The sequence below is a fragment of the Streptomyces sp. NBC_00440 genome, assembly GCF_036014215.1.
In the GTDB taxonomy this organism is placed as follows: domain Bacteria; phylum Actinomycetota; class Actinomycetes; order Streptomycetales; family Streptomycetaceae; genus Streptomyces.
The window spans coordinates 1,149,950-1,206,330 of sequence record NZ_CP107921.1 but is presented as its reverse complement, the minus strand read 5'-3'; the positions used below and the strand labels follow the sequence as shown (position 1 = coordinate 1,206,330).

The 56,381-nt window shown below is 71.1% G+C and carries 51 protein-coding genes, 7 tRNA genes and 1 pseudogene (1 of these 59 cut by a window edge); 34 read left to right on the top strand and 25 right to left on the bottom strand.

What is annotated here, in order from left to right; translation table 11 throughout:
- On the bottom strand, positions 1-575 hold the 5' portion of the coding sequence (locus tag OHB13_RS05405) for a lysophospholipid acyltransferase family protein (protein WP_266858835.1). The gene continues 97 nt to the left of window position 1, outside the view; the window shows 575 of its 672 coding nt (coding positions 1-575); its start codon is at positions 573-575; the stop codon falls past the left edge of the window.
- A gap of 225 nt (positions 576-800) precedes the next feature.
- On the opposite strand from OHB13_RS05405, the gene OHB13_RS05400 reads away from it, so the two are divergent.
- From OHB13_RS05400 to OHB13_RS05390, 3 genes are all read left to right on the top strand, one after another.
- Positions 801-1,970: a glycerophosphodiester phosphodiesterase gene (locus tag OHB13_RS05400; protein WP_328375965.1), complete on the top strand. Its 1,170-nt coding sequence runs from the start codon at positions 801-803 to the stop codon at positions 1,968-1,970.
- 104 nt (positions 1,971-2,074) lie between these two features.
- Positions 2,075-2,569 (top strand): sigma-70 family RNA polymerase sigma factor, encoded by a 495-nt coding sequence (locus OHB13_RS05395; RefSeq protein ID WP_266858839.1) that lies wholly within the window; start codon positions 2,075-2,077, stop codon positions 2,567-2,569.
- A 36-nt stretch (positions 2,570-2,605) separates the two neighbouring features.
- Positions 2,606-3,109, top strand: coding sequence for a GNAT family N-acetyltransferase (locus tag OHB13_RS05390; protein WP_266861215.1), 504 nt, complete (start codon positions 2,606-2,608; stop codon positions 3,107-3,109).
- Positions 3,110-3,153: 44 nt separating this feature from the next.
- Here the strand turns inward: OHB13_RS05390 and OHB13_RS05385 are convergent, their stop codons facing one another.
- The gene (locus OHB13_RS05385; protein WP_266858841.1) at positions 3,154-3,567 is read right to left on the bottom strand and encodes a hypothetical protein; all 414 of its coding nucleotides are present in this window, start codon (positions 3,565-3,567) and stop codon (positions 3,154-3,156) included.
- A 2-nt stretch (positions 3,568-3,569) separates the two neighbouring features.
- Complete coding sequence (locus OHB13_RS05380; RefSeq protein ID WP_266858843.1) at positions 3,570-3,929, bottom strand: hypothetical protein; 360 nt, start codon at positions 3,927-3,929, stop codon at positions 3,570-3,572.
- Positions 3,930-4,526: 597 nt separating this feature from the next.
- Between OHB13_RS05380 and OHB13_RS05375 the strand changes: the two genes are divergently transcribed.
- The 8 genes from OHB13_RS05375 (at position 4,527) to OHB13_RS05340 (ending at position 15,592) form a co-directional block, all read left to right on the top strand.
- A complete protein-coding gene (locus OHB13_RS05375; RefSeq protein ID WP_266858845.1) occupies positions 4,527-5,564 on the top strand; it encodes a methionine ABC transporter ATP-binding protein in 1,038 nt (345 codons plus the stop codon).
- Positions 5,561-6,232 carry a methionine ABC transporter permease gene (locus tag OHB13_RS05370; RefSeq protein WP_266858847.1) on the top strand — a complete coding sequence of 224 codons (672 nt, stop codon included), beginning with the start codon at positions 5,561-5,563 and terminating at the stop codon, positions 6,230-6,232. The genes OHB13_RS05375 and OHB13_RS05370 overlap by 4 nt, the downstream gene beginning before the upstream one ends.
- An 85-nt stretch (positions 6,233-6,317) precedes the next feature.
- Complete coding sequence (locus tag OHB13_RS05365; RefSeq protein WP_266861217.1) at positions 6,318-7,178, top strand: MetQ/NlpA family ABC transporter substrate-binding protein; 861 nt, start codon at positions 6,318-6,320, stop codon at positions 7,176-7,178.
- A 142-nt stretch (positions 7,179-7,320) separates the two neighbouring features.
- Entirely contained in the window at positions 7,321-7,968 is a 648-nt protein-coding gene (locus OHB13_RS05360) for a GNAT family N-acetyltransferase (RefSeq protein ID WP_266858849.1), read from the top strand.
- Positions 7,969-8,140: 172 nt separating this feature from the next.
- On the top strand, positions 8,141-9,319 hold the full coding sequence (cbiE, locus tag OHB13_RS05355; RefSeq protein WP_266858851.1) for a precorrin-6y C5,15-methyltransferase (decarboxylating) subunit CbiE: 1,179 nt from the start codon (positions 8,141-8,143) through the stop codon (positions 9,317-9,319).
- A gap of 309 nt (positions 9,320-9,628) precedes the next feature.
- Complete coding sequence (gene cobT / locus OHB13_RS05350; RefSeq protein WP_328375961.1) at positions 9,629-13,264, top strand: nicotinate-nucleotide--dimethylbenzimidazole phosphoribosyltransferase; 3,636 nt, start codon at positions 9,629-9,631, stop codon at positions 13,262-13,264.
- A gap of 169 nt (positions 13,265-13,433) precedes the next feature.
- Positions 13,434-14,672 carry a uroporphyrinogen-III C-methyltransferase gene (gene cobA, locus OHB13_RS05345; RefSeq protein ID WP_266858855.1) on the top strand — a complete coding sequence of 413 codons (1,239 nt, stop codon included), beginning with the start codon at positions 13,434-13,436 and terminating at the stop codon, positions 14,670-14,672.
- A gap of 77 nt (positions 14,673-14,749) precedes the next feature.
- Positions 14,750-15,592, top strand: coding sequence for a TrmH family RNA methyltransferase (locus OHB13_RS05340; protein WP_266858857.1), 843 nt, complete (start codon positions 14,750-14,752; stop codon positions 15,590-15,592).
- A gap of 43 nt (positions 15,593-15,635) precedes the next feature.
- Here OHB13_RS05340 and OHB13_RS05335 read toward each other — a convergent pair whose 3' ends face one another.
- The 7 genes from OHB13_RS05335 to OHB13_RS05305 form a co-directional block, all read right to left on the bottom strand.
- Positions 15,636-16,937, bottom strand: coding sequence for an MFS transporter (locus OHB13_RS05335; RefSeq protein ID WP_328375958.1), 1,302 nt, complete (start codon positions 16,935-16,937; stop codon positions 15,636-15,638).
- A gap of 169 nt (positions 16,938-17,106) precedes the next feature.
- Positions 17,107-17,493: a carboxymuconolactone decarboxylase family protein gene (locus OHB13_RS05330; RefSeq protein ID WP_266858861.1), complete on the bottom strand. Its 387-nt coding sequence runs from the start codon at positions 17,491-17,493 to the stop codon at positions 17,107-17,109.
- Positions 17,494-17,803: 310 nt separating this feature from the next.
- Entirely contained in the window at positions 17,804-18,808 is a 1,005-nt protein-coding gene (locus OHB13_RS05325; protein WP_328375956.1) for a LysR family transcriptional regulator, read from the bottom strand.
- A 49-nt stretch (positions 18,809-18,857) separates the two neighbouring features.
- Positions 18,858-20,006 (bottom strand): acyl-CoA dehydrogenase family protein, encoded by a 1,149-nt coding sequence (locus OHB13_RS05320; protein ID WP_328375954.1) that lies wholly within the window; start codon positions 20,004-20,006, stop codon positions 18,858-18,860.
- 50 nt (positions 20,007-20,056) lie between these two features.
- Positions 20,057-21,280 (bottom strand): CaiB/BaiF CoA transferase family protein, encoded by a 1,224-nt coding sequence (locus OHB13_RS05315; protein WP_328375952.1) that lies wholly within the window; start codon positions 21,278-21,280, stop codon positions 20,057-20,059.
- Positions 21,281-21,649: 369 nt separating this feature from the next.
- Positions 21,650-22,420: a GntR family transcriptional regulator gene (locus tag OHB13_RS05310; RefSeq protein ID WP_328375951.1), complete on the bottom strand. Its 771-nt coding sequence runs from the start codon at positions 22,418-22,420 to the stop codon at positions 21,650-21,652.
- Positions 22,421-22,524: 104 nt separating this feature from the next.
- A complete protein-coding gene (locus OHB13_RS05305; RefSeq protein WP_266861221.1) occupies positions 22,525-23,733 on the bottom strand; it encodes a serine/threonine-protein kinase in 1,209 nt (402 codons plus the stop codon).
- 659 nt (positions 23,734-24,392) lie between these two features.
- Here OHB13_RS05305 and OHB13_RS05300 point away from each other — a divergent pair.
- From OHB13_RS05300 to OHB13_RS05290, 3 genes are all read left to right on the top strand, one after another.
- Positions 24,393-24,599: a hypothetical protein gene (locus OHB13_RS05300; RefSeq protein ID WP_266858869.1), complete on the top strand. Its 207-nt coding sequence runs from the start codon at positions 24,393-24,395 to the stop codon at positions 24,597-24,599.
- A gap of 241 nt (positions 24,600-24,840) precedes the next feature.
- Positions 24,841-25,821, top strand: a complete 981-nt coding sequence (locus OHB13_RS05295; protein WP_328375948.1) for a phosphotransferase family protein — start codon at positions 24,841-24,843, stop codon at positions 25,819-25,821.
- 38 nt (positions 25,822-25,859) lie between these two features.
- Entirely contained in the window at positions 25,860-26,150 is a 291-nt protein-coding gene (locus OHB13_RS05290; RefSeq protein WP_328375946.1) for a TFIIB-type zinc ribbon-containing protein, read from the top strand.
- A gap of 70 nt (positions 26,151-26,220) precedes the next feature.
- On the opposite strand, the gene OHB13_RS05285 is transcribed toward OHB13_RS05290, so the two are convergent.
- The 5 genes from OHB13_RS05285 to OHB13_RS05265 all read right to left on the bottom strand — a co-directional run bounded on the left by OHB13_RS05285 (position 26,221) and on the right by OHB13_RS05265 (position 26,714).
- A tRNA-Val gene (locus OHB13_RS05285) sits at positions 26,221-26,292 on the bottom strand.
- Positions 26,293-26,351: 59 nt separating this feature from the next.
- Positions 26,352-26,423 (bottom strand) — tRNA-Val (locus tag OHB13_RS05280).
- A gap of 32 nt (positions 26,424-26,455) precedes the next feature.
- Positions 26,456-26,527, bottom strand: a tRNA-Val gene (locus tag OHB13_RS05275).
- Between the two features lies 1 nt (position 26,528).
- Positions 26,529-26,602, bottom strand: a tRNA-Cys gene (locus OHB13_RS05270).
- Between the two features lie 39 nt (positions 26,603-26,641).
- Positions 26,642-26,714, bottom strand: a tRNA-Gly gene (locus tag OHB13_RS05265).
- Between the two features lie 146 nt (positions 26,715-26,860).
- On the opposite strand from OHB13_RS05265, the gene OHB13_RS05260 reads away from it, so the two are divergent.
- The 3 genes from OHB13_RS05260 (at position 26,861) to OHB13_RS05250 (ending at position 29,665) form a co-directional block, all read left to right on the top strand.
- Positions 26,861-27,919: a chorismate-binding protein gene (locus tag OHB13_RS05260; protein WP_328375944.1), complete on the top strand. Its 1,059-nt coding sequence runs from the start codon at positions 26,861-26,863 to the stop codon at positions 27,917-27,919.
- Positions 27,916-28,737 (top strand): aminotransferase class IV, encoded by an 822-nt coding sequence (locus tag OHB13_RS05255; protein ID WP_328375943.1) that lies wholly within the window; start codon positions 27,916-27,918, stop codon positions 28,735-28,737. Before OHB13_RS05260 ends, OHB13_RS05255 begins: the two co-directional genes overlap by 4 nt.
- An 88-nt stretch (positions 28,738-28,825) precedes the next feature.
- Positions 28,826-29,665 (top strand): GNAT family N-acetyltransferase, encoded by an 840-nt coding sequence (locus tag OHB13_RS05250; protein WP_328375942.1) that lies wholly within the window; start codon positions 28,826-28,828, stop codon positions 29,663-29,665.
- A 122-nt stretch (positions 29,666-29,787) separates the two neighbouring features.
- Here the strand turns inward: OHB13_RS05250 and OHB13_RS05245 are convergent, their stop codons facing one another.
- The gene (locus OHB13_RS05245) at positions 29,788-30,306 is read right to left on the bottom strand and encodes a DsbA family protein (protein WP_266858881.1); all 519 of its coding nucleotides are present in this window, start codon (positions 30,304-30,306) and stop codon (positions 29,788-29,790) included.
- Between the two features lie 154 nt (positions 30,307-30,460).
- On the opposite strand from OHB13_RS05245, the gene OHB13_RS05240 reads away from it, so the two are divergent.
- Positions 30,461-30,934: a hypothetical protein gene (locus OHB13_RS05240; protein WP_328375941.1), complete on the top strand. Its 474-nt coding sequence runs from the start codon at positions 30,461-30,463 to the stop codon at positions 30,932-30,934.
- 119 nt (positions 30,935-31,053) lie between these two features.
- Here OHB13_RS05240 and OHB13_RS05235 read toward each other — a convergent pair whose 3' ends face one another.
- From OHB13_RS05235 to rhaI, 3 genes are read right to left on the bottom strand one after another with little or no spacing between them, the layout of a single operon-like run.
- Positions 31,054-32,490 carry a rhamnulokinase gene (locus tag OHB13_RS05235; protein WP_328380218.1) on the bottom strand — a complete coding sequence of 479 codons (1,437 nt, stop codon included), beginning with the start codon at positions 32,488-32,490 and terminating at the stop codon, positions 31,054-31,056.
- A gap of 44 nt (positions 32,491-32,534) precedes the next feature.
- On the bottom strand, positions 32,535-34,667 hold the full coding sequence (locus tag OHB13_RS05230; protein ID WP_328375940.1) for a bifunctional aldolase/short-chain dehydrogenase: 2,133 nt from the start codon (positions 34,665-34,667) through the stop codon (positions 32,535-32,537).
- Position 34,668: 1 nt separating this feature from the next.
- Complete coding sequence (gene rhaI / locus OHB13_RS05225) at positions 34,669-35,835, bottom strand: L-rhamnose isomerase (RefSeq protein ID WP_266858886.1); 1,167 nt, start codon at positions 35,833-35,835, stop codon at positions 34,669-34,671.
- 293 nt (positions 35,836-36,128) lie between these two features.
- On the opposite strand from rhaI, the gene OHB13_RS05220 reads away from it, so the two are divergent.
- Positions 36,129-37,142: a LacI family DNA-binding transcriptional regulator gene (locus OHB13_RS05220; RefSeq protein WP_328375939.1), complete on the top strand. Its 1,014-nt coding sequence runs from the start codon at positions 36,129-36,131 to the stop codon at positions 37,140-37,142.
- A gap of 115 nt (positions 37,143-37,257) precedes the next feature.
- Positions 37,258-37,416, top strand: coding sequence for a hypothetical protein (locus OHB13_RS05215; RefSeq protein ID WP_266858889.1), 159 nt, complete (start codon positions 37,258-37,260; stop codon positions 37,414-37,416).
- 9 nt (positions 37,417-37,425) lie between these two features.
- Here OHB13_RS05215 and OHB13_RS05210 read toward each other — a convergent pair whose 3' ends face one another.
- Both OHB13_RS05210 and OHB13_RS05205 read right to left on the bottom strand, forming a co-directional pair.
- On the bottom strand, positions 37,426-37,983 hold the full coding sequence (locus OHB13_RS05210; RefSeq protein WP_266858891.1) for a CGNR zinc finger domain-containing protein: 558 nt from the start codon (positions 37,981-37,983) through the stop codon (positions 37,426-37,428).
- Positions 37,984-38,184: 201 nt separating this feature from the next.
- On the bottom strand, positions 38,185-38,598 hold the full coding sequence (locus OHB13_RS05205; protein WP_003959770.1) for an SsgA family sporulation/cell division regulator: 414 nt from the start codon (positions 38,596-38,598) through the stop codon (positions 38,185-38,187).
- A 211-nt stretch (positions 38,599-38,809) separates the two neighbouring features.
- Between OHB13_RS05205 and OHB13_RS05200 the strand changes: the two are divergent.
- From OHB13_RS05200 to OHB13_RS05190, 3 genes and pseudogenes are all read left to right on the top strand, one after another.
- A pseudogene (locus OHB13_RS05200) lies at positions 38,810-39,275 on the top strand (TIGR02611 family protein).
- Between the two features lie 72 nt (positions 39,276-39,347).
- A tRNA-Val gene (locus OHB13_RS05195) sits at positions 39,348-39,419 on the top strand.
- Positions 39,420-39,690: 271 nt separating this feature from the next.
- A tRNA-Val gene (locus tag OHB13_RS05190) sits at positions 39,691-39,762 on the top strand.
- Positions 39,763-39,858: 96 nt separating this feature from the next.
- Here the strand turns inward: OHB13_RS05190 and OHB13_RS05185 are convergent.
- Entirely contained in the window at positions 39,859-40,584 is a 726-nt protein-coding gene (locus OHB13_RS05185; RefSeq protein WP_266858895.1) for a 3'-5' exonuclease, read from the bottom strand.
- A 182-nt stretch (positions 40,585-40,766) separates the two neighbouring features.
- On the opposite strand from OHB13_RS05185, the gene OHB13_RS05180 reads away from it, so the two are divergent.
- From OHB13_RS05180 to thrS, 3 genes are all read left to right on the top strand, one after another.
- Positions 40,767-41,333 carry a DUF4365 domain-containing protein gene (locus OHB13_RS05180; protein ID WP_266858897.1) on the top strand — a complete coding sequence of 189 codons (567 nt, stop codon included), beginning with the start codon at positions 40,767-40,769 and terminating at the stop codon, positions 41,331-41,333.
- The gene (locus OHB13_RS05175) at positions 41,333-42,604 is read left to right on the top strand and encodes a hypothetical protein (protein ID WP_328375937.1); all 1,272 of its coding nucleotides are present in this window, start codon (positions 41,333-41,335) and stop codon (positions 42,602-42,604) included. The genes OHB13_RS05180 and OHB13_RS05175 overlap by 1 nt, the downstream gene beginning before the upstream one ends.
- An 84-nt stretch (positions 42,605-42,688) precedes the next feature.
- Entirely contained in the window at positions 42,689-44,665 is a 1,977-nt protein-coding gene (gene thrS, locus OHB13_RS05170; RefSeq protein ID WP_266858900.1) for a threonine--tRNA ligase, read from the top strand.
- A 29-nt stretch (positions 44,666-44,694) separates the two neighbouring features.
- Here thrS and OHB13_RS05165 read toward each other — a convergent pair whose 3' ends face one another.
- On the bottom strand, positions 44,695-45,360 hold the full coding sequence (locus OHB13_RS05165) for a potassium channel family protein (RefSeq protein WP_266858902.1): 666 nt from the start codon (positions 45,358-45,360) through the stop codon (positions 44,695-44,697).
- Between the two features lie 67 nt (positions 45,361-45,427).
- Between OHB13_RS05165 and OHB13_RS05160 the strand changes: the two genes are divergently transcribed.
- On the top strand, positions 45,428-45,985 hold the full coding sequence (locus OHB13_RS05160; RefSeq protein ID WP_266858903.1) for an HIT family protein: 558 nt from the start codon (positions 45,428-45,430) through the stop codon (positions 45,983-45,985).
- A 96-nt stretch (positions 45,986-46,081) separates the two neighbouring features.
- Here the strand turns inward: OHB13_RS05160 and OHB13_RS05155 are convergent, their stop codons facing one another.
- Positions 46,082-47,737 (bottom strand): hypothetical protein, encoded by a 1,656-nt coding sequence (locus tag OHB13_RS05155; protein WP_266858904.1) that lies wholly within the window; start codon positions 47,735-47,737, stop codon positions 46,082-46,084.
- A 225-nt stretch (positions 47,738-47,962) separates the two neighbouring features.
- Positions 47,963-50,188, bottom strand: a complete 2,226-nt coding sequence (locus tag OHB13_RS05150) for an elongation factor G-like protein EF-G2 (protein WP_266858906.1) — start codon at positions 50,186-50,188, stop codon at positions 47,963-47,965.
- A 272-nt stretch (positions 50,189-50,460) separates the two neighbouring features.
- Between OHB13_RS05150 and pgsA the strand changes: the two genes are divergently transcribed.
- The 7 genes from pgsA to OHB13_RS05115 all read left to right on the top strand — a co-directional run bounded on the left by pgsA (position 50,461) and on the right by OHB13_RS05115 (position 56,346).
- Positions 50,461-51,135: a phosphatidylinositol phosphate synthase gene (pgsA, locus tag OHB13_RS05145; protein WP_328375934.1), complete on the top strand. Its 675-nt coding sequence runs from the start codon at positions 50,461-50,463 to the stop codon at positions 51,133-51,135.
- A complete protein-coding gene (locus OHB13_RS05140; protein ID WP_328375932.1) occupies positions 51,132-52,034 on the top strand; it encodes a phosphatidylinositol mannoside acyltransferase in 903 nt (300 codons plus the stop codon). Before pgsA ends, OHB13_RS05140 begins: the two co-directional genes overlap by 4 nt.
- Positions 52,031-53,191 carry a glycosyltransferase family 4 protein gene (locus OHB13_RS05135; protein ID WP_266858912.1) on the top strand — a complete coding sequence of 387 codons (1,161 nt, stop codon included), beginning with the start codon at positions 52,031-52,033 and terminating at the stop codon, positions 53,189-53,191. The genes OHB13_RS05140 and OHB13_RS05135 overlap by 4 nt, the downstream gene beginning before the upstream one ends.
- Positions 53,192-53,321: 130 nt before the next feature.
- Entirely contained in the window at positions 53,322-53,870 is a 549-nt protein-coding gene (locus tag OHB13_RS05130; RefSeq protein ID WP_266858914.1) for a hypothetical protein, read from the top strand.
- Between the two features lie 222 nt (positions 53,871-54,092).
- Positions 54,093-54,941, top strand: a complete 849-nt coding sequence (gene pdxS, locus OHB13_RS05125; protein WP_405755776.1) for a pyridoxal 5'-phosphate synthase lyase subunit PdxS — start codon at positions 54,093-54,095, stop codon at positions 54,939-54,941.
- Positions 54,941-55,531 carry a pyridoxal 5'-phosphate synthase glutaminase subunit PdxT gene (gene pdxT / locus OHB13_RS05120; RefSeq protein ID WP_328375930.1) on the top strand — a complete coding sequence of 197 codons (591 nt, stop codon included), beginning with the start codon at positions 54,941-54,943 and terminating at the stop codon, positions 55,529-55,531. Before pdxS ends, pdxT begins: the two co-directional genes overlap by 1 nt.
- Before the next feature lie 62 nt (positions 55,532-55,593).
- Positions 55,594-56,346 (top strand): YebC/PmpR family DNA-binding transcriptional regulator, encoded by a 753-nt coding sequence (locus OHB13_RS05115; protein WP_266858920.1) that lies wholly within the window; start codon positions 55,594-55,596, stop codon positions 56,344-56,346.
- Positions 56,347-56,381: the final 35 nt, after the last annotated feature.

The window sequence follows — 56,381 nt, the reverse complement described above, 5'->3', positions numbered from 1 at the left end:
ACATAGCGGTCGCGGTCCATGCCGTCGTAGCGCGAGAACTCCATCGGCTCACCGAAGCGGACCGTGACCTTGCCGGGCCGCGGCAGACCCGAGCCGTTCGGCTGGAGCTTGTCCGTACCGATCATCGCGAACGGCACCACGGGCGCGCCCGTCATCAGCGTGAGACGCGCGATGCCCGTACGGCCGCGGTACAGCCGTCCGTCGGGGGAGCGGGTGCCCTCCGGGTAGATCGAGAACGCCTTGCCGTCCTCCAGCACCTGGCGGCCGGTCATCAGGGCGGCGACGCCGCCGCGTCCACCGTCGCGGTCCACCGGGATCATCCCGACACCGGTGAAGAACCAGGCCATCAGACGGCCCTTCAGCCCCTTGCCCGTCACGTACTCGTCCTTGCCGATGAAAAAGACCTGCCGCTGGAGGCAGATCGGCATGATCATCGAGTCGATGAACGTGAGGTGGTTACCGGCGAGGATGACCGGTCCCGTCCCCGGGATGTTCGAGGCGCCCTCCACCCGCGGGCGGAACATCAGACGCATGATCGGTCCGAGCACTGCCTTGATGAGTGCGAGTCGGGACAACGGTTCCTCCGGAGTCGGGGCCGGGCGGCCACGGTGAAGTATGTGCAGGTCGGTACGGTACTCGCGCGCTGTGGAGTGGCGCACATCGGGTTCACCCCATTGATGCGCGGTATTGACGCGAGTTCGAGCCGTGTTCTGCGCTGTGCCACCCCACGTTAGGCGCAACTCCCTACCATCGGGCCCTTCAGCGTTGCCAGGTGCGGGACATCACAGCGAGGAGTGCCCATGTCGCAAGGCGGACAGACAGGACCCGGACGGCGCACACTGCTCGGCGCGGCGGTGCTCGGCACGGCCGCGCTGGGGCTCTCCGGTACGGCGAACGCGGCAGCGCCCGGCACCGGCCACGGCGCGCCGGACGGCGGTCGCGGCACCACGTACAAGGACCTGCCCGTGCCCACGGTCATCGGTCACCGCGGAACGGCCGGCTACCGGCCCGAGCACACACTCGGTTCGTACCAGCACGCTCTCGACCTCGGCGCCGACATCATCGAGCAGGACGTGGTCCCCACCGGGGACGGGCACCTCGTCTGCCGTCATGAGAACGACATCTCCGCGACCACGGACGTCTCGGCGCACCCGCGGTTCGCGGACCGCAGGACCACGAAGTCGGTCGACGGGACGGCCGTCACCGGATGGTTCACCGAGGACTTCACCCTCGCCGAACTCCGGACCCTCCGGGCCAAGGAGCGTATTCCGGCCAACCGCCAGCACAACACGCTCTACGACGGCCGCTGGCCGGTCCCCACCTTCGAAGAGGTGCTGCGCTGGGCGGAACAGAGAGGCCGTGAGCGCGGCAGGCCGGTCTGGCTCTACACCGAGACCAAGCACCCCACCTACTTCCGCGGGCTCGGCCTCGGCCTTGAGGAGCGTCTGGTCGCGCTGTTGCGCAAGTACGGCCGGGACCGGCGCAGTTCCCCGCAGTTCGTCCAGTCCTTCGAACCCAGCTCCATCCAGCGCCTCGCCCGGCTCGCCGGCACCCCGGGCATCGTGCTGCTCTCCGGTCCGGCCGGCCGGCCCTGGGACTTCGTGCAGTCGGGGGACCCGCGCACGGTCGCCGACCTCCAGACCCCGGCAGGGCTGAAGTGGATCGCCTCCTACGCCCAGGGCATCGGCCCCACACTCGACTCGGTCATCCCGAAGGACGGGGACGGCCGGCTCACCGAGCCCACCACCCTGGTGCGGGACGCCCATGCGCAGGGCCTGCTCCTCCACCCGTACACGATGCGCAACGAGAACACCTTCCTGCCCGCGGACTTCCGGCGCGGTACGGACCCGAACGCCTACGGCGACGCCTTCGGCGCGTTCCGGGTGTACTTCGCGACGGGCATCGACGGGGTCTTCTCGGACAACGCGGACACGGCGCTGCTCGCGGCCGCCGACCACCGCGCCCGCTGACACGGCGGCCTCTTCCGGCCTGCCCGCCCTGCCCGCTCTTCCCGTACGGGTGAGATACCGCCGCCGGGGCAACCGCGCCCGGCGGCGGCCGCGTCCCGCCCGGCATGGATCTCGTCACCGAACTGAGCCCGCTGCTCGCTGCCGAGGCGGCCGCCGAAGCCGCCGCGTCCGGAGTGGACCCCGCCGATCTCGAACAGGCCGTCTGGGTACGGCTGCTGGAGCAGACCCCCGCCGAACCCCGGCGCTGGGTCCGCTCCGCCGTACGGGCCGAGGCGGACCGGGCGCGGCAGCAGGCCGGGCGGGAACTGCCGTACGCCGTCGAGCCGTACGCGGACCCCGAGGCACGGCCCGAGCGTGCCGTGCTCGCAGCCGAGCGGCGCCGCGCGGTGCGGGCCGCCGTGAGCCGGACGCCCGGGCGCTGCCCCCGGCTGCTCACCGCGATGCTCTCGCCCGCCGACCCCACCTACCGGGAGATCGCCGGGGAGTTGGGTATGTCACAGGGGAGTCTGGGGCCGGTTCGTTCCCGATGTCTGGGATGTCTGCGGAGAATGCTGACGGCGGAGGTTGCGGCCGGGGGCCGGTGGGGAAAGGAGCGTTAGACATCCGGTGAACAGGTGAGCGGGAGGCATGCGCACATGGGCATGAGCGTGACCATCTCAGCGGCGACTGCGCAGGACGCCGAGCAGATTCTGAAACTCCAGTACCTGTGTTACCAGAGCGAGGCCGAGCTCTACGGCGACTACTCCATCGAGCCGCTCACCCAGACACTCGACGCGCTGCGGGCCGAACTCGCCGAAGGCCACGGGCTGGTGGCGCGCCTGGGCAGCGAGGTGGTGGCCTCGGTGCGCGGCGGGGTGGACGCATCGGGCACGGCCCGGATAGCCAAGCTGATCGTGCATCCGAGGATGCAGCGGCACGGCATCGGTGGCCGGCTGCTCACCGCCATCGAGGGCAAGTTCGCGGCGGACCCGGCCGCCCGCCGCTTCCAGCTGTTCACCGGCCACCGGAGCGAGGGCAATCTGCGGCTGTACCGCAGCCACGGATATGTACCGGTCTCGACCGAGAGCACCGGCGGCGCGGTCACCGTGGTGACGCTGGAGAAGGAGGCCGGGGCGCGCGCATATGTGAAGAGCGCCTGAGGAGCTGTTGCTCAACGGCCGCCGGGCCGCCCTGCGCCGGGACGTCAGTGCCTGGCGGCCCTGCGCAGCCACAGCATCCCCAGCACCGGAAGGATCACCGGGATGAAGAGGTAACCCATCCCGTAGTCCGACCAGACCGTGGCGTCCGGGAACGATCCGGGGGAGGCCAGCGTCCAGCTGCCGACGACCAGGACGAAGACCAGCTCGGCGGCGCAGCACACCAGCGCCGCCCGGCGGGCCTTCTCGCCGCCGCGCACCAGCGAGTAGGTGATGAAGCCGTACACCAGGGCAGCCAGCGCCGAGAGCGAGTAGGCCAGCGGCGCCTTCCCGAAGTCCATGATCATCTGGACGATCGAGCGGGATGCCGCCGCGACCGTGAACACCCCGTAGAACCAGACGAGTACCCGGCCGGGGCCGGTGCCCAGCTCGTACCGGGGCTTCTCCTCAGCGGTGGTCATCGTCAGTTTCCCCAGATGTCGTAGAGCCGGACTTCCAGCACGGCCAGGACCACCGCGCCCGCGACGACCGTCACCGAACCCCAGCGGGTCCGCTCGGTCAGCGACAGGAACCCGGCGGCGGGCACAGCGGCGAAGGCGCCGATCAGATAGGCGATGAAGATCGTCTTGCCCTGCTCGGGCCGCTCGCCGCGGGCCAGCTGCACGATGCCGATCACCAGCTGCGCCAGGGCCAGGACCGAGACGACGGCCATACCGATGAAGTGCCAGTCCTTCGTGGGCTGGTCCCGGTAGGCGGCGAAACCGCACCAGGCTGCGAGGGCGAGCGCGGCCACGGTGACCGCGACCGTCAGGGCGAAAAGCATGGAGCTGAGGGTATTACGGCGCGGAGCGCCCCCCGCGCGCGGCCCCGGCCCGGTGTCCGGCCGCTTGCCTTCCCGGTGACCGCGGGAGTCCCTCGGCGGGGCCCCGGCACCGGGCCGCGATCAAGCCCGTGGCCTTGGCCACAGCGCAGGCACCCACCGGCTGCACACCCGAACCGCCCGCGCTGGGCTCCGTACGGTGCCGCCGCAGGTCGGAGCCGTTTCGCGGGCGCCGGGCGACTGTCCCGGAGCGCGTCCAGGGCCGTCCGTTATACGGACAAGCGTGCTCGGGCCGTCCTCACGTCTGCTTTACTTGCCGCATGACCACGACGAGCAGCCGCACCCTTGCGACCGAGGCGATCAGCACGCCCGGTGCTCGTTGTATGTGTCGAATGCGCGCCTTCTGAGGGTCCCTGCCCGCGCCCCGAAGCGGGACCGAGAGCCGGGCCGCCCGCCTCCGCGCCTCTGCGGACACGGCAGCCGCCCGGCCACGCGCACGAAAGCCTTCCGGTCACCACCGTTACGGCCGTGCCGCGCTTCCAGACGAATGCCCCGTGCCGGCGGACACCGCGCCGCGCACTCGACAGTGACGGAAACTCTGTGATCACCACCACCGGCCTGACGAAGGTCTATGCCTCGCGCGGCCGTGAGGTCACCGCCCTGGACGGCGTCGACCTGCACGTCCGCGAGGGTGAGGTGTTCGGCGTCATCGGCCAGAGCGGCGCCGGGAAGTCCTCGCTCATCCGCTGCGTCAACCTCCTCGAACGCCCCACATCCGGCACCGTGACCGTCGACGGCACCGACCTCACCGCGCTCGCCGGCCGCGGCAGCCGCGCCGGCCGGGAGCTGCGCGCGGCCCGCAGCCGGATCGGCATGGTCTTCCAGCACTTCAACCTGCTGTCCTCGCGCACCGTGCAGGACAACGTCGAACTGCCGCTGGAGATCCTCGGCGTCGCCCGCAGGGACCGCGCCCGCAAGGCGCTCGAACTGCTCGACCTGGTCGGCCTCGCCGACCGCGCGAAGTCCTACCCGGCGCAGCTCTCCGGCGGTCAGAAACAACGCGTCGGCATCGCCCGCGCACTGGCGGGCGACCCGAAGGTGCTGCTCTCCGACGAGGCGACCTCCGCACTCGACCCCGAGACCACCCGGTCGATCCTCCAGCTGCTGCGCGACCTCAACCAGCAGCTCGGTCTCACCGTGCTGCTCATCACGCACGAGATGGACGTCGTCAAGACCGTCTGCGACTCGGCCGCACTGATGAAGAGCGGCCGGATCGTCGAGTCGGGGACCGTCGCCGAACTCCTGGCGACGCCCGGCTCCGAACTCGCCCGCGAGCTGTTCCCGGTGGGCGGCCCGCTGCCGGGTACCGACCGTACGGTCATCGACGTCACCTTCCACGGAGAGAGCGCGGGCCGCCCCGTGATCTCCCAGCTCTCCCGTACCTACAACATCGACATATCGATCCTGGGCGCCGCGATGGACACCGTCGGCGGCAACCAGATCGGCCGGATGCGGATCGAACTGCCCGGCCCCTTCGAGGAGAACGTCGTGCCGATCGGATTCCTCCGCGAACAGGGCCTCCAGATCGAAGTGGCAGGCGCCGAGCACCCCGCACTGGTCAAGGAGGACGCCAAGTGAACTGGTCCGAGATGCAGCCGCTGCTCTCCCAGGGCACCACCGACACCCTCTACATGGTCCTGTGGGCCACCCTCGTGACGGTCCTCGTCGGACTGCCGCTCGGTGTGCTCCTCGTCCTCACCGACAAGGGCGGGCTGCTCCAGAACCGCCCGGTGAACAAGGTCGTCGGCGTGATCGTGAACATCGGGCGCTCGCTGCCCTTCATCATCCTGCTGATCGCGCTGATCCCCTTCACCACCTTCGTCGTCGGCACGTTCATCGGCCCGACCGCGATGATCGTCCCGCTGGCGATCGGCGCCATCCCGTTCTTCGCCCGGCTCGTCGAAACAGCCGTACGCGAGGTCGACCACGGTCTGGTCGAGGCGGTCCAGTCGATGGGCGGCAGTGTCCCGACCATCGTCCGGAAGGTGCTGCTGCCGCAGGCGCTGCCGTCCCTGATCTCCGCGGTCACCACCACCGTCATCGTGCTCATCGGGTACTCGGCGATGGCCGGCGCGGTCGGCGGCGAGGGGCTCGGCTCCAAGGCGATCACCTACGGATACCAGCGCTTCGAGAACAGCTTCATGATCGCGACCGTGATCGTGCTGGTCGTGATCGTCACCGTGATCCAGCTGATCGGCGACGGAGCCGTACGCCTGCTGGCCCGCCGGGGGCGCACCACCTCGTAGGACATTCCCTCCGCTCGCAGTCCGCAGTAGAGCCCGCACTCCTTGTCCGGGCGACATCCCGCACCACATGAAAGAGGCACTTTTCGTGCGTAACTCCCGCAAGATATCCGCGTCCGCAGCCGCCGTCGCCGCTCTGGCCATCGGTCTCACCGCCTGCGGCACCTCGTCCGACCCGTCGAGCAAGCCCGAGGGCGCCAAGGCCGACACGAGCAAGCCGCTCGTCGTCGCCGCCTCGCCCGTCCCGCACGCCGACATCCTCAACTTCGTGAAGACCCACCTGGCGGCCAAGGCCGGGCTCAAGCTCCAGGTCAAGGAGTTCACGGACTACGTCCTGCCGAACACGGCCACCCAGACCGGCCAGGTCGACGCCAACTTCTTCCAGCACAAGCCGTATCTCGACGACTTCAACAAGAAGAACCACACCGACCTGGTCCCCGTCGTCAGCGTGCACCTGGAGCCGCTGGGCCTGTACTCCAAGAAGGACAAGTCCCTCAAGGACGTCAAGTCCGGGCAGACCGTGGCCGTCCCCAACGACACCACCAACGAGGGCCGCGCGCTCAAGCTGCTCGCGGACAACGGGCTGATCACCCTCAAGAGCGGTGTGGGCAGCGAGGCCACGCTCGGCGACATCAAGGACAGCAAGGGCCTGAAGTTCAAGGAGCTGGAGGCCGCCACGCTGCCCCGCGCCCTGAACAGCGTCGACGCCGCCGTCATCAACGGCAACTACGCGATCGACGCGAAGCTCAAGCCCGCCAAGGACGCGCTCGTCCTGGAGAAGGCGGCCGGCAACCCCTACGCCAACATCCTCGTCGTCAAGAAGGGCAGCGAGAAGGACCCGCGCGTCGAGAAGCTGGCGAAGCTCCTCAACTCCCCGCAGGTGAAGAAGTTCATCGACGACAAGTACCAGGGCGCGGTCATCCCGGCGTTCGGGACCGTCAAGCCCTGACACCCGTACGGTTACTGCCCGCGCGGGCCCCGCGTACCCTCACGTGGTATGCGGGGCCTCCCGCCGCCACCCGGCCATGCGGCGCCCGGTCCCCATGCTGCATGCTGTGGCTTTACTTCGGTCCCTGGCCATGGAGCAGCGCATGACGACCACCTTCCCGGACATCTCCATCAGCACGGACCGGCTGGTGCTGCGCCCCTTCGAGGAGGCGGACATTCCGCCGCTGGCCGACATGATGAACGACGAGGCGGTCACGGCCTGGACCACGGCGCCCCACCCCTACCAGCACATCGACGGTGAGCGCTGGGTGCGCAGGATCGCCCCCGCGGAGCGCACCGCCGGGCGCGGGATCGTCCTCGCCGTCACGGAGTTCCTGACCCACCGGCTGGTCGGCACCATCCATCTGCGCGCCACCAACTGGCGCACGATGGCCACCGAGGTCCGCTACATCACCGCCCCCTGGGCGCGCGGCGAGGGATACGCCACCGAGTCGGTGCTCGCCGTCGCGCAGTGGCTCTTCCGCGACCTGCGGTTCGAGCGCATCGAGCTGCGTACCCCGGCGGACAACACCGCGGCGCAGCAGGTCGCGCAGAAGATCGGCTGCATCAGCGAGGGCGTGCTGCGCAACGCCTGGATAGCGCGCACCCGCACCGAGAACGGCACGGACGGCGGCTGGACCGACATCCGCACCGACCTCATCGTGTGGAGCCTGCTCCCCGAGGACCTGGAAGGGATCGCCGACCAGCTGGCCGACGCCAACGGGTACGGCACCTTCAACGACTGGAACTGACCCCCTCGTCGGTCACCGGCCGCAGCGGGTAACCTCGCGGGTGCTCGCTGTTCCGCTCCGCAGCCCCGGTTCGTCCCTGCCCCGCCGGCACATGTTCCGGGCGGAACTGCTGCCCGGACACCGGCAGAACGTTTGCACCCCGCCGCGCGACAACACCAGGAGACTGACGACGATGGCCGACCGGATCACGGTGATCGGCTGGGACGGCTCGCCCCTGACCGCGGCCGCCAGGTCGGCTCTCTCCGCGGCCACGCTGGTGGCCGGGGCCGCCCACCACCTCGCGCTCCCCGAAGTGCCGCCCGGCGCCGAGCGGATCCGGCTCGGCAGTGTGAGCCTGGCCGCCCGCCGGATCGCCGGACACCGCGGCAGCGCCGTGGTGCTCGCCGACGGCGACCCAGGCTTCCACGGAGTCGTCCGCACCCTGCGCGCCCCGGAGTACGGCCTGGAGGTCGAGGTCGTCCCCGCCGTGTCGTCCGTGGCCGCGGCCTTCGCCCGCGCCGGGATGCCGTGGGACGACGCCGAGGTCGTCGTCGCCCATCCGCGTACGCTGCGGCGCGCGGTCAACGTCTGCCGGGCGCACCCCAAGGTCGCCGTCCTCACCTCGCCGGGCGCCGGCCCCGCCGAACTCGCCCTGCTCCTCGAAGGGGTCCACCGCACCTTCGTCATCTGCGAGGAACTGGGCACCACGCGCGAGCAGGTCACCGTCCTCACCTCCGACAAGGCCGCCGACCACACCTGGCGCGACCCGAACGTCGTCATCGTCATCGGCGGCGGCGGCCCCCCGGACGCCCCGGCGGTCCGCGGCTGGGCGCTGCCGCCCGCCGAGTACGGCGAAGGGCTCAGCGAGGGCGAGCACGCCGGACTGCGCGCCGCCCAACTGGCCAGGCTCGGCCCGCGCACCGGCGACCTGGTCTGGGACATCGGCTCGGGCAGTGGGGCCTTGGCTGTCGAGGCGGCCCGGTTCGGCGCCGCCGTCATCGCGGTCGACGCCGACCGCGAGAGCTGTGTCCGTACGGACGCGGCCGCACACCGCTTCGGGGTCCAGCTCCAGGTCATCCACGGGCAGGCACCCCAGGTACTGGAGCGGCTGCCGGAGCCCGACGTGGTCCGGATCGGTGGCGGGGGAGTGGCAGTTGTCACCGGCTGCGCCGACCGCAGACCCGGGCGCATCGTCACCCACGCGGCCACCCGGGACGAGGCCGAGGCGCTCGGGGCGGCGCTGGCGGACGGCGGCTACCTGGTGGAATGCGCGCTGCTGCAATCCGTCGACCTGGACACCCGCACCTGGGCGGAGCGTGAGCGCTCGGTTGTCTTCCTGGTGTCGGGCCGCCGTCCGGAAAGTGGCCCCTGACCCTGCTCCGGGACGGCGCGGGGTAGGCTGGCCGACTGTTGTACCGCAGCTGGAGGTTCGGCGCTTCGTTCGCCAATGTCCGGAAAAAGGAACCGTTTTGGGTCCGGTGTGGTACGGCGGCACCGGGGACGCGCGACGTGGCGCAGCCCACAGCGGACCGTGGCAGGAATCCCTGCACGGCGTCGAACGGCCGTGACAATACTGAGTGTCCGCAGGCCTTTCGTACCGCACGGCGTGCCCGCTCGTTGTCTCAGTACGGGCGACCCGGTAAAGGGCTGAAGGAGCACTATGGATGGGCAAGGGGTACGCATGACCGACACCGGCCAGGTCCCGGGCGATGGACAGCCGGGGAACGCAGGCATGGTGGAGCAGCAGGGCCTCCCCGCCCCCGGTGCCTACACCTTCCCCGACTCCCCGGAGACTCCCGCAGAGGACGACGATCTGCTGCTGATGCCCGGCGCGCAGGGCGCGTGGAGTGAGCCGCAGCAGGGGCAGCCGCAGTTCCAGGCCCAGTTCCAGCCGCAGGCCGCCGCTCAGCTGCCCGAACCGGGTGCGCACGAGACCGGTGGACGCGACTCGGGCTCCGTGGACGTGGGCGCCGTGCGCGCCCAGGCCGGGGCCCAGCCGACCCCGCCGCCGCGCAGGCCGCTGCACATGGGTCCGCCCGTGCCCGACGCCACCGGTGGTGTGGTGCGCTCGCTGGCCGACCGCGGCCCGACCATGGCTCCGCCGCAGCCCGCTCCGGTTTCCGACGGCGGTCCGCAGACGCTCGGGCCCGAGTATCTGGACTTCCCGCGTGATGAGGCCGAGGCCCTGCCCGGACCGCAGTTGGGGGAGATCCCGCCGCAGGCCGTTCCGTGGACGCCGCAGCCCGAGCCGGTTGCCCAGGACCCGGCCGCCGCCGTGCAGCCCGGAACGCCCGCGCAGACACCCCGGTCCGAGCCGCAGCCCGAGCCGCAGTCCCATGACTTCCCCGCGGACCAAGTCGGCCCAGCGGAAACGGTCGTTCCCGAGCCGGTCGCCTCGCAGGTCCAGGCCGCTCCGGCGCCGGTGCTGCCGGAGGCCCCGGCCGAGCCCGCCGCACAGGATTCGATGGGCCGCTTCGTCCCGGTCGAGGGCTCGCTGCCGTCCGCGCCGCATCTGGCCCCGACACCGGCCGCCGCCATGACGGCACCGGAGGTCCCCCTGGCCGAGCAGCCGGTCGCCGAAGCGGCACCGGGCGCCGGACAGCCGGCCGGACCGCAGCCGGAAGCGGTCCCGGCCGGGTCCGCTGTACCGGTTCCGGAGGCGGAATCCCCGTCAGTGGCCGAACCGGTGGCCGAACCGGTGGCGGAGCCGGTGGCCGAACAGGCCGCAGGACCGGTGGCGGAGTCAGCTCCGGAAGCCGTGGCCGCACCTGTCCCGGAGCCCGTACCGCAGGCCCAGCCGGAGCCGGTCGCCGCCGCTGCGGAAGCGGAGGCGGCAGCAGCCGGTACGGGCGTCGTGGAGCCGGAGAGCGCCGTGGCGCCCGTGCCCGCCGCCGAATCCGTACCCATAGAGGCCGGGGAGCAGCTTCCCCGCACCGCGGCCGTGGCCCCGGTGCCCGCCCCCCGCCGGAGCGGAGCCGCCGAGCAGCAGGTGCCCGCAGCCGAGCCGCAGCCGGACCCCGCAGGGCAGGCCGCACCGCAGGCGTCTGCCGGACCGGCCGAGGCGCAAGCACCGGTCGACGCACCGGCCGATGTCGTCGCCGACGAGCCGGTCGCTCACTCCGCCGCCGCCCCTGCCGCCGCGGTCGCTCCGGCCGCGGCAGCACCCGCGGAGGCCGCAGCACCCGCCGTCGAGCCCCCGGCGGCAGCGGCAGTCGAAACCGAAGCCGCCGCCGAAGCCGTATCCGCCCCCGAAGCCGCCGAGCCGGCCACACCGGTCCCGGCCGCCGAGCCCGTACCGGCTCCCGAAGCCCGGCCGTTCCCCGCCGACGCACAGCCCGAGCCGGCGGCCGTCGCGGAACAGCCCGTCGCGGAACAGACTGCCGAGGCGCGGCCCGTAGCCGCAGCGGCTCCCGTCCAGGAACAGCCCGCCGAAGCGCAGCCCGCCACGGAACAGCCCGGAACCGAGCCCCCCGGCCCCGAGCAGCAGCCCGCCGAGAACGCCGATCAGCAGCCCACCGAGGACGCCGAAGCCGCCGATACCGCCGAGCAGCAGCAGTCGGCCGAGGTCGAGGCCGAGCCCGTCACGGCCGCCGCCCCCGGCTACGACGACGCCGAGCGCGAAGCCGTCCTGCGGGTCATGCGGGAGCGCCGTGACATCCGCAACGGCTTCCGCAGCGACCCCATCCCGCACGAGGTGCTGCTGCGGGTGCTCGAAGCCGCGCACACCGCGCCGAGCGTCGGCCACTCCCAGCCCTGGGACTTCGTCGTCATCCGCTCGGCCGAGACCCGCCGTTCCATGCACGAACTGGCCCAGCGCCAGCGCGAGGCGTACGCCAAGTCCCTTCCCAAGGGCCGCGCCAAGCAGTTCAAGGAACTGAAGATCGAGGCGATCCTCGACACCCCGGTCAATATCGTCGTCACCGCCGACCCGACCCGGGGCGGCCGCCACACCCTCGGCCGGCACACCCAGCCGCAGATGGCGCCGTACTCCTCCGCCCTCGCCGTCGAGAACCTCTGGCTCGCCGCCCGCGCCGAAGGCCTCGGCGTCGGCTGGGTCAGCTTCTTCGACGAGCGCGAGATGGTCCGCGCACTCGGTCTGCCCGAACACCTCGAAGTCGTCGCCTACCTCTGCGTGGGGTACGTCGACGAGTTCCCCGAGGAGCCCGAGCTGATGCAGGCGGGCTGGTCCAAGCGCCGCCCGCTCTCCTGGGTCGTCCACGAGGAGACGTACGGCCGCCGCGCACTGCCCGGCGAGGACCCGCACGACCTGCTCCAGGACACCATCACCAACATCCGGCCGCTGGACGCCAAGGCGCTCGGTGAGGCGTGGGACCGCCAGAAGCGGATGACCAAGCCCGCCGGAGCCCTGGGGATGCTGGAGATCATCTCCGCACAGCTCAGCGGCCTCTCCCGGATGTGCCCGCCGCCCATCCCGGAACCAGCGGCCGTCGCGATCTTCGCCGGGGACCACGGGGTGTACGCCCAGGGCGTCACCGCATGGCCGCAGGAAGTGACCTGCCAGATGGTGGCCAACTTCCTCGGTGGCGGCGCGGTCTGCAACGCCTTCGCCAACCAGGTCGGCGCCGAGGTCTGCGTCGTGGACGTCGGTGTCGCCGGCGAACTCCCGGCCACACCGGGCCTGCTGCCCCGCAAGGTGCGCGCCGGGACCGGCGACTTCACCACGGGCCCCGCGCTCACCCGCGAAGAAGTGCTCTCCGCGATCGAGGTCGGCATCGAGACGGCCCGCGATCTGGTGGCAGCGGGCAACAAGGTGCTGCTCACCGGTGAGATGGGCATCGCCAACACCACGGTCTCCGCCGCGCTGATCTGTGTCTACACCGGCCAGGACCCCAGCGAGGTCACCGGTCGCGGCACCGGCATCAACGACGAGATGCACGCCCGCAAGGTCGATGTCGTCCGGCGCGGACTGGAGTTGCACCGGCCCGACCCGGCCGACCCGATCGGTGTCCTCGCGGCGGTCGGCGGGCTCGAACACGCCGCGCTGGCCGGCTTCCTGCTCGGCGGCGCCTCGCTGCGTACGCCGGTGATCCTGGACGGCGTCAGCGCCGGAGCCGCCGCACTGGTCGCCCGTGCCATCGCACCCGAGGCACTTGCCGCCTGCATCGCGGGCCACCGCAGCGCGGAGCCCGGCCATGTCGCCGCGCTCAACAAGCTGGGCCTGCGCCCGCTGGTCGACCTCGACCTCCGCCTCGGCGAGGGAACCGGCGCGCTGCTCGCGCTGCCCGTCGTCCAGAGCGCGGCCAGGGCGATGCACGAAGTGGCCACCTTCGACTCCGCGGGTGTCACCGAGAAGTAGCCGCAGCGAACGGGGGTGAGGGGCCGGGGTCGTTGATCCCGGCCCCTCACCCCCGTCGAGGCGGCCCCGGACCGTACAGTGTCCCGGGGAGCCGACCCCGCTCCCACCAGCCGCTTCGTCGTCGCAGCGGTACGCAGCCCCAGTCCCCGCGCGAGGAGCCAGCCACGCCATGGCCGAGCATTCCGATTACCCCGCCTACCCCGTAGGACTCCGTCTCTCCGGCCGGCGCGTCGTCGTCATCGGCGGCGGGCAGGTCGCACAGCGCCGCCTCCCCTCCCTCATCGCGGCCGGCGGCGACATCCTGCTCATCTCGCCGTCCGCCACCCCTTCCGTCGAGGCGATGGTGTCGGCGGGCGAGATCGCCTGGGAGCGGCGCGCCTACGCGGACGGTGACCTGGCCGGGGCCTGGTACGTACTGATCGCGACCGGCGACACGGCGGCCAACGAGACGGCGTCCGCCGAGGCCGAGCGCCACCGGATCTGGTGCGTACGCAGCGACGATGCCGCGGCCGCCACCGCCTGGACGCCCGCCACCGGCCGCAGCGAAGGCGTCACCGTCGCCGTCCTCACCGGCCACGACCCGCGCCGGTCGGCCGCCGTGCGCGACGCCATCGTGGAGGGCCTGCGGGACGGCACCCTCGCCGCCCCGCGCAACCGCGACCGCGACCGCGCCCCGGGCGTCGCCCTGGTCGGCGGCGGCCCCGGCGACCCCGACCTGATCACGGTGCGCGGACGGCGCCTCCTCGCCGAGGCGGACGTCGTCATCGCCGACCGGCTGGGCCCGCGTGACCTGCTCGACGAGCTGCCCCCGCACGTCGAGGTCATCGACGCCGCGAAGATCCCGTACGGCCGGTTCATGGCGCAGGAAGCCATCAACAACGCGCTCATCGAACACGCCAGGGCCGGAAAGGCCGTCGTACGGCTCAAGGGCGGCGACCCGTTCGTCTTCGGCCGGGGCATGGAGGAGGCCGAGGCGCTCGCCGCTGCGGGCATCGCGTGCACGGTGGTGCCCGGCATCTCCAGTTCCATCAGCGTCCCGGGAGCCGCCGGGATCCCGGTCACCCACCGCGGTGTCGCCCATGAGTTCACCGTCGTCAGCGGCCATGTCGCCCCTGACGACGAACGGTCCCTGGTCGACTGGGCCGCCCTCGCCACGCTGCGCGGCACGCTCGTCGTGCTGATGGGCGTCGACAAGATCGGCGCCATCGCCGAGGCCCTGATCGCGCACGGAAAGAGTCCGGACACCCCTGTGGCGCTCGTCCAGGAAGGAACCACGGCCGCTCAGCGCCGGGTCGACGCCACGCTCGCGACGGTGGGGGAGAGGGCCAGGTCCGAGGGGGTACGCCCGCCCGCTGTCATCGTCATCGGCCCCGTCGTCCGGGTCGGACCGGCGTACGGTCGCCCTTAGCCCCCATTGCCGGGCGGTGTTCACCGTTTCCGTGCCCAGCCGTTGGCACCTCATCCAGGACAAGGCAGTATCACCCTGTGGCTGATCTCATCACTGTCGATGACCCCGACGACCCGCGTCTGCGCGACTACACGGGCCTGACCGATGTCGAGCTCCGGCGCAGGCGTGAACCCGCCGAGGGCCTCTTCATCGCCGAGGGTGAGAAGGTCATCCGCCGGGCCAGGCTCGCCGGGTACGAGATGCGGTCGATGCTCCTGTCGGCCAAGTGGGTCGACGTCATGCGCGACGTCATCGACGAGGTCCCGGCCCCGGTGTACGCCGTCAGCCCCGAGCTCGCCGAACAGGTGACCGGCTACCACGTGCACCGCGGCGCCCTGGCCTCCATGCAGCGCAAGCCGCTCCCGGCCTCCGGCGAACTGCTCGGCAGGACCCTCGGGACCGTGGTGCGGCAACCCGCGGCGCGGCGCGTCGCCGTGTTCGAGGACATCGTCGACCACGCGAACCTGGGCGCTGCCTTCAGGAACGCCGCGGCCCTCGGCGTCGACGCGGTCTTCCTCACCCCGGGCTGTGCCGACCCTCTCTACCGGAGGTCGGTGAAGGTCTCGATGGGGGGCGTCTTCCAGGTGCCGTGGACCCGTTTCGAGTCCTGGCCCAAAGGCGTCGAGGCCCTCCGCTCCGAGGGGTTCACGGTCGCCGCACTCTGCCTGAGCGAGCGAGCGATCACCCTCGACGAACTCGCCGCGCGGAAGGACGAGAACCTCGCCCTTGTCTTCGGCACGGAGGGCATCGGCCTCACTCCCAGGACGCTCGCCGCTGTCGACGAGCACGTCCGCATCCCGATGGACGCCGGTGTGGACTCCCTCAATGTGGCCGCAGCCTCGGCTGTGGCCTTCTACGCCACCCGGCCGGGAGCCGCCTGAAACACCTCATCGGCAGGCCGGTTCGGGGTATAGGCGCCGCCGCTCATCCCAGACGCAGCCGGTCGTGTTCGTAGTGGCGCTTGCCGATCACGAAGGCCGCACAGCTCGCGACAGCGATGAACGGGACGACGCGCAGCGCGCCGAGCAGGCCCACATGATCCGCGAGCATGCCCGTCAGCGTGGGGCCCGGTGCCAGGCCGAGAAGACTGTTGGCCAGGGTGAGCGTGGCGAAGGCCGTCGCCGAGATGGCCGCAGGGGTCAGATCGGCCACCATGGCTGCCGCCGGCCCCGCAGTCGCATTGCACAGCAGACTTCCCAGGCCGATCAACACCAGTTGCAGTGGGCCTGCCGACAGCAGGAAGCCGCTCGCCAGCAGTACCAGCGATCCGAGGCTGCAGGCGATCGCCACGGTCCACTTCCGTGCCGCCGCACCCCGGCAGACCCGGTCCGCCACCATTCCGGCGGCGACCATTCCGATCCCGGTGATCAGCGCGAAGACTCCGGCGATCAGGCCGGCCCTGGAAGAGGACATCGAGTAGTAGCGGTTGAGGAAACTCGGCATCCAGGCCAGCAGCGCCATCCCGACGAACATCTGCAACCCGCTGCCGACGTAGGCGCAGTTCACCGAGACCGACGAGAACAGGCGGGGCAGCAGGGAGCGCAGAGCAGCAGGTGTGAGCGGCTGACCTCCGCCGCTCGCTGCGGCTCTGCCGGCCTGCGGATTCAGCCTCTTCTCCGTCACCACCAGGCCGTAGGCGATGGCGAGGACCAGCCCGAAGATCCCCATGATGCTGAACGCCCAGCGCCAGCCCAGGTGCTGGGCCACCACACCACCGACCGACACACCGAGCACCGAGCCGAACGCCCCGCCCCCGATGAACGCGCCGGAGAGCGTGGCCCGCATGGTGACGGGAAAGACGCTGATGACGACGGCGATGCCGACGCTTCCGTAGGCCGCCTCACCGACGCCGACGAGGAACCGGGCCGCGAACATCTCGCCGTAGCTCGCCGAGAGCGCGCAGGCGAAAGTCGCCAGGCTCCACACCAGCGCGGCGGCGACCAGACACCGGACCCTGCCCCAGCGGTCCGCGGCCAGCGACAGGGGAAAGGTCAGTACGCCGACCACCAGCGCCACGATGCCGCTGAGGGAGCCCAACTGGCCGTCGGACAGCAGCCAGTCCGCCTTCAGCATCGGGAAGACCGCGTTGAGGACCTGCCGTGACATGTAGTCGGACAGCAGGAGCCCGAAACTCAATACGAATACGAGCCATGCGTAGCCGCGGGACACGGCCGGTATGTGCTGGAAGGTCCGCGGACCTGTTGCGCCGTCGGTCTGAAGCGCCATCGGTGTCACCTCTCCTGTCCGGGAAACGTCAGACCGCGTAGTGCTGCGTGCAGCGGTTGTCCCAGATGTCCTGGTTCTCCGGCAGCAGGGAATCATCATGGAATTGCACGGTGGGCCTCCTTGCAGAATGCGTACGGAATGAAGGGTGTGAAGCCGGCCGGTGCGCGGGTCAGGCGCCGTCGCCGTGCTGTGGGAGCTGCGCGAGCTCCTCGGCAAGGATCGGTACGCCGAGGTTGCAGGCGTGGATGCCGACCAGCGTTGTCAGCTTGAGGACTTCGAGGATCTCTTCACGCGTGGCGCCCAGCCGCAGAGCCATCCGGATGTGCCGGCGAACGCCCGGGGCGTACATGTGCGTAGCGGCCGCGTCCACGGCGATGGCCAGCAGCTCGACGACCTTGGGTTCCAGAACTCCGCTCAGCCACGGCTGCATGGCCGTTGCCATGAACTGCTCGGTCCAGGCCGGGTCCCATTCATGCAACTTGTCCCACAGTGGGTTCCAGTTGTCCTGCTCGCGCATCCGTTCCACGACCGGTGTGGGATCGCTGGTGCTGTTCACTCGTTCAACTCCGTCCCGTGATGGTGTGAGAGCCCACTCGCAGCGCCGGGACTGCCCGGAGGCGATGGAGTGGTTGGAGCACATGAGGATGTACGGACGAGGCTCGGGAGTCCGCCGCCGGAACTCGGAAGGACAGCGGCGGAGCCCGGGAGGAGCGGTGTGACCGCGAGCAGGATCCCTGCCCTTCGATGTGCGGTCAGCGTTCCCCGCTGGCGATACGCAGACGTTACGTCCCGGCCGTATTCCGTGCTTTGCCTCACGGGACGAGTGACTTACCTCCTTGGGACAGTCCCGTCGGGGCCGGTACCACTCACTCCAGGGTGGAAGCGCCGAGGTTGGCCCTGCGTACCCGGCGATCCACGCTCTGTGCCGTTCGTGCGGCGGCATCGATGAGCGAGTCGCCTTCGGACATGTGCCGGTCGATGGCCCGGACCCATTCATTGAGCGACTGCTTCGAAAAGGCCAGGAATCGGGAAGCGGCTCCGGTGGGCTCGGCTCGCCGGCTGATCACCCCGATTCCCATCGAAAGACCCGGGGACAGCTCCCTCAGCACGCCGCCGCGGTACCGCGCGTCCAGGGCCACCCGCAGGGGGACGATGGCGACGGCACCGCCGGCCAGGACCATCGGCAGTACGGCACCACGCTGCCGGACCTCCACGACGATGCGGGGCTCGACACCGTGCGACCGCAGCGTCTTCTCGATGTGGTCCCTCATCGCCGTCCCACGCTCGCCCAGCACGAAGGGAGTACCGGACAGCGAGCCGATCGGTACGGGGTCCGGCCATCGTTCCTCGGTACCCGGAGGACTGACGAGTACCAGCCGCTGGTCCACCAGCCGCTCCGCCTCCAGATCGGTACTGGACACGGGCACCGGGAGAAACCCCAGTTCACAGGCGCCGGACTTGACGAGTGCCGCGACCTCCGCGGGGTCGTCGCGCTCCTCGATCCGGAACTTGATGTGCGGATGAAGGCTCCGGAACCGGGCGACCCACACCGAGAGCGGATCCGTGGACAGATCGGAGAGTGAGGAAATATCGATACGCCCGGTACGGACTTCGCTGACATCGCGGACGGCGTTGTGCGCTGCGTCGACCTCACGCAGAATCATCCTGGCCGGCCCGACAAGTGCTTCGCCGGCCGGTGACAGCACCACCCTCCTGCCGACCCGGTGGAACAGCTCGGTTCCGAGGCCCTTTTCGAGCTTGCGCACGGCCTGTGACAGAGAAGGCTGTGCCACGCGCAGTGCGACCGCTGCCTTGTTGACCCCGCCGTGGTCGACGACCGCGAGGAAATACTCCAACTGACGCAGATCCATGAGCGCACCCTATGGTCCGGACCTCGTCACTCCGGGCTTCGGAGCGAACTCACAGAGCCAGCGACTTGGAGATCACGCTCTTCATCACTTCGCTGGTACCGCCGAAGATCCGTGTGACGCGGGCGTCCGCGTACAGCCGTGAGATCGGGTACTCCCGCATATAGCCGTAACCGCCGTGAAGTTGCAGGCACCGGTCGATGACGCGGGCCTGCGTCTCGGTGGAGAACAGCTTGACCTTGGCCGCGTCGGCCGGAGTCAGCGTGCCGGCGTCGAGCCCGGCGACGGCCCGGTCGATCAGTGCCTGGGAGGCCTCCAGCTCTGTGGCGCAGTCCGCCAGTACGAACTTGGTGTTCTGGAAATCAGCCACGCGGCGGCCGAACACTTTGCGTTCCCGCACATACTCGATCGCCAGGTTCAGCGCCGCGGTCGCAGTCGCCTGGGCGGTGATCGAGATGGAGAGCCGTTCCTGGGCCAGGTTGCTGGTCAGCATGGCGAACGCGCCACCCTCCGCGCCCAGTACGTTGCGGGTCGGCACCCGGACATTGTCGAAGACGAGCTCCGCGGTGTCCGATGACTTGAGGCCGAGCTTCTCCAGGTTGCGCCCCCGGACGAAGCCGTCCATGCCGGCCGCGACCACCAGCAGTGAGAGCCCCTCACGCCGGCTCTCCACGTCACGGGAGGTCCTCGCGACGACGATGACGAGGTCGGCGTTGATCCCGCCGGTGATGAACGTCTTGGACCCGTTGAGGATGAAGTCGTCGCCGTCGCGCACGGCGTTGGCCGAGATGCCGGCCAGGTCCGATCCCGTTCCTGGTTCGGTCATCGCGATGGACGCGACGAGGTCTCCGTCCGCGAAACCGGGGAACCACCGGGACTTCTGCTCGTCGTTGGCGTACTCCAGGAAGTACGGCAGGACGGTGTTGAGATGCACCTGCAAGCCGCCCAGTGAGGCAGCGGCATAGCCGATTTCCTCGAACACGATGACGTTGAAGAGGAAGCTGTCCATGCCCGCGCCGCCATAGGCCTCGGGCACCTGCAGGCCGTTGATACCGATCTCGGCGGTCCGCTTGAACAACTCGCGGGGGACCATGCCCGCGGCCTCCCACTCCGGCATGTGAGGCGCCACCTCCTTGGCCATGAACCGGCGGACGGTGGCACGGAATGCGTCGTGCTCCGGGGCGAACAGGTTTCGTTCCATGTGAACTCCTCAACTTGAAGGTGGGGCGAGTCAGTTCGAAGCGGGACGAGTCAGGGCTGCGGGACGGGCTGCGCTCCGGGCCGGCCGGCGGTGAAGGTGCGGACGACGCCCGCGGCTTCGAGCTCGCGGATGGCGGTGAGGTCGTAGCCCAGCTCGCTGAGCACCTCGGTGGTGTGCTGGCCGAGCTCGGGAGCTCCGTTGCCGGACAGCTCCGGAACGCTGCCGAGGTGCCACGGCGAGCCGAGCGTTGTCGACTCCTGGCCGGCCGCGTCGGCCACGTTGATGAAGATGCCGGAGGCCTCGACATCGAGGCTCGCCATGGTCTGGCCGTAGGTGTTGATGCGGCCGGCCACCACGCCGTTGCCCGCCAGGAGACTCATGGCCTCCTCCGTGGTCATCGTCGCGAACTCGCGGCGCAGCTCGGCCAGCAACGTGGGGCGGTTGCGCACCCGTGCGCCATTGGTCGCGAAGCGCTCGTCCGTGGCCAGCTCCGGCCGTCCCAGCATCCGGCAGAGACGTACGAAGTGGCCGTCCGAGTAGGCGGATACGACCAGAGCCCCGTCACCGGTGGGCATGATGTCGGCCGCAGGGGCGAGGGCCGGCTGGCTGTTTCCCGTGCGGATGGGCTCTTTGCCGGTCAGCAGGTACGTTCCCCAGTTGGGAGCCTGCAGATGGACGGCCACTTCGAGCAGGGAGACCTCGACCTCATCTCCCTGACCGGTACGGAGACGCCTGATGTACGCGCCGAGGACGGCCTGCGCACAGACGTACGCGGTGGTCGAGTCGACGACCTGGAAGCCGACCTTCTGGGGCTCCCGGTCCGGCTCGCCGGTCACCCACATGATGCCGCTCTCGGCCTGTGCCGCTATGTCCAGACCCGCTCGCAGTCTCGACGGGCCGTGCAGCCCGAAACCGCTGACAGTGGCGTATACGATCTCCGGCTGCTCGGCGCGAACGGTCCGCGCCCCCAGTCCGAAGGACTCCATCACACCGGGGCGAAGGTTCTGGACGACGATGTCGGCGCCGGCGATCAGCTGCCGTGCGACCCGCCGGCCGCGAGGATCCTTCAGATCCAGCGCGACACCTCTCTTGTTCCGGCTGTAGGCGTTGAGCATGGCCCGGCCGGGAACACCGATCACCCGGGCCGATTCGCCGTTGACCGGCTCGACCTTGATGACATCGGCTCCCATGTCACCGAGAAGCTGAGCGGCGGCGGGCGCCGCGATGAACTGGCCGAAGTCGATGACTCGGACACCTTCCAGGGGCTTGGTCATCGGGGCCTTCCTGAACTGGGCACGGAGCTCGGCGCGGTCACGATCCGGGCGGAGGGACATGAGGGCGAGGCGTCGGATGCGGTGGGCCGACGCGCTCGGGGCAGAGCCGCATGGTCTGCCCACCTGCCGGCAAGCGGAGATCGGGTTGCGAAGCCGCTGATCCCATTGAACTCATCCGGAATAATCACGTCCAAGACCGAACTTCATCCGGATCGACTGCAATTGCCTATGGATCGCGAAGCTGCCGATGTGCCCATGCCGTTCAGGCAGTGGCACATCGGCAGGATGGTCTGGCCCACGTCTGTGTGATTGATGTCGACAGGAACGAGGAGAGGTGACCGCTGTCAACCCCTTATGGACCGAACGCCCTCAGTCCTCCGCGCCGGAGTCTCCGAGCGCGGTCAGGGCCGCATCACGGACCCGTTCGATGCGCTCCTCGGCGATCCGGACCACCGGGGCGACCTCGCCCGCCGCCACCGCGGTGCGAAGGGCATGCCAGCTGTCGAGGGACCGCGGGATGTTCTCCGGGTGGTACGCCAGTCCCAGACGCACATACCGGAGCGTCTGGATGGCGAGGGACTGCAGCAGATCCGCGAGGGTGCGGTTGCTCGCCGCCGACGTGATCGCCGAGTTCATCAGGAACGTCGCCGTCGCGTAGTCGTCGGCGGACTCCGTGACCGGCCGCTCGACCGCGGGCATGTGCGCGTCCAGAACCGCGAGCAGCCGCTTCGGCTCCAGAGCCATCTCCTCCCGGAGGAGCATGACGTACAACGCGATGCGCACGTCGAAGACGTTGCGCACCTCCTCCGGCGTCGGCGCCGTGACGAGCGCGCCCCGCCGTGCCTGGAACTCGATGAGCCGGTCCCGTTCGAGAATGCGCAGCGCCTCACGGACCGGCGCCCGGCTGACGCCGAGGACCTCGCAGAGATCGTGCTCAAGCAGGCGCTGGCCGGCGTGGATGAGGTCGAGTGTGATGGCACAGGCCAGCCGGGCAGCGATCTGTTCGGCCAGCGAGACCGCCACCTCCGTGCTGGAACGGTGCCTGAGCACCGACCGCTCCATGGCCACCATCCGCTGGTCATGGGGGAGGAGCAGCAGCCGGGACAGGTCAGGCAGGTCCTGTGTCCGTTTGCGTGCCAAGCCGCGGCCTTCTTCCTTGTTCCGTGTCTGTCCGCTGTGGACGGCCCCTGATCGTATCGCCGACCGAGCGGCCGCTTACGCCGCCGCGGGAGACCGCGCCCGGCTCAGAACTGCTGCGCCGCCGCGATCCCGAGCAGGACGATGAGCGTCACCACGACGAAGACGATCAGGCGCTGCCGGATCATCCGCGGGCTCGGCCCGGTCCTGCGGCCGGCCGAGGTCGGACGGCCGGTGCCCGATCTGGCCCCCGGGCGGCCGTTCGTACGGGCTCCCGAGCGCGTGGTGTTGCGCTGCGGCCCCGGCCGGGCGCCACTGTGCGGCGCCGGCGGGCGCGGCGCCTGTGGCCTGGGCGTCTGCGGCCTGGGTGTCTGGGCGCCCTCGGCCCGGCGGGGCGGGACGTGCCGCTCGGTCGGGGGTGCGGCGATCCGCCCCGTCGGCCGGTCCGCCTCCTGCTCGCGGCGCTGCGCGGGGGTGCGGCCCTCGGAGAGTCCCTGAGCCTCCCTGGCGGCGATCTCCTTGAGCCGCATGGACAGTTGGAGCGTCGAGGGGCGGTCCTCGGGGTCCTTCGCGAGACAGGCCCGCACCAGTGGCGCCAGGGCGTCGTGCACGTCGTACAGATGCGGCTCCTCGTGCACCACCCGGTAGAGCATCACCTCGGAACTGCCGTGCCCGAAAGGCGAGTCGGCCGTCGCGGCGTACGCGAGTGTGGCGCCCAGCGCGAAGACGTCGGTCGCCGGGGTGACCGCGGCGCCGCGCACCTGCTCGGGCGCGAGGAAGCCCGGTGACCCCACGGCCGTACCGACATGGGTGAGGGTGCTCGCTCCGGTCGCCCACGCGATACCGAAGTCGATGATCCGGGGGCCCTTCGGGGAGAGCAGGATGTTCGACGGCTTCAGGTCGCGGTGGACGACACCCGCCTCGTGGACCGCCACCAGACCCTCCGAGAGCGCGGCCCCGATGGACGCGACCTCGGCCGCCGACAGCGGGCCCTCATCGGCCACCTTGTCGTGCAGGGAGGGGCCGGGGACGTACTGCGTCGCGAACCACGGCCGGTCGGCCTCCAGGTCGGCGGCGACCAGCCGGGCCGTGCACCCGCCCCTGATCCGCCGCGCGGCCGACACCTCACGGGCGAACCGTGACCGGAACTCCTGGTCCTCGGCCAGATCCGGCCGGATCACCTTGAGCGCCACGCGCTGCCCCCGCCGGTCGGAGCCGAGGTAGACGACACCCATGCCGCCCGCACCCAAGCGCCGGTGAAGCCTGAACGAGCCGACGACACGCGGATCCTCGCGCCGGAGCCGCATCATCGTCATGTCCATCCCCGCTGCCCGGTCCGTCTGACGAGGCACAGCTTACGTACCCGCGGCCCGGTGTGCTCATAGGCCGCGCCCTCTCGCCCGTATCGATTGGCCGGCCCGCCCGGTGGTGGTGAAGCCCGGTCAGCCCGGGGCGTATCCGGCCGCCTTGGCGCGGACCGCGTCTCAAAGCTCCTCCACAGGAAGGATATTGAGATCTTCCGGGCCGTCGGCCGGTACGGGGCCCGGGTACAGCGCGCACCGTCCGTACCCGGGCCGCCGTGCCCGCCGGGGGAGGCCCGGGGGTGGCGGCAACGGCCCGCTGAGGGGTCCGTGACGTGAGTGAAGTCACCCGCGCGGGCACCCGGCGCCGCTCGGCGGAGCACCGTCGCCGGTTCCCCGGCCGGGGGCCGGACAGCAGACGGCCGCGTTCCCGGACGGGTCGGGGCGGCCTCCCCCTCGGGGAAGACCCGCAGGTGTACTGCCGGGTTCTCCACCCAGGGGAGTAGACCGGTGTACGGAGGCTCATCCTCCTGGAGGCCCGGTATTCGGTACGCGGGCATGACGACCGGGGCATTTCCCACCCCTAGATTTGAGGTCAAGCGGCGGGTGCAGCACTCGTCCCCCGAGGTCGGTACTCGCCGCTTGCCGAAACCGACAGGAGAGGGAGCGGGACCATGGCCGGCACCGCAGCGCGGACGACGCTCCGCACGCAGGGACGCAGGGCGTACACCACGCTCGGCGTCCGCAGCTCCGGTACCCGCCACCCGCTGGTGGCGACCGCCATGGTCCTTCCCCTCGCCGCACTGCTGATGTTCGTCTTCGGAGGCTGGCAGGCAGTGGTCACACAGGCGTCGTCCGTGGGCGTGATGCTGGGGCGCTGAGCGGCGCCCCGGGTCCGGGAGAGCGGTCCGGGCCAGGGACATCCGGCCAACAACCCCGTGGGGACGGGGGTGCGGCGGACGGCAGCGTTTGTCCGGTCAGCTGGGGAGCTGGCCGGACATCGCGCTGTCCGGGGCCTTTTCCCGCTGCCTGGTGCCCGCCGGGGCCTCGCCGGTTCCGCCATGTTCCGGAGCGCCGCGTAGGCTCCCCGGCGCGCACACCGACCCACCGACGGGGGAGACCGTGACCCCAACCGCCAGGACACGCACGCTCGGCGCCGCCGCCGAACGCGCCGCCCACCCCCGCGGCGACGGACACCCGCCGTACACACCGTGCCCCGACTGCGGCCGCGAGGCCACCGTCCTCACCGACCGTCCCGACGGCGCCGTCGTCCGGCACGGCACCGCCGTGGCCAAGGCGCACGCCACGGACACGGATCCGGCCGCCCTCGCGGTACGGGTGGCCGTCGCCGCGCACCCCCTCCTGGCCGGCATCCTGCTGCCGCCGCTCACCGGCCCGGCGAGGAGCGCGGCCGGAGCTGTCACCGTGTGGCCCTGCGGCGCCCCCGTCGACCCCGGGGCCCCCGGCGCGGCGCCCTGGGAGGACGCCGCCATCCTGCTCGCCCGGCTGCACTCGGTACCGCCCGCCGCCCTCGCCCTGCCAGGTCCGCTGCCCCCGATGCGGGGCCCGGCCAAGGCGGCCCGCGCCCTGGCCCGGATGCGGGAGGCGCGTCCGGGACCGGCGGCCGAGACCGTACTGAACGCCTGGTGCGGACTGCCCGGCTGGGCCCGGGACGAGGCGCCCGCGCCTCGCGACGCCTTCCTCTGCCACGGTGATCTGCACCTCGGGCAGCTCGTGCGGCACCCTGCGGACAGCGGCCCGTGGCAGCTGATCGACGTGGACGACCTCGGCCGGGGCGACCCCGCCTGGGACCTGGCCCGCCCCGCGGCCTGGTACGCGGCCGGGCTGCTGGCGCCCGGCGCGTGGGCGCGGTTCCTCGCCGCGTACCGGGCGGCGGGCGGCCCCGCCGTGTGCCGGGAAGGCGACCCCTGGCCCGAACTGGACGTACCCGCACGGGCGCTGACCGTTCAGACCGCCGCTCTCGCCCTGGCCAAGTCGGCGGCAGCGAACAGACCGCTGGACGAGGCCGAGCGGATGATGCTCGATTCGTGCGCCCGAATCGCCGGTGTCCCGGCGGAGTTGGCGCCCGGAGCGGCATCGTAGGCTGAGCCGTCCTGATCCAACGGCGAGGAGTCGAACCGGTGCAGTGTCCCAAGTGCCATGCCCCGATGCACACGTACAACCGCAATGGCGTCCAGATCGAGCAGTGCAGCGGCTGCCGGGGGATATTCCTCGACTACGGGGAGCTGGAATCGCTGACCCGTCTTGAATCCCAGTGGGGCCAGCAGGCGCCGCCACAGGCCTATCAGGCCCCGCCGCAGGCACCGGTCTGGGGCGCCCCGCAGCAGCACGGCGGCCACTACGGCGGTCACCACGACAGCCATCACGGCCACCACAACAGGGGCTTCGGCCACATGCTGTTCTCCTCCTGACCACGGGGGAGGGGCCGGCACAACAGAAGAACCCCCGGCCGTGGAGACGGCCGGGGGGTTCCTGTTCCGGTGCGCGATACTGGGATTGAACCAGTGACCTCTTCCGTGTCAGGGAAGCGCTCTCCCGCTGAGCTAATCGCGCGGGGTATTTCGACGGTGCTCGTACCGCGAGTGATCTCGGTACCTTCTGGCATTAATGCGTGCGCGATACTGGGATTGAACCAGTGACCTCTTCCGTGTCAGGGAAGCGCTCTCCCGCTGAGCTAATCGCGCGGGACGGAAACCCGGCCGAAGCAGGGATCCAGTGGACGATACTGGGATTGAACCAGTGACCTCTTCCGTGTCAGGGAAGCGCTCTCCCGCTGAGCTAATCGTCCTTGGAGGTGGAGACGGGATTTGAACCCGTGTAGACGGCTTTGCAGGCCGTTGCCTCGCCTCTCGGCCACTCCACCAGGAGTACGGGGGTTCGGGAAGATCCCCCGGGTCCTACGAGCGGACGACCAGGTTCGAACTGGCGACCTCAACCTTGGCAAGGTTGCGCTCTACCAACTGAGCTACGTCCGCTTGTCATTCCCGCAGCGCTTGCGCGCCCCGGCGACATGTTGAACTCTAGCGGATTCCCGGGCCAGCACAAAAACGCGTTTCCGCAGCGTGCTGCGGTGCGTTCGCGCCGGAGCGGCTTTCCGGCGGCCCGTCCTAGACTCGCCGGTGTGCACCGCCTCCCCGCTCTTGCCCGCTTCGGCGGCCGCGTCGCCTGTGACCTGCGCGATGTCACCAGCGACCCCGCCGCCCTGGACTCCACCGGCTTCTGGGCGGTGGCCGCGGATTTCGAGGGCGGGCTCGTCTGCGCCCGCTTCGGGGACGTACGTACGGAGCCGGTGCCCGCGGCCGTGCCCGGCCGGTGGCAGGGGCCGGCTGCCGGTGACTGGACGTCCTCGCTCGACCGCGACGCGTACACGGCGGGGGTCCGTCACATCCGTGCGCGGATCGCCGCGGGCGAGGTGTACCAGGCCAATCTCTGCCGGGTGCTCTCCGCGCCGCTGCCCGGCCGGGGGACCCCCGACATCGACGCCCTGACCGCCCTGCTCGCCCGGGGCAATCCGGCGCCGTACGCCGGGACGATCCGGCTGCCCGCGCACGGGGTGGAGATCGCGACGGCCTCCCCCGAGCTGTATCTGCGCCGCTCGGGACGGACCGTCGAGTCGGGCCCGATCAAGGGGACGGGGCGCACCGCCGCCGACCTCCTGGAGAAGGACCACGCGGAGAACGTGATGATCGTGGACCTCGTACGCAACGACCTCGGCCGGGTCTGCGCCACCGGCTCGGTCGAAGTGCCGCGGCTCTGTGCGGTCGAACAGCATCCCGGTCTCGTCCATCTCGTCTCCGCGGTCCGCGGCGAACTGGCCGAGGGGACCGGCTGGAGCCGCCTGCTGGCAAGCACCTTCCCGCCCGGCTCGGTGACCGGGGCACCCAAGTCGAGTGCGCTGCGCATCATCGAGGCGCTGGAGACCGCGCCGCGCGGGCCGTACTGCGGAGGCATCGGCTGGGTCGACGCAGACCGTGGCACGGCTGAGCTGGCCGTCGGCATCCGGACGTTCTGGATCGACCGCGGCGACGGCCCCGGGCCGGTGCTGCGCTTCGGCACCGGCGCCGGGATCACCTGGGGCTCGGACCCGGCGCGCGAGTGGGACGAGACGGAACTCAAGGCCGGCCGGCTGCTCGCGATAGCGTCCGGGGCGAACGAGACGATCGGAAGGACCACTCCATGAAGATCTGGGTCAACGGCGGGCTGCGGGACGCGGACACCGCCCTGGTCTCGGTGCTCGACCACGGGCTGACCGTGGGCGACGGCATCTTCGAGACGGTCAAGGCGACCGGGGGCCGCACGTTCGCGCTCACCCGGCACCTGGACCGGCTGACCCGCTCGGCCCGCGGACTCGGCCTGCCCGATCCCGATCTGGACGAGGTGCGCCGCGCCTGTACGGCCGTGCTCGACGCCAACCCGGTGGAGCTGGGCAGGCTGCGGATCACGTACACCGGCGGGCTCTCCCCGCTCGGCTCCGACCGCGGCGACGCGGGCCCCACCCTGGTCGTCGCACTCGGCGCGACGAAGCGCCGCCCCGACACCACCGCCGCGGTCACCGTCCCCTGGACACGGAACGAACGCAGCGCACTGGCCGGGCTGAAGACCACCTCGTACGCGGAGAACGTCGTCGCGCTCGCGCGGGCCCATGAACACGGCGCCACCGAGGCGCTGTTCGCCAACACCACGGGCGCGCTGTGCGAGGGCACCGGCTCCAACGTCTTCGTCGTGGTCGACGGCGAACTGCACACCCCGCCGCTCTCCTCCGGCTGCCTGGCCGGTATCACCCGGGCGCTGGCAGTCGAGTGGACCGGAGCGCGGGAGACCGAGCTGCCGCTGGACGTCCTGGAGCGGGCCGAGGAGATCTTCCTGACCTCGACGCTCCGCGATGTGCAGGCCGTCCACCGGATCGACGGACGCCAACTGGCCGACGCGCCCGGCCCGGTGACCTCGAAGGCCATGCGGATCTGGGACGAGCGCGCGGCGGACCGGCTGGATCCCTGAGCCGTCACCGGGCCCGGGGGCCGCGCATCGGGCCGTACATCAGTGAACGCGGATGACGTGGGGCCGCAGGACGGGTACAACTCCCCTGATGACCACCACCCTGCGGCCGACCGGGCCGCTTCAGCAGGGCGCCGACGGCGCCAAGGCACGCTCCTACGAGGTCTGCGTGAACAGCCGCCCGGTGGGCGCGGTCGACCTCCGCACGGACCCCGCGTTCGGGCCCGTCGGCGGTGTGATCGGCGGGCTGCGGATCGACGAGCCCGACCGGGGGCGCGGCCGGGGCACCGTGGCCGCGCTCGCCGCCGAGGAGGTGCTGCGCGGCTGGGGGTGCGACCGGGTGCGGATCGGCATACCGGCCGACGTCACTGCCGCGCTGCGGATGGCCGACGCGCTCGGCTACACCCTGCTCAACAGCCACCTGTTGAAGGAACTGCCCGGGCAGCCGCCGGAACTGCCCTCCGGGGTGGCGGGCCGCCGGATGCGCGAGGACGAGTTCCCGGCCTGGCTGGCCGCGGCTGTCGACGGCTACGCGCGGTCCTGGACCGAGCGGGGAATGCCGGAGGCCCGGGCCCGCGCCAAGTCCGAGGCCGACCACCGGGAGAACCTTCCCGACGGGCCGGCGACCCCCGGCGTCGCCCTCGATGTCCTGGTCGAGGGCGGCCGGGTGGTCGGGTACGTCTGGGTCGCCGAGATCGAACTGGACCCCGGCCGGCGGGGCGCTTTCGTCTTCGACGTCGAGGTGGCCGGTGAGCACCGCGGGCGGGGCCACGGCCGTTCGCTGATGCTGCTCGCCGAACGCGAGGCACTGGCGGCCGGGGCGCGGCTGATCAAGCTGAACGTGTTCGCGGCCAACACCCCGGCGGTCCGGCTCTACGCGTCACTCGGCTACCGGGAGGTCGAACGCTTCTACGCCAAGCGGCTCCTCTGAGCCGTCGGGCCTTCCGGGACGGCCGAGCCTCCCGGGAGGCCCGAACCTTTCGGGACGGCGGAGCCTTTCCGCGGCGGCGGCCGACCGGTCGGTGACGCCTCAGGTCTCCGGCCGGAGATCCCTCAGGCTTCGCCGGCGGCGAGCAGCCGGTCGGCGATCTCCTCGATCCGCTCGCGCAGGCCTTCCTGGCTCTTGCCGCCGTCCAGCCGTTCGCCGCCGATGACATAGGTCGGGGTGCCGGTGACACCGATCGCCTTGCCCTCGGCCTGGTCGGCGTCGACGGTCAGCATGTGCCGGCCGTCGATCAGCACGGTGTCGAACTCATCGGTGTCCAGGCCGAGTTCACCGGCGGTCTCCAGCAGGACCGGCTCGCCCCGGGAGGCCAGCTCCCCGGTGCGGGCCAGCACGGCCTCCGTGTACGGCCAGCCCTGCCCCTGCTCGAAGGCCTCCTCCGCCGCCTGGGCCGCCGCATAGGCATGCCGGTGCTTCTCCAGCGGGAAGTGGCGCAGCCGCACGTCGAGACGGTCGCCGTAGTGGGCGCGCAGCGCGCGTACGTCGTCCAGGGCGCTGTGGCAGTCGGGGCACTGGAGCTCGCACCAGACGTCCAGGACGACGGGGCGGGAGGCGGAGGAGTCACTCATGGCGCCAGTCTCCCAGCCGTACGCGGTACGGCCCAACCGGGACCTGAGGAGGATCCGCCCCGGAGATGTCCCTGAAGTCGGACCGGGACGTGGCCTGCGCACCCCACTCCGGTGCAGGATGGAGGGAAGCGAACCCATGGCTGGAGGAGACCGGATGATTGCCGAGACCGTCTGTTCCGCGGTGTCCGCGGCAGGGCTGGGCATCGCCGCGATCACGGCGTACCGCAAGCGATTCCTGTCGGCGACCCGCATTTTCGCGTACTCGCTGGTCCCGGTCGGGCTGGTGCTGACGGGAGTCGTCGGCTGGGTGGCCGACATCGCGTTCAAGCCGTCGGTCTGGCTCGGCTTCGGGATGCTCGCGGTCGCCTGGCTGCTCTTCATCACCACCCGGGCTGTCGAGCGCCGCTCCGGCGGCACGCGCAAGGAGCGCAAGGCGGCTGCCAGGGCGGCCGAGCCGGACGCGGTCGCCCCCGCGGCTTCGGCCCCTTCGCTGCCGGGCCGTACCGGAGCGCAGCCGCAGACCGCCGCGCGGCCCGCGCCGCAGGCCAAGGCGGCGGAGCCCAGGACCGCCGCACCCACCGAGGACTTCACCGACATCGAGGAGATCCTCAAGAAGCACGGCATCTGACCGCGGAGCCACGGCATCCGGCTACCGGGGTCCGGTCGTCCCGCTGACGGTGCCCGCCCGGTCCACGGCGCCTGCCCGGTCCACGCCGCTCCACCACGTGGTCCCCGCGCCAGCCCGGTCTATGGCGCCCCGCCCGGATGCCCGCCGATCCGCGCCTCCGCGGCTGCCCAGCCGTTGCGGTCCGGCCCCGGTTCGTATCTGCGCAGCGGCTGCGTGGCGGCGATCAGCCCCCGCATCTCGGACAGCCCCCCGACCAGCCCGTGGGCCCGTGCCTGCACCAGCACATTGCCGAGGGCCGCCGCCTCCGCGGGCCCGGCGATCACCGGAATACCCGTCGCGTCGGCCGTCAACTGGCACAGCAGCGCGTTGCGCGACCCGCCGCCCACCAGATGGATCCGGGTGATCTCCCGGTCGGCCAGAGCGGCGGCCCGGCGCAGCACTCTGCGGTGGGCCAGCGCCAGGCTCTCCAGGATGCAGCGCACCACAGCGCCCCGGTCCGCCGGACGCGGCTGGCCCGTCCGTACGCAGAACGCGGCGATCCTGGCCGGCATGTCACCGGGGGAGACGAAGACCGGGTCGTCCGGGTCGATCAGTGAGACGAAGGGCCGCGCCCCGGCCGCCGCGTCCAGCAGCGGGCCGAGCCCGGCCGGCTGCCCCGCCCTCTCCCAGGTGCGCAGGGACTCCTCCAGAAGCCACAGCCCCATGATGTTGCGCAGGAAACGCCAGGTGCCTTCCACTCCGCGCTCATTGGTGAAATTGGCAGCCCGCGCCTGCTCGGTGAGGACGGGGGCGGCCAGTTCAAGACCGGCCAGTGACCAGGTGCCCGCCGAGACGTACGCGAACCCCGGCCCGTCCGCCGGCACCGCGGCCACCGCGGAAGCCGTGTCGTGCGAGGCCACGGTCGTGACAGCGGTGCCCGGCCGCAGCCCGGTCGCATCGGCCACGTACGGCAGCAGCACCCCGGCCGGGTCCCCGGGCGCCCGCAGCGGCGGCAGCAGCGCCGGGTCGATGCCGAGCCGGGCGGTCAGTTCCCGCGACCAGAGCCCGGTGCCGGCCTCCAGCAGCCCGGTGGTCGAGGCGTTGGTGAGCTCGGCGCCCACCGAACCGGTCAGCCAGTACGTCAGCAGATCGGGGATCAGCAGCAGCCGGCGCGCCACCGCCGGCTGCGCGCCGCCCCGATCGGCGGCCAGCTGGTACAGCGTGTTGAACGGCAGATGCTGGAGCCCGCACACCCGGTACAGCTCCCCGGCACCCACCTCCCGTCTGACCTGTTCGGCCACATCGGCGGTGCGCGGATCGCGGTAGTGGCGGGGCAGCCCGAGCAGCGCCCCGTCCGCGTCGAGCAGCCCGTAGTCGACCGCCCAGCTGTCGATGCCCACCGAGGCGACACCGCCCCGGCGGGCCGCCTCCCGCAGCCCGTCCAGCACGCCCTGGTACAGCGACGGCAGATTCCAGTGCAGCCCGCCCGGCAGCCGCACCGGCACATTGCGGAACCGGTGCAGCTCGGTGAGGTCCAGCCGGCCGGCGCCGCCCGCGGTCTCCACCCGGCCGGCCATCACCCGGCCGCTGGTCGCCCCCAGATCGGCCGCTGCGAAGACGGTCACCGCAGGAACGCGGCGGCCACGCCCGCGTCGACCGGCACCAGCAGCCCGGTGGTGTGCGACAGATCCCCGCCGGTCAGCGCGTAGACCGCGTTCGCGACATGCTCCGGCAGCACTTCGCGCTTGAGCAGGGTCCGCCGGGCGTAGAACTCGCCGAGCTTCTCCTCCTCCACCCCGTACACCGCTGCCCGTTCGGCGCCCCAGCCACCCGCGAAGATCCCCGAACCGCGCACCACACCGTCCGGGTTGACCCCGTTGACCCGGATCGAGTGCTCGCCCAGCTCGGCGGCGAGCAGCCGCACCTGGTGTGCCTGGTCCGCCTTGGTCGCGGAGTACGCGATGTTGCGGGGGCCCGCGAAGACCGCGTTCTTGGACACGACGTAGACGATGTCGCCGCCGAGCCCCTGCGCGGTCATCATCCGGGCCGCCTCGCGGGACACCAGGAACGAGCCGCGCGCCATGATCGAGTGCTGGCGGTCCCAGTCGTCGGCCGTGGTCTCCAGCAGCGGCCTCGACAGCGAGATCCCGGCGTTGTTGACGACCAGGTCGACGCCCCCGAAGGCCAGCGCGGCCCGGTCGAAGGCCGCGGTAATCTGCGCCTCCGATGTGACGTCCACGGTCACCGCGACGGCGTGGTCGGGGCCGCCCAGCTCGTCGGCGACCCGGGCGGCGCCCGCTCCATCCCGGTCGGCGACGACCACACAGGCCCCCTCGGCGGCCAGCCGCCGCGCGATGGCCCGGCCGATGCCCGAACCGGCGCCGGTCACCAGCGCGACCCGGGTGGCGAGGGGTTTGGGCGCGGGCATCCGGCGGAGCTTGGCCTCCTCCAGCTCCCAGTACTCGATACGGAACTTCTCCGCCTCGCCGATGGGCGCGTACGTGGAGACGGCCTCGGCCCCGCGCATCACCTGGACCGCGTTGAGGTAGAACTCCCCGGCCACGCGCGCCGTCTGCTTGTCCTTGCCGAAGGAGAACATCCCCACCCCGGGCACCAGCACGATCGCCGGATCGGCGCCGCGCATCGCGGGCGAGGCGGGCGTCGCGTACCGCTCGTAGTACGCCCGGTACTCCTCACGGTAAGCGGCGTGCAGCTCGCGCAGCCGGACGATCACCTCGTCCACCGGGGCGGCGGGCGGCAGGTCCAGGATCAGCGGGCGCACCTTGGTCCGCAGGAAGTGGTCGGGGCACGAGGTGCCGAGGGCGGCGAGCCGGGGGTGCGCGGTACGGGACAGGAAGTCGAGCACCGTGTCCGCGTCGCTGAAGTGCCCGACCTGCGGCCGGTCGGCGGAGGCGAGAGCGCGTATCACCGGCGCCAGGGCGGCGGCCCTGGCCCGCCGCTCGGCCCGCGGCAGCGGCGTGTACCCCTCCCGTACGGGGCCGAACGGCTCGGGCCTGCCGCGCCGGGCCAGATACTCCTCGGCGGTGCGGATGATGAAGAGCGAACGCTCCTCGCACTCCTCGGCCGTCGCGCCCCAGGCGGTGATCCCATGGCCGCCGAGCACACAGCCGACGGCCCGCGGGTTGGCGGCCTTGACCGCTGCGATGTCGAGCCCCAGCTGGAACCCCGGCCGCCGCCACGGCACCCACACCACCCGGTCCCCGAAGCAGTCGGCCGTGAGCTTCTCCCCGTCGGCGGCGCAGGCCAGCGCGATCCCCGAGTCGGGGTGCAGATGGTCGACATGCGGGGCATCGACCAGGCCGTGCATCGCGGTGTCGATGGAGGGCGCCGCGCCGCCTCTGCCGTGGAGGCAGTGGTCGAAGGCGGCGACCATCTCGTCCTCGCGGTCGACGCCGGGGTAGACATCGGCGAGCGCGCGCAGCCGGTCCAGCCGCACAACGGCGAGCCCCGACGGGGTGAGCGTGCCCAGGTCGCCGCCCGAGCCCTTCACCCAGAGCAGCTCGGTGTCCCGGCCGGTCACCGGGTCGATGCCTGCGCCCTTGGCCGATGTGTTGCCGCCCGCGTAGTTGGTGTTGCGCGGATCGGAGCCGAGCCGGTTGGAGCGTGCCAGCAGCGCCGCGACCTCAGGGGGCTGCGTGGGCTGCGTGGTCTGTGAGGCCTGCGCGGATTCGGGTACTTCGGGGACTGCCGATTCGTCGGGGACTTCCGGTACTTCCGGCACCGGGCGCGGCATGTCAGGCACCCCATCCGGCCTGGGTGCCGCCCACGCGCTCGGCGGCGATCCGCTCCTGCCTGCCGGACGCGAGATAGGCGGCGACCGGATCGGGGTGCAGCCCGCCCTCCTCCCGGATCCCGGCGAGCAGCGGCCTGACGTCGGTGTTGTACGCGTCCATCAGCACGGCGTTCGCGCCGAGCACGTCCCCCGAGCGCTGCGCCGCGCCGAGTGCGTCGGCGTCGACGGTGAGCGCCTTCGCCGTGGCCTCCTGGACGTTCATCACCGACCGGATGACAGCCGGGATCTTGGCCTCGATGTTGTGGCACTGGTCGAGCATGAAGTTGACCTGGGCGGCCGGTTCCAGACCGCCGTTCCTGACGACCTCGTGCATGATCCGGAACAGCTGGAAGGGGTCAGCCGCTCCCGCCATCAGATCGTCGTCCGCGTAGAAGCGGGAGTTGAAGTCGAAGGCCCCCAGCTTCCCTTCGCGCAGCAGCACGGCGACGATGAACTCGATGTTCGTGCCCGGTGCGTGGTGCCCGGTGTCCACGACGACCTTCGCCTTCGGGCCGAGCTTCAGGCAGTGGGCGTACGCCGTGCCCCAGTCGGGGACGTCCGTCGCGTAGAAGGCGGGTTCGAAGAGCTTGTACTCCAGCAGCATCCGGCGGCCGTCACCCAGCCGTTCGTACACGGTCGCCAGCGCCTCGGCGAGCCGGTCCTGGCGGGCCACCACATCGTCCTGGCCCGGGTAGTTGGTGCCGTCGGAGAACCACAGCTTCAGATCGGACGAGCCGGTCGCGTCCATGATGTCGACGCACTCCAGCAGATGCGCCACCGCCTTGCGCCGTACCGCGCCGTCGGGGTGCGTCACCGATCCCAGCTTGAAGTCGTCGTCCTGGAAGACGTTGGAGTTGACCGCGCCCAGCGTCAGCCCGCGCTCCTTGGCGTACGCGGCCAGGGCGGCGTAGTCGTCGACCCGGTCCCAGGGGATGTGCAGGGAGACGCGGGGGGCCACCCCGGTGAAGGCATGAACCTGTGCGGCGTCGTCCAGCTTCTCGAAGGGATCGCGGGGCACCCCGGGCTGCGCGAACACCTTGAACCGGGTGCCGGAGTTCCCGTAACCCCAGGACGGGGTCTCGATCGTCTGCGACGCCAGCGCGGCCTTCACGGCCGAGAGTTCAGACATGCCAACCCCTTCAATGAATCGATTCATTGAGCGGTGAAGCTAGTAGCGGGGCACAGTCGCGTCAACCCTTGACGCACCTGGGGGTGGCGGCCGCCTTGCCGCTGGTTTGAATCAATTCACCGATGCGCCTGCCCGGCTGCCGGGAGCGGTACGGGACGGGTCCGCCGGGCCCGGGGGTCCGCCCGTCTCGCCCGGGCGGGGGCGCGACCGTACGATGAGCGCACTCCGTGCGGGCGGGCCGGACATCTCCCGGGTCGGCCCGGACACAGCCAGGTACAGCAGGTGGGACAGACGTGGCAGGCATCAAGGACGTGGCCAGACGTGCGGGCGTCTCGGTCGGCACCGTGTCCAATGTCATCAACCGGCCGGCCTCCGTCTCGCCGGAGACCCGCGCCCGGGTACAGGCGGCCATCGCTGAACTCGGCTATGTACGGAGCGAGTCGGCCAGACAGCTGAGGGCGGGCAGCAGCAGGATCGTGGCGCTGCTCGTGCTCGACATGGGCAACCCGTTCTTCGTGGACATCGCCCGCGGGGCCGAACGGGCCGCCCGCGGTGCCGGGCTCGGCGTCATGGTCTGCAACAGCGACCAGAGCGCGGCCGAGGAGGCCGCCTACCTGTCGCTCTTCGCCGAGCAGCGGGTGCTGGGGGTGCTGGTCACCCCGGCCGACCCCACCGGGAAGAGCCTGGAGGACTTCGGCCGGCACGGCATCCCCTCCGTCCTGGTCGACCGGGTGGCGTCCGGCGCCACCTCCTGCGCGGTCTCGGTGGACGACGTCCACGGCGGCACCCTGGCCGTACGCCATCTCGTCGCCGCCGGGCACCGGTCGATCGCCTTCGTCACCGGGCCGCCGGAGCTGCGCCAGATCCAGGACCGCAGGAAGGGCGCGCTGGCCGCGCTCCACGAGGCGGGGCTCCCGTCCGAGGCCCTGGTGGAGATCTCCACGGGCCGGCTGGACGTGGCGGCGGGCCGGGACGCCGGTGCCCGACTGGTCGGCCTCGTGCCGCGGCCGACCGCCGTCTTCTGCGTGAACGACCTGCTGGCGCTCGGCGTGCTCCAGTCGCTGTACGCCGCGGGCGTCAAGGTGCCGCAGGACATGGCCATCGTCGGCTACGACGACATCGAGTTCGCCGCGGCGGCCGCCGTACCGCTGACGTCGGTACGCCAGCCCGCGGTGCTGATGGGACGGATGGCGGCCGAACTCCTCCTGGAGGAGGCCGGATACGCGGGCGACGGCGAGCATCTGCACCGCGGTGTCATGCTCCAGCCCGAGCTGGTCGTCCGGGCGTCCAGCATTCTGCCGCACTGACGTCCGTCCGGCGCACGGACGGCCGGGCGTGCTGTCACGGGATTCAGCGAACTGGCCATCGATATATGCGTGTTGACCGGCGGAAACGGCACCGCTGCGTCATCATCGGCCCGAGATGCCGGATACCTGCCGGGACGATGTTGCCGTCCCCACCCCTGCCCCCGAGCCGCGTGGCTGCCTCTTCGCGCTCTCCCAGCCACCCCTGATGATCTTCCTCGGGGTGATCTGCTGTCTGCTGCTCATGGCGGCCGTGCACGATCTGTTCCTGCTGTGAGGGCGGACGTCAGCCCGCGGCCGCCTTCCGTCTGGCGCGGTAGGCGGCGACATGCAGCCGGTTGCCGCAGGTGCGGCTGTCGCAGTACCGGCGGGAGCGATTGCGTGAGAGATCGACGAAGGCGTGTCCGCAGTCCGGGGCCTCGCAGCGGCGCAGCCGCTCCTGCTCGCCCGCGACGACGATGAAGGCGAGCGCCATCCCGCCGTCGGCCGCCAGGTGGTCGGCGACGGAGGCGCCGGGCGCGAAGTAGTGCACATGCCAGTCGTAACCGTCGTGGTCGGTGAGCTGCGGAGTCGTGCCCGCGGACGCGACGAGCCGGTTGACGAGCGCTGCCGCGGCATGGGGGCCGGGGGCGGCGAACACCTCGGCGAACTGCCGGCGCACCCCGATCACGGCCCGCCGGTCGTCCTCGCCGAGCTGTCCCACGCCGCTCAGGTCGTAGTCGCGCACGAAGGCGTACAGCCCCTCGATGTCGGCGAGCGGGTCGGCGTCCGCACCCTCCGGCGCGGTGTTCACCAGACTGACCACCACGTTGAGGGCGATCCGGGTGTCGTGGGGAATCAGCACGATGCACTCCCTGGCCTGCGACGGGCCGGCGCCCGCCGATGCTGGCCGACTCTAGTGCCTCGCCGCTCCCGCCCCGGACGCACCGGGGCGCCGTCCCCGCGGTGGATTCCGCGGGGGCGGCGCCCGGCTTCTGGCGTATGTCGTTGTCTGCGCGGTGCCGTCGCCCCGAGTCGGACGGCGCCGGGCCTCTCGCAGCCTGGCTCAGCTTTCGGCCAGAATGTGCGAGAGCTCGGTGTCGAGATCGAAGTGACGGTGTTCCGTGCCGGGTGGCACGGCGGCGTCGGTCCGCTTGAGGAACGACTCCAGGGCCCTCGCAGGGGCTTCGAGCAGGGCTTCTCCTTCCGGGGAGCTCAGGGCGATACAGACCACGCCCTGACCGTGACTGCGCGACGGCCAGACTCGGACGTCGCCGGTGCCGGTGGGCCTGTGCAGACCCTCTGCGAGGAGATCGCGGGCGAAGACCCACTCCACGGTCTCCTCGGCTCCGGTGTGGAAGGTGGCATGCACGGCATACGGATCGGCCGTGTCATACCGCAGGCCCGCGGGTACAGGCAGTGATGACTCGCTCGACACAACGAGGCGCAGGTGCAGCTCGCAGCTGACCGTGGTGTTCATAAGCGCCAGGGCCTTTCGCTCAGTGTGCGCTCGGGGATTCGCACGTCGGCGAAATCGACATGCCACCTACGGTGCCGTTGTAAACCCCTCTGACCGATTTGTGGCTCTTAAGGTCGCCTGTACGGCGGAGTGTGACTTTGTCCGGTTACGGCAAATGGGTGACGCCCGGCGCGGCGGCTCCGGAGGTGGCCGGTCCAGTAAGTTGGGGGACATGAATGCGGAGAGTGACGGGCGGGGTGGGATCGCCACGGTGGACTCCGGGGGAGACGGAACGGGCGTGAGTGGCGCGGAGGCGCCCTCGGAGCGCGTGCCCGGGTCCCGGGGCCCCGGCCTTCGTCAGGAAGTCCAGGGCGCTGCGTCTGGGCTGGCAGGTGGGCGTCTTCCTGGTGGGGCTCGCCGTGGTGGCCGCGGGCGTCGTCATGCTGCCGCTGCCGGGGCCCGGCTGGCTGGTGATCTTCGGTGGCATGGCGGTCTGGGCGACCGAGTTCGTCTGGGCGCAGCTGGTGCTCCGCTGGACCAGGCGGAAGGTGGCCGGGGCGGCGCGCAAGGCACTCGACCCCCGGGTCCGGCGACGGAACCTGATCCTGCTGACGGCCGGGCTGGTGATCGTCGCCGTACTGCTCGCGATCTACGTCAGGCAGTTCGGGGTCGTGATGCCGTGGAAGATCCGCGAGTGACCGAAGATCCACGAGTGGTTCCGGGGTGGTCCGGAACGGCCCGGGCCATGCGGTAATGTTTTCCCTGCGCCCGGGCGATTAGCTCAGTGGGAGAGCGCTTCGTTCACACCGAAGAGGTCACTGGTTCGAACCCAGTATCGCCCACCGTCCGGTTCCGATGGCCCGGAGGCTTTCCAGCCTCCGGGCCATCGGCGTTCCGCCGTGACGCAGGCCGTTGGTCATTCCCGCCGCGCTCTTACCGGCTGTTCTCCTTAAAACGATTCACCCCGTGTCGGGGCTCCTGCGTGTTCCTGTGTGAACCACGGAGACCGGTGCGCGCCGAGCCGGTTCGGGGTGCTGCTCCGGGCCGGCGGCCGTGCCCGCCGCAATAGTTTGAACCAGGACCGGCGGGCCCTGTATGGTTCAGTCCGTTCCCGGGCGATTAGCTCAGTGGGAGAGCGCTTCGTTCACACCGAAGAGGTCACTGGTTCGAACCCAGTATCGCCCACCGGGTCAGGCCGGTCCGCCACCGCGGACCGGCCTTTCTGTATGCCGCACCCGTGTGCTGCGCCTGCCGTACGCCGGTTCGTTCCGTGCCGTACGGTCAGGCCGCCACGGACAGTTCGGGGCGCAGCGGCCACGACGGATCCACGGTCTCCGGTGTGCCCTGCCGGGCGAACCAGGCCTGTAGTCCGCGCGCCTGCGCCGCATGCCACGTCGTCTGCAACGTGTGCAGCTCACCGGGCGTCAGCCGCTCAAGACGCCCCGCGAACCGGCGCCCTATCGCCCGTACGAGCTCCAGTGAGGCCAGTGCGTCCGCGGCCGCGTCGTGGGCGCCGTCCAGCACTACCTCGTACTGCTGGCAGAGGTCCGTCAGGGTGCGGTGGCCCTTGCGGTAGCGGTCCAGGTGTTTGTCCAGGACACGCGGGTCCAGGACCCGCAGTGGTGACTCCCCGAGGTACCGGCCGAGCGAGGATGCGCGGTGGCGCCTCAACTCCCGGTCGAGCAGAGTCAGATCGAAGGGCGCGTTCATGACCACCAGCGGCCGGCCCGCCGCGCACTGCTCGGCCAGCGCCCTGGCTATCTCCGCCACCACGGGCGACGGCCAGCGGCCGTTGCGCTGGAGATGGAGATCGGTCAGACCATGGATCTCGGTGGCACCCGCGGGAACCGGGATACCAGGATTCACCAGCCAGCGGGTGGTGCGCGGCCGCCCTCCCGCGGCGTCCTGCACGACCAGCGCGGCGGACACGATGCGGTCGTCCTCGACGTCCACGCCCGTCGTTTCGGTGTCAAAAGCTGCCAGGGGTCCTTCGAACCAGCACGGCATGTCCCAACTCCTCGCACTCACTTGGCAGATGGCGTGCGACATCTGCCCGATTCGGTGATACCCGGCTGTTTGCGACATACGCCGACCGGAGACAACACAGGTGACGGGCGAGGACATTGACGGCCCGTCGCCGGAAATGGACCGGCCCGGTATCGGCACAGTCCGGAAGGCACACCACAGCCATGGCGCTCACGCAGCCCGAACGGGGCCCCCTGGTGCCCGAGCGGCTCGCGCCGCTGCGCGGTTCGCTCGCCACCACCGCCTGTATGGAGACCTTTCAGGTGGGATATCTGCACGCGGTCGCGGCCGCTTCGGGATGTTCGCTGTCCCAGCCCTTTCCGGACAACGGGATCGACTGGCACGTGAGCCACGGAGCTCCGGACCACACCGTGGACGACGAAGTGACCATCAAGGTGCAGCTGAAATGCACCTACCAGATCGCCCCGAACCCGCCCGGCGCGGCCTTCTCCTTCACGCTCGACAACGCCCATCTCGTGAAGCTCGCCCGTACGCCGGTCTCGGTGCACAAGATCCTCGTCGTGATGCTGGTGCCGCGGACCCGGGACGACTGGCTGCGGGCCGGTCACGACCGGCTCGATCTGCGGCACTGCTGTTACTGGACCAACTTGGCAGGCCACCCGGTGACGGGCCGGCACAGGACCACCGTGCGGATCCCGACCTCGCGGATATTCGACGACCGAGCACTCTGCGAGATCATGACCCGTGTCGGGGCCGGAGGGAGACCCTGATGCAGCACCGCCCGCTCGACGAACCCGTACGTCCCCACCCGGTCGAAGGACCGGGGGTCCGGGACGGCGGCGAGGGCCCCGACCCCGCGCGGGTCGACCCCGCGGTACTCGGCGCGCTGCTCGGCCGGCACGGCTGGCTCCGCCGCGGCGGAGCCGCCGGACGCTATGCCCGCTGGACGCCCCCCGGCCCCGCAGACCGGGGTACGAGCGTCCTCGTCCCCGAGAGCCGCTCCTTTCCCGACAGCGACGACCTGCTGGCCGAGGCGCTCACCGCACTCACCCGCTGCGCCGCGCCGTCGGCCCGCGAGGTGCTGGTCGCGCTCACCGTGCCGAGCGACGAGGTCCGCTGGTCGCGGGAGACCGCCGACGACCTCTCCGGGGTGGCCCCATGGACCGTCCAGGAGCAACTGCGCTCGGCCGCACGCCAGATGCTCACGGCGGGCGCACTGGCGGCGGCCCGGAGCGCCGGGTACCACGGCGCCCGCCACCGCAGGCAGGCCGATGCCGCGCTGGACGGGGTGCTGGCGGGTCCTGCCCCGGACGGGCGCGGGCTCACCGCCTTCGTCCCCGTGGAGCCGGGCCGGGCCGTCGTGGTCCGGCTGCACCACGCGCTGCACGCGGCCAGGGAGGCGGTGGACTACCAGCGGGCGACCGGCGGGATGGACGCGTTCGACGCCGCGGTCCGCGCCGGGGTGAGCCGCGAGCTGACCGAGGCGGTCGTCGCGCTCGTACGGGGCACCGAAGGGGTGTCGGTCGCGCTGGCCTGGGCCCCGGCGGCCGGGGTGCCCGAGGGGTGTGCGGCCAGGCCGGAACCGGTCGCGTTCTCGCCCGGTGACCTTCCCGCGCTGCGGGCGGCCGGCGCCCGCTATCTGCGCTCGGAGCCCTCCCTGCCTGTCCGGGTCACGGGCGCCGTCGTACGGATGCGCCGCTCGGCGCCGGGCGGTCCCGGCACGGTCCGGCTGCGGGTGCTGGCCGGCGCCGAGGTCCCGTACGTACGGATGGTGCTCGACGAGGAGGCGTACCGGATCGCAGGCCACGCGCATCTGGTCGGGCTGCCGGTCAGGGTGCAGGGCAGGCTGGAGAGCCGCAGCGGGTTCCGCCGGCTGACCGGCGCCGAAGGGGTGGTCCCCGTCCAGGTGGACGAGGTGGAGCGGGACCGGCTGATGAAGGCGCTCCAGGAGAACCTCGACTTCTTCGAGGAGGCCTGCGCGGGGGAGCGGGCGGAGGACGCGGAGGAGGCCGGGGGAGGGCCCGGGAGCGAGGGCCCCTAACCGTTTCGCAAACCACGCCCCGGTCTCGGTACGATTCAGGCGCGCCGGGCTCCACCGGCGCACCCCCTGAGTCAGGAGAGACCGGTGTCAGACGTCCGTGTGGTCATCCATCGCGATTCCGAGCGGGAAGAGCGCGTGGTGACGACGGGCACTACGGCAGCCGAGCTCTTCCCCGGCGAGCGCACCGTCGTCGCGGCCCGGGTGGCAGGTGAGCTGAAGGACCTGGCCTACGCGTTGGCCGACGGCGACGAGATCGAGCCCGTCGTGATCTCGTCCGAGGACGGCCTCAACATCCTGCGCCACTCCACCGCGCATGTGATGGCACAGGCCGTGCAGGAGCTCTTCCCCGACGCGAAGCTCGGCATCGGCCCGCCGGTCAAGGACGGCTTCTACTACGACTTCGACGTCGAGCGGCCGTTCACCCCCGAGGATCTCAAGGCCATCGAGAAGAAGATGCAGGAGATCCAGAAGCGCGGGCAGCGCTTCTCACGGCGTGTGGTGACCGACGACGACGCCCGCGCCGAGCTGGCATCCGAGCCGTACAAGCTGGAACTCATCGGGATCAAGGGCTCCGCTTCGGCGGACGACGGGGCGGATGTCGAGGTGGGCGGCGGCGAGCTGACCATCTACGACAACCTCGACCCGAAGACCGGTGACCTCTGCTGGAAGGACCTCTGCCGCGGTCCGCACCTGCCCACCACCCGGTTCATCCCCGCCTTCAAGCTGATGCGGAACGCCGCCGCGTACTGGCGCGGCAGCGAGAAGAACCCGATGCTGCAGCGCATCTACGGCACCGCCTGGCCCACCAAGGACGAGCTCAAGGCGCACCTGGAGTTCCTGGAGGAGGCCGCCAAGCGGGACCACCGCAAGCTCGGCAACGAGCTGGACCTCTTCTCGTTCCCGGACGAGATCGGCCCCGGCCTCGCGGTCTTCCACCCCAAGGGCGGCATCATCCGCCGCGCCATGGAGGACTACTCGCGCAAGCGGCACGAGGAGGAGGGCTACGAGTTCGTCTACTCGCCGCACGCCACCAAGGGCAAGCTCTTCGAGAAGTCCGGCCACCTGGACTGGTACGCGGACGGCATGTACCCGCCCATGCAGCTCGACGACGGGGTGGACTACTACCTCAAGCCGATGAACTGCCCGATGCACAACCTGATCTTCGATGCGCGCGGCCGCTCCTACCGTGAACTGCCGCTGCGTCTCTTCGAGTTCGGCACGGTGTACCGGTACGAGAAGTCGGGTGTCGTGCACGGCCTGACCCGCTCGCGCGGCTTCACCCAGGACGACGCGCACATCTACTGCACCAAGGAGCAGATGGCGGACGAGCTGGACAGGACGCTCACCTTCGTCCTGAACCTGCTGCGCGACTACGGCCTGACCGACTTCTACCTGGAGCTGTCCACCAAGGACCCGGAGAAGTTCGTCGGCTCGGACGAGGTCTGGGAAGAGGCCACCGAGACGCTCCGCCAGGTGGCCGAGAAGCAGGGCCTGCCGCTGGTCCCGGACCCGGGCGGCGCCGCGTTCTACGGGCCGAAGATCTCCGTTCAGTGCAAGGACGCCATCGGGCGCACCTGGCAGATGTCGACCGTCCAGCTCGACTTCAACCTGCCGGAGCGCTTCGACCTGGAGTACACGGGACCCGACGGCACCAAGCAGCGCCCGGTGATGATCCACCGCGCCCTGTTCGGTTCCATCGAGCGCTTCTTCGCGGTGCTCCTGGAGCACTACGCGGGCGCGTTCCCGGTCTGGCTGGCGCCTGTCCAGGCGGTCGGCATCCCGATCGGCGACGCGCACATCCCGTACCTCCAGGAGTTCGCCGCCACGGCGCGCAAGCAGGGGCTGCGGGTCGAGGTGGACGCCTCGTCGGACCGGATGCAGAAGAAGATCCGCAACCAGCAGCGCGCCAAGGTGCCCTTCATGATCATCGCGGGCGACGAGGACATGGCCAACGGCGCCGTCTCCTTCCGGTACCGCGACGGATCGCAGGAGAACGGCATCCCGGTGGACGACGCCATCGCCAAGATCGCGCAGGCCGTCGCGGACCGCGTACAGGTCTGATCCGCCCGGCCGGTGAGGCCCCCGGAGAGTCAGCTCTCCGGGGGCCTCTCCTCGTCGTCCCGTCGGAAGGTCTGCAACAGCCAGGACGAGAAGGATCCCGTCACGGCGCCCAGCAGGGCGATGCCGCACGCCATCATGGCCACCGCGATCACCCGTCCCAGTGGCGTCACGGGGGTCACGTCGCCGTAGCCGACCGTCGAGAGCGTCGCGGCGGCCCACCACACGGCGTCGCCGAAGGTACGGATGGTGGCGCCCGGCGCCGAGCGCTCACAGCTGTAGACGGCGAGCGACCCGGCGAAAGCGAGCAGTACGGCCGAGAGTCCCGCATACGCGATCACCCGGGCCTGCAGATTCAGCCGCGGCTGCTCCCTCTTCTGCTGCACCGCGTTGTAGAGCGGCACGATCCGCAGCAGCCGCAGCAGCGGAAGGATGACCGCCAGTGTGTCCATCCGGTGCCGGTGCGGGAAGCGCAGCCGCTCACCGCTCAGGACGAGCCGTACCGCGTAGTCCAGTACGAAGACCAGCCAGACCGCCAGGGCCACGGCGAGTGCGGTGTCCCGCAGCAGAGGATCAGCGCCCCGCGCCAGCACCCGGACCGCATAACAGGCGAGGAAGAGCAGCGCGGCCGCGAAGAGCGGAATCTCCGTGCGCTCCTCCCAGCGGCGCAGCCGCTCGCCGGGAATCAGGACGTCCATCCGCCCAGCATCGCCGGGACCGCCGTCGCCCGCGCCCCGGCGACACGTCGCGAACGGGGGAAGTCATATGCTGCACAGCATGACGAGTGAGCCGGAGCAGCAGATCGGAGTGGGGACGCAGGACGCGTTCCAGCGCCTGTGGACCCCCCACCGGATGGCGTACATCCAGGGGGAGAACAAGCCGAGCGGGCCGGGCTCGGACGACGACTGTCCGTTCTGCTCGATCCCGTCGAAGTCCGACGAGGACGGCCTTGTCGTGGCGCGCGGCCGGCATGTGTACGCGGTGCTCAACCTCTACCCGTACAACGGCGGACACCTGATGGTCGTGCCATTCCGCCATGTCGCCGACTACACGGAGCTGGATGCGGCCGAGACGGCCGAGCTGGCCGAGCTGACCAAGCGGGCGATGACGGCGCTGCGGACGGCTTCCGGTGCGCACGGCTTCAACATCGGTATGAACCAGGGGGAGTCGGCGGGGGCCGGCATCGCGGCCCATCTGCACCAGCACGTGGTGCCGCGCTGGGGTGGCGACACCAACTTCATGCCGGTCGTCGGACACACCAAGGTGCTGCCGCAGCTGCTGGCCGACACCCGTACGATGCTGGCCGCGGCCTGGCCGGTCTGAGCGGCCGGTATGTGGTGACGGGGGCGTAGCCCGGCACATGGACGGAGGCAGGGCCCCGGCGGGTGCCGGGGCCCTTGCGTTTCCGGGGGCGTGGTGTCAGGCGTCGTAGACGTCGGCCTGGCGCGGTGTCGGGTCCTGCACCAGTCCGCTGAGGACCATCGAGCGATTGGTGAAGGAGTCGGTGTTCACGCCGTGCTCGTCGAGCACCCGCATGGCCGCCGTGTGCACGGCGCGCAGTACCGGAGTGGCCGCCCGCATCGCGTCGTCCGCCATGAAGCGGTGCCGCCAGGGCTTGTCGGCCCAGGCGTGCCGCATCCCGAACGGCTCGGGCAGCGTGATCTTCCCGCCGCAGAAGTCGAGGACGGGCGGGAACCAGGTCAGCGGGGCCCGCGCGGCCAGTCGCACCACCTCGGGGGTCTCCACCAGCGGCAGGTTCACCTCCCGCGTCTCCCAGAACTTGACCGCCTTGTTGACCTCCTTGGTCTTGGCCGCAGGCTTGGTGGTGAAGAGCGAGTGCACCGGGCCGAGCGCATGGCCGGTGACCTCGATCCGCAGCGTCTCGTGGAGCACCGTCACCGTGATCATCATGGTGATCACCAGCTGTCCGTCCCAGAGAGTGAACTGCACGCCCAGATAGTGGCGGTTGCCGCTGCCGAACTGCTGCTCGTTGCAGATCCGCTGTATCTCGTGGCCCTTGATCTGGAAGGCCTCCACGTCCTCCCCGTCGGGCCGGCTGACCTCGCTCGCGTTCTCACCGACGGGTGCCACGATCCAGTGCTTCACGGACGGGGTGGGGAAGCCGCCGGTGTGCAGCGGGCCGCGCTCCAGCATCCGCAGCCGGTCGTGGATGGCCCGGATGACGTCCCAGCTGCGGAAGCCGTGGATCTCGGTGCCCGCCTCGCGGGGGACGAGCTCCTCGGCGAGCTGCCAGCTGCCCCAGCGGGTGCCCATGCCGAGTATCCCCTTGGGGCCCGCGTAGAACACCGAGTTGGACTGCTGCTCGGCCGTCAGCTTGGCCAGGGACTGGCGCAGCTGCTCGGCTGCGGTCTCGGTTGGGTTGCGCGGTACGGCCTCGGGGATCTTCGGCCCGATGCCGCCGCCGGACAGCAGACTCTCCCAGCGGGACCGCAGGTCAACGGCCGTCTTCTCGCAGATCCGCTTGGCCCACACCCAGCCGATGACCGGCGCGACCATCATGAGCCGCAGATACAGCGCCCCGATGCCGCCGAACGGCAGCTTGACGAGGAAGAGCACCACGAGTGCGCCGACAGCCACAAGCAGCGCGGTGCCCAGGGCTCCCATGCTGCGGTTCCGGGATCCGGACAGGGTGCGCCGCAGCTGGAAGACGCCGAGCCAGATCAGCAGCCCGGGGAGGAACACGAGTCCGAAGAGGGCCATCACGATGGTCAGCCTGGTGTCGCGCTCCTTACGGATACGGGTCGCCGCCAGGCAGTGTTCGACCACCGTCTGGGGCTCGGTACCGAAGGACTGGATGAGCGCCTTCCGGGTGCCACCGAGCATCCGCACCTGGACGGCGCGGGAGAAGGACTCGCCCAGATTCGGCTCGAAGAGCGAGAACTTGCCCTTCTTCACCACTGTCTTGTGCCACTCGCTGTTGGCTTTGAGTATGTCCTCGACCGAACTGTCCCGGTAGGCCGCCGACGCGAGGGCGTGGGTCGCGGCGGTCTGGCCCGCTGCTCCCTGGAGCGGAACCTGTGCCCCGGGAATGAAATCGAATCCGTCGTTCGCCACCGCTGCCCCCATCGCCGCACCCAACCGCTGCTGCGGCTGTTCCCAACTACCGTGCCCCGCACACCTGCTGCGCCGGACCCGGGCAGTCCCGCGCCTTCCGTCCGGGCCGTGACCTCAGCGTATCCGTGGTGCTCCCCGCGCGTCACGGGACGCCGGAAGGCTGTCCGGCGCAGGGCGGTGCGCGGCCGGATACCGCTCAGCCGCACGGCTGTTGGCCGCAACCCGCTACGAACCGGTGTACGCCTGATCGCGCACCCGGTCGGCCACCTGCGGGGGCATCGGCTCATGGCGTACGTACGAGCGTGTGAACCGCCCGGTGCCGTGCGAGAGCGACCGCAGATCGACGGCGTACCGCCCGATCTCGATCTCCGGGACCTCGGCCCGGACCAGGGTGCGGCCCGGCACCGTCTGCTCGGTGCCCACCACCCGGCCGCGCCGCCCGGAGAGATCGCTGATCACCGGGCCCACGAAGTCGTCGGGCACCAGCACCCGGACCGAGATCACGGGCTCCAGGAGATGGATCGGGGCCCGGTCCGCCGCCTCCCGCAGGGCCAGCGCGCCCGCCGTCTGGAACGCCGCGTCCGAGGAGTCCACGGAGTGGGCCTTGCCGTCCCGGAGGGTGATACGGACGTCGACCAGCGGGTGCCCGGCCGCGACGCCCCGGGCCGCCTGCGCGCGTACGCCCTTCTCGACGGACGGGATGAACTGGCGGGGCACCGAACCGCCGACGACCCGGTCGACGAACTCGATCCCCGATCCGGAGGGCAGCGGGGCGACCTCGATCGCGCAGATCGCGAACTGGCCGTGGCCGCCGGACTGTTTGACGTGCCTGCCGCGCCCCTCGGCCGGTCCGCCGAACGTCTCGCGCAGCGACACCCGGTACGGCTCGGCGTCCACCCGGACCCCGTATCTGCCCTGCAGCCGCTCCAGCGCCACGTCCCGCTGCGCCTCGCCGAGACACCAGAGCACCAGCTGGTGGGTGTCCGGGTTCTGCTCCAGACGCATGGTCGGATCCTCGGTGACCAGCCGGGTGAGCCCCAGCGAGAGCTTGTCCTCGTCCGCCTTGCCATGGGCGGCGACGGCGAGCGGGAGCAGCGGCTCCGGCAGCGTCCACGCCTCCATCACCATCGGGTCGTCCTTGCCGGACAGCGTGTCGCCGGTCTCCGCGCGGCTCAGCCCCGCGACGCAGGCGATGTCTCCCGCGATGCACTCGTGCAGCGGGCTCTGCCGTCGTCCGAAGGGTGCCGAGAGCGCGCCGACGCGTTCGTCCGTGTCACGGTCGTCGCCGCCGTCCAGGCCGGCGCGGCCGTGGCCCGGCTGGCTGTGCCCGGCCACATGCACCGTCTCGTCGGGCCGCAGGGTCCCGGAGAAGACCCGTACGAGGGAGAGCCGGCCCACATAGGGATCGGATGCCGTCTTGATCACCTCGGCGACCAGCGGCCCGCACGGGTCGCAGCTCGCCGCGGCGTGCGGGGCGCCCTCCGGGGTGGTGACCGCCGGGGCCTCCCGCTCGGGCGGTGCGGGGAAGCCGCGGGTGATCAGTTCGAGCAGTTCGACGGTGCCGAGCCCCTGCCGTCCGCCGGACACCGCGGGCGCGGCGGCGAGCACCGGGTGGAAGACACCGCGGGCGACCGCCCGCTCCAGATCCGCGATCACCGTCCCGACGTCGATCTCCTCGCCGCCGAGATAGCGGTCCATCAGGGTCTCGTCCTCGCTCTCGGCGATGATCCCCTCGATCAGCCGGTTGCGGGCCTCCTCCATCGGCGGCAGCTCGGCCTCGCCGGGCTCGCTCTCCGTACGCTCTCCCGAGGCGTAACCGGACAGCCGCCGGGTGAGCAGCCCGGCAAGCCCGGTCACCGGGACGTGCCCGTCCGGCCCCGGCGATCCGTACAGCGGGAGGTACAGGGGGAGCACCGCGTCGGGGTCGTCGCCGCCGAAGATCCGGCCGCACAGCCGGGTCAGTTCCGCGTAGCCGGTGCGGGCCGTGTCCAGATGGGTGACCACGATGGCCCGCGGCATCCCGACGGCCGCGCACTCCTCCCAGACGGCGCGCGTCGCGCCGTCGACGCTGTCCGCGTCCTGGGCGGCCGACACGACGAACAGGGCGGCGTCCGCAGCGCGCAGACCGGCCCGCAGCTCGCCGACGAAATCGGCGTAACCAGGTGTGTCGAGCAGATTGATCTTGATGCCGTCCCACTCGACGGGGACGAGCGAGAGCTGGACCGACCGCTGCCTGCGCTGTTCGATCTCGTCGTAGTCGGAGACGGTCTGGCCGTCCTCCACGCGGCCGGCCCGGGTGACCGCTCCTGCGGTCAGCGCCAGGGCCTCGACCAGCGTGGTCTTGCCGGATCCGCTGTGGCCGACCAGGACCACGTTCCGTACGGAAGCGGGCCGGCCGGCCGTCGTCACTCTGCCGGCGGCCCCGGGGTGTGTGCTCGCCTTGTCGCCCATGAGTGTGCCTCCCGTGTGATGAGGGACGTTGCACGGTGAGAAACGGAGCGGACACAGGGCCGGGAAGCGTGGCGGCACCGGTGACGCCCGCGGTCATTCGAGCTTTCCACTCGGGCCGCGGCGCGTCCATACGTGCGGCTCCGGCGTCTGCCCGGCCCCCGCCCGTCACCCGCCGCGACAGGGCCCGGCGGTGGAGGTCCGCGGTCCTGGCTACGATGGGCCCGCCGGGTGGCCAATGGGGCCGCGCGGCTCACCAACCCCCCGGGAAGGCCATGCTGAACAAGTACGCGCGTGCATTCTTTACGCGTGTCCTCACGCCGTTCGCCTCGTTTCTGCTCCGGATCGGGGTCAGCCCCGACGCGGTGACGCTGACCGGTACGGCCGGGGTGATGGCGGGTGCGCTGGTCTTCTTCCCCAGGGGAGAGTTCTTCTGGGGCACGATCGTCATCACGCTCTTCGTCTTCTCCGACCTCGTCGACGGCAACATGGCGCGCCAGGCCGGGATTTCGAGCCGCTGGGGGGCCTTCCTCGACTCGACCCTCGACCGGGTCGCGGACGGGGCGATCTTCTCCGGGCTCGCCCTCTGGTACGCGGGCACCGGTGACAACAACATGCTGTGCGCGGTCGCCCTCTTCTGCCTCGCGAGCGGCCAGGTGGTCTCGTACACCAAGGCCCGCGGCGAGTCGATCGGGCTGCCGGTCGCGGTGAACGGGCTGATCGAGCGGGCCGAGCGGCTGGTCATCTCGCTCGTCGCCGCCGGTTTGGCCGGGCTGCACAAGTTCGGGGTGCCCGGGATCCAGATCCTGCTGCCGATCGCGCTGTGGATCGTGGCGGTGGGCAGCCTGATCACCCTGGTGCAGCGGGTGGTCACCGTACGCAGGGAGTCCGCGGAGGCCGATGCCGCGGCAGCTGCCGCGGCATCCGCGCACGGCGGCGAGGCGGTATGAGGGAGCGAGTGACGGACGCCCTGTACGGACTCGGCTGGGGCGCGGTCAAGAAGCTGCCCGAACCGGTCGCCACGGGGCTGGGCAGGCGTATCGCGGACACGGTCTGGAAGCGGCGCGGCAAGAGCGTGCTGCGGCTCGAATCCAACCTGTCCAGGGTGGTGCCCGGCGCCGGCGCCGACCGGCTGGCCGAGCTGTCCCGGGCCGGGATGCGCTCGTACATGCGGTACTGGATGGAGTCCTTCCGGCTGCCCGCGTGGAGCGCCGACCGGGTCCGCAATGGCTTCGACGTCGACGATATCCACCATCTGACGGACTGCCTGGCCGCCGGGAAGGGCGTCATACTCGCCCTTCCGCACATGGGCAATTACGACCTCGCGGGCGCCTGGGTCACCACGAAGCTGGGGGTGCCGTTCACCACGGTCGCCGAGCGGCTCAAGCCCGAGACCCTCTACGACCGGTTCGTCGCCTACCGCGAGGGCCTGGGCATGGAGGTCCTGCCGCACACCGGCGGCTCCGCTTTCGGCACGCTGGCCAGGCGGCTGCGGGACGGCGGTCTGGTCTGCCTGGTCGCCGACCGCGACCTCTCCGCATCGGGCGTCGAGGTCCAGTTCTTCGGCGAGGCGACCCGGATGCCCGCGGGCCCCGCGCTGCTCGCCCAGCAGACCGGAGCGCTGCTGCTGCCCGTCACGCTCTGGTACGACGGTTCGCCGGTGATGCGCGGCCGTGTCCATCCCCCGGTGGACGTACCCGCCTCGGGTACGCGCCCCGAGAAGACCTCGGTGATGGCGCAGGCGCTCGCCGACGCCTTCGCCACCGGAATCGCCGAGCACCCGGAGGACTGGCACATGCTCCAGCGCCTCTGGCTCGCCGACCTGGAGCCCCGTCAGGAGCCTTCGTGAAGATCGGCATCGTCTGCCCGTACTCCTGGGACGTCCCGGGCGGGGTCCAGTTCCACATCAGGGACCTCGCCGAGCATCTGAACGGCCTCGGCCACCAGGTGTCGGTGCTGGCCCCGTCCGACGACGAGACACCCCTGCCGCCGTACGTGGTCTCAGCGGGCCGGGCCGTCCCCGTCCCGTACAACGGCTCGGTCGCCCGGCTCAACTTCGGCTTCCTGTCGGCGGCCCGGGTGCGGCGCTGGCTGCACGACGGCACCTTCGACGTGATCCACATCCATGAGCCCACCTCGCCGTCGCTCGGGCTGCTCACCTGCTGGGCCGCGCAGGGGCCGATCGTGGCGACCTTCCACACCTCCAACCCGCGCTCACGGGCGATGATCGCCGCGTACCCGATCCTGCAGCCCGCGCTGGAGAAGATCTCGGCCCGGATCGCGGTGAGTGAGTACGCGCGCCGGACCCTGGTCGAGCACCTGGGCGGCGACGCGGTGGTCATCCCCAACGGCGTCGACGTCGCATTCTTCGAGCGCGCCGAGCCCAAGCCCGAGTGGCAGGGGGCGACCATCGGGTTCATCGGGCGGATCGACGAGCCGCGCAAGGGGCTGCCGGTCCTGATGCGGGCGCTGCCGAAGATCCTCGCCGAGTGCCCGGACGCCCGGCTGCTGGTCGCGGGCCGGGGCGACGAGAAGGAAGCCGTCGCCACCCTGCCGAAGGAGATGCGGCAGCGGGTCGAGTTCCTCGGCATGGTCAGCGACGAGGACAAGGCCCGGCTGCTGCGCAGCGTCGACGTCTATGTCGCGCCGAACACCGGCGGCGAGAGCTTCGGGATCATCCTCGTCGAGGCGATGTCGGCCGGTGCGCCGGTGCTGGCGAGCGACCTCGACGCGTTCGCCCAGGTCCTGGACCAGGGCGCGGCCGGCGAGCTGTTCGCCAACGAGGACGCGGACGCGCTGGCCGCCTCCGCCGTGCGGCTGCTGGGCGACAGCGAGCGCCGGGAGGGGCTGCGCCGGCGGGGCAGCGCGCATGTGCGCCGCTTCGACTGGTCGACGGTCGGTGCGGACATCCTGGCGGTGTACGAGACGGTGACCGACGGCGCCGCGTCGGTCGACACCGACGAACGGGTCAGCCTGCGGGCCCGGTTCGGCCTGGCCAGGGACTGACAGGGCGCCACAGAGGGGCACTTGATGGTCCGGCAGGTCCGCTGGTGGCGCTGTGCCGCGGCCCGGGGGCGGCCCGGGGCGTCCGCCGCGGCGGACGCCGGCCCGCGCCGGACCGGTAGCCTTTCGGCCCGTGACCGTATCCCTGATCATCTGGATCGTCCTCGCTTTCGTCGCGGTCGGCCTCTACCTGAGCTGGACCGCAGGCCGGCTCGACCGGCTGCACGCGCGGATCGACGCCGCCCGCGCCGCCCTCGACGCCCAGCTGCTGCGCCGCGCGTCGGTCGCCCAGGAGCTGGCCACGTCCGGCGTCCTCGACCCCGCGGCCTCGATCGTCCTGTACGAGGCGGCGCACGCGGCCCGGCAGTCCGATGAGGAGCAGCGCGAGGTGGCCGAGAGCGAGCTCAGCCAGGCACTGCGGGCCGTATTCGGTGAGACGGCGCAGGTCGGGGCCGTACGCTCGGCGCCCGGCGGGGAGGAGGCGGCCGACGAGCTGGCCGCGGCCGTCAGGCGGGTGCCGATGGCCAGGCGCTTCCACAACGACGCGGTACGGGCCGCCCGCGCCCTGCGCACGCACCGCAAGGTCCGCTGGTTCCGGCTCGCGGGACACGCGCCGTTCCCGCTGGCGTTCGAGATGGACGACGAGCCGCCGGTGGCGCTGGCCGACCGGCCGGGCACCTGATCTCCTGAATCGCCGGGGCGTCTGCTGAATCGTCTGAATCGTCGGGGCTTCGAGAACGATCCACCGGCTGTTCATTGGCCCTTGCAGTGGACTGGTTCACAGGAGTTATCTCGGTGGAGCAAGAACCCTCTTCCCCGAGCGAGGTAGCCCGTGTCCAGTACGCACTCCACCACTTCCCCCGCCGAGACCCCGGCGACCGGCACCGCGCGCGTCAAGCGCGGCATGGCCGAGCAGCTCAAGGGCGGCGTGATCATGGATGTGGTCGACGCCGAGCAGGCGAAGATAGCCGAGGACGCGGGCGCCGTCGCCGTCATGGCGCTGGAGCGGGTCCCCGCCGACATCCGCAAGGACGGCGGAGTCGCCCGGATGTCCGACCCGAACATGATCGAAGAGATCATCTCGGCCGTCTCCATCCCGGTCATGGCCAAGTCGCGTATCGGCCACTTCGTCGAGGCCCAGGTGCTGCAGTCCCTCGGCGTCGACTACATCGACGAGTCCGAGGTGCTGACCCCGGCCGACGAGGTCAACCACAGCGACAAGTTCGCCTTCACGACGCCGTTCGTCTGCGGCGCCACCAACCTGGGCGAGGCCCTGCGCCGGATCGCCGAGGGCGCGGCCATGATCCGCTCCAAGGGCGAGGCCGGTACCGGCAACGTCGTCGAGGCCGTCCGTCACCTGCGCCAGATCAAGAACGAGATCGCCCGGCTGCGCGGCTACGACAACAACGAGCTGTACGCCGCGGCCAAGGACCTGCGCGCCCCGTACGAGCTGGTCAAGGAGGTCGCCGGGCTCGGCAAGCTGCCCGTCGTGCTCTTCTCGGCAGGCGGTGTCGCCACCCCCGCCGACGCGGCGCTGATGCGCCAGCTCGGCGCCGAGGGCGTCTTCGTCGGCTCCGGCATCTTCAAGTCCGGCGACCCGGCCAAGCGCGCAGCCGCCATCGTCAGGGCCACCACGTTCTTCGACGACCCGAAGGTCATCGCGGACGCCTCCCGCAACCTGGGCGAGGCCATGGTCGGCATCAACTGCGACACCCTTCCCGAGTCCGAGCGTTACGCGAACCGGGGCTGGTGATGGGCACTCCCGTCATCGGCGTCCTCGCTCTCCAGGGCGACGTGCGGGAGCACCTGGCCGCCCTGGGCGCCGCCGGCGCCCAGGCCGGTCCGGTCCGGCGTCCCGAGGAGCTGGACGAGCTCGACGGCCTGGTCATCCCGGGCGGCGAGTCCACCACGATGTCCAAGCTGGCCGCCCTGTTCGGCATGCTGGAGCCGCTGCGCGAGCGCATCGCGTCCGGGCTGCCGGTGTACGGGACGTGCGCCGGAATGATCATGCTCGCCGACAAGATCCTCGACCCCAGGTCGGGCCAGGAGACCTTCGGCGGGATCGAGATGATCGTCCGGCGCAACGCCTTCGGACGCCAGAACGAGTCCTTCGAGGCGGCCGTCGAGATCCCCGAGATCCCCGGCGGCCCCGTCGAGGGTGTCTTCATCCGGGCGCCCTGGGTCGAATCGGTGGGCGCCGGGGTCCAGGTCCTCGCGGAGCACGGCGGCCATATCGTCGCGGTGCGCCAGGGCCATGTCCTGGCCACGTCGTTCCACCCGGAGCTGACCGGCGACCACCGCGTACACCGGTACTTCGCGGACATGGTGCGCGACGCCCAGTGACCGGCGCCCGGTAGGATCTCTGGCGTTCGTCCAGGAAATGGTTACGCGAAGGAGACAGGCAGATGTCCGGCCACTCTAAATGGGCTACGACGAAGCACAAGAAGGCCGTGGTTGACGCCAAGCGCGGCAAGCTCTTCGCGAAGATGATCAAGAACATCGAGGTCGCGGCCCGCACGGGCGGCGCCGACGTGTCCGGCAACCCGACCCTCTTCGACGCCATCCAGAAGGCCAAGAAGAGCTCGGTGCCGAACAAGAACATCGACTCCGCGGTCAAGCGCGGTGCCGGTCTCGAAGCCGGTGGCGCCGACTACGAGACGATCATGTACGAGGGCTACGGACCGAACGGTGTCGCGGTGCTCATCGAGTGCCTCACCGACAACCGCAACCGTGCCGCGTCCGACGTGCGCGTCGCGATGACGCGCAACGGCGGCAACATGGCCGACCCCGGCTCCGTGTCGTACCTGTTCAACCGCAAGGGCGTCGTGGTCGTCCCCAAGGCCGAACTCACCGAGGACGACGTCCTGGGCGCGGTGCTCGACGCCGGCGCCGAGGAGGTCAACGACCTGGGCGAGTCCTTCGAGGTGCTCTCCGAGGCCACCGACATGGTCGCGGTCCGCACCGCGCTCCAGGAGGCGGGCATCGACTACGACTCGGCCGAGGCCAACTTCATGCCGACCATGCAGGTCGAGCTGGACGAAGAGGGCGCACGCAAGATCTTCAAGCTGATCGACGCGCTGGAGGACAGCGACGACGTGCAGAACGTCTTCGCCAACTTCGACGTATCGGACGAGGTCATGGAGAAGATCGACGCCTGACGGGCACTCAGCACCACGGGTACGTACGGACGGGC

Coding starts and splice junctions, on each gene's coding strand:
- OHB13_RS05165 (WP_266858902.1), bottom strand. CDS start 45,360: ATGGACGTCCTGATTCCCGGCGAGCGGCTGCGCCGCTGGGAGGAGCGC.
- OHB13_RS05400 (WP_328375965.1), top strand. CDS start 801: ATGTCGCAAGGCGGACAGACAGGACCCGGACGGCGCACACTGCTCGGC.
- pdxT (WP_328375930.1), top strand. CDS start 54,941: ATGGGCACTCCCGTCATCGGCGTCCTCGCTCTCCAGGGCGACGTGCGG.
- OHB13_RS05250 (WP_328375942.1), top strand. CDS start 28,826: ATGACCACCACCCTGCGGCCGACCGGGCCGCTTCAGCAGGGCGCCGAC.
- OHB13_RS05150 (WP_266858906.1), bottom strand. CDS start 50,188: ATGGGCGACAAGGCGAGCACACACCCCGGGGCCGCCGGCAGAGTGACG.
- OHB13_RS05235 (WP_328380218.1), bottom strand. CDS start 32,490: ATGGCCGGCCGGGTGGAGACCGCGGGCGGCGCCGGCCGGCTGGACCTC.
- OHB13_RS05360 (WP_266858849.1), top strand. CDS start 7,321: ATGACGACCACCTTCCCGGACATCTCCATCAGCACGGACCGGCTGGTG.
- pgsA (WP_328375934.1), top strand. CDS start 50,461: ATGCTGAACAAGTACGCGCGTGCATTCTTTACGCGTGTCCTCACGCCG.
- OHB13_RS05385 (WP_266858841.1), bottom strand. CDS start 3,567: ATGACCACCGCTGAGGAGAAGCCCCGGTACGAGCTGGGCACCGGCCCC.
- OHB13_RS05390 (WP_266861215.1), top strand. CDS start 2,606: ATGGGCATGAGCGTGACCATCTCAGCGGCGACTGCGCAGGACGCCGAG.
- OHB13_RS05305 (WP_266861221.1), bottom strand. CDS start 23,733: ATGACGATGATGCGGCTCCGGCGCGAGGATCCGCGTGTCGTCGGCTCG.
- OHB13_RS05320 (WP_328375954.1), bottom strand. CDS start 20,006: ATGGAACGAAACCTGTTCGCCCCGGAGCACGACGCATTCCGTGCCACC.
- OHB13_RS05395 (WP_266858839.1), top strand. CDS start 2,075: ATGGATCTCGTCACCGAACTGAGCCCGCTGCTCGCTGCCGAGGCGGCC.
- OHB13_RS05335 (WP_328375958.1), bottom strand. CDS start 16,937: ATGGCGCTTCAGACCGACGGCGCAACAGGTCCGCGGACCTTCCAGCAC.
- OHB13_RS05140 (WP_328375932.1), top strand. CDS start 51,132: ATGAGGGAGCGAGTGACGGACGCCCTGTACGGACTCGGCTGGGGCGCG.
- cobA (WP_266858855.1), top strand. CDS start 13,434: ATGGCCGAGCATTCCGATTACCCCGCCTACCCCGTAGGACTCCGTCTC.
- OHB13_RS05180 (WP_266858897.1), top strand. CDS start 40,767: ATGGCGCTCACGCAGCCCGAACGGGGCCCCCTGGTGCCCGAGCGGCTC.
- OHB13_RS05160 (WP_266858903.1), top strand. CDS start 45,428: ATGCTGCACAGCATGACGAGTGAGCCGGAGCAGCAGATCGGAGTGGGG.
- OHB13_RS05325 (WP_328375956.1), bottom strand. CDS start 18,808: ATGGATCTGCGTCAGTTGGAGTATTTCCTCGCGGTCGTCGACCACGGC.
- cbiE (WP_266858851.1), top strand. CDS start 8,141: ATGGCCGACCGGATCACGGTGATCGGCTGGGACGGCTCGCCCCTGACC.
- OHB13_RS05380 (WP_266858843.1), bottom strand. CDS start 3,929: ATGCTTTTCGCCCTGACGGTCGCGGTCACCGTGGCCGCGCTCGCCCTC.
- OHB13_RS05240 (WP_328375941.1), top strand. CDS start 30,461: ATGATTGCCGAGACCGTCTGTTCCGCGGTGTCCGCGGCAGGGCTGGGC.
- OHB13_RS05315 (WP_328375952.1), bottom strand. CDS start 21,280: ATGACCAAGCCCCTGGAAGGTGTCCGAGTCATCGACTTCGGCCAGTTC.
- OHB13_RS05245 (WP_266858881.1), bottom strand. CDS start 30,306: ATGAGTGACTCCTCCGCCTCCCGCCCCGTCGTCCTGGACGTCTGGTGC.
- pdxS (WP_405755776.1), top strand. CDS start 54,093: ATGGCCGAGCAGCTCAAGGGCGGCGTGATCATGGATGTGGTCGACGCC.
- OHB13_RS05185 (WP_266858895.1), bottom strand. CDS start 40,584: ATGCCGTGCTGGTTCGAAGGACCCCTGGCAGCTTTTGACACCGAAACG.
- OHB13_RS05205 (WP_003959770.1), bottom strand. CDS start 38,598: ATGAACACCACGGTCAGCTGCGAGCTGCACCTGCGCCTCGTTGTGTCG.
- OHB13_RS05175 (WP_328375937.1), top strand. CDS start 41,333: ATGCAGCACCGCCCGCTCGACGAACCCGTACGTCCCCACCCGGTCGAA.
- cobT (WP_328375961.1), top strand. CDS start 9,629: ATGACCGACACCGGCCAGGTCCCGGGCGATGGACAGCCGGGGAACGCA.
- OHB13_RS05115 (WP_266858920.1), top strand. CDS start 55,594: ATGTCCGGCCACTCTAAATGGGCTACGACGAAGCACAAGAAGGCCGTG.
- OHB13_RS05230 (WP_328375940.1), bottom strand. CDS start 34,667: ATGCCGCGCCCGGTGCCGGAAGTACCGGAAGTCCCCGACGAATCGGCA.
- OHB13_RS05300 (WP_266858869.1), top strand. CDS start 24,393: ATGGCCGGCACCGCAGCGCGGACGACGCTCCGCACGCAGGGACGCAGG.
- rhaI (WP_266858886.1), bottom strand. CDS start 35,835: ATGTCTGAACTCTCGGCCGTGAAGGCCGCGCTGGCGTCGCAGACGATC.
- OHB13_RS05255 (WP_328375943.1), top strand. CDS start 27,916: ATGAAGATCTGGGTCAACGGCGGGCTGCGGGACGCGGACACCGCCCTG.
- OHB13_RS05215 (WP_266858889.1), top strand. CDS start 37,258: ATGCCGGATACCTGCCGGGACGATGTTGCCGTCCCCACCCCTGCCCCC.